The 46,767-nt window shown below is 40.0% G+C and carries 65 protein-coding genes and 2 pseudogenes; 26 read left to right on the top strand and 41 right to left on the bottom strand.

Annotated elements, in window-relative coordinates; genetic code table 11:
• From M4Z11_RS06375 to M4Z11_RS06355, 5 genes are all read left to right on the top strand, one after another.
• A partial coding sequence (locus tag M4Z11_RS06375) for a hypothetical protein (protein WP_249677679.1) occupies window positions 1-366 on the top strand: 366 nt, incomplete at its 5' end.
• Window positions 367-797: 431 nt separating this feature from the next.
• Window positions 798-1,955, top strand: coding sequence for a tyrosine-type recombinase/integrase (locus tag M4Z11_RS06370; RefSeq protein ID WP_249677677.1), 1,158 nt, complete (start codon window positions 798-800; stop codon window positions 1,953-1,955).
• A gap of 275 nt (window positions 1,956-2,230) precedes the next feature.
• Window positions 2,231-2,731: a Rha family transcriptional regulator gene (locus tag M4Z11_RS06365; RefSeq protein WP_283772526.1), complete on the top strand. Its 501-nt coding sequence runs from the start codon at window positions 2,231-2,233 to the stop codon at window positions 2,729-2,731.
• 120 nt (window positions 2,732-2,851) lie between these two features.
• Window positions 2,852-3,127, top strand: a complete 276-nt coding sequence (locus M4Z11_RS06360; RefSeq protein ID WP_249677675.1) for a type II toxin-antitoxin system RelB/DinJ family antitoxin — start codon at window positions 2,852-2,854, stop codon at window positions 3,125-3,127.
• Window positions 3,128-3,139: 12 nt separating this feature from the next.
• On the top strand, window positions 3,140-3,421 hold the full coding sequence (locus M4Z11_RS06355) for a type II toxin-antitoxin system YafQ family toxin (RefSeq protein ID WP_249677673.1): 282 nt from the start codon (window positions 3,140-3,142) through the stop codon (window positions 3,419-3,421).
• On the opposite strand, the pseudogene M4Z11_RS06350 reads toward M4Z11_RS06355, so the two are convergent.
• From M4Z11_RS06350 to bgtA, 3 genes and pseudogenes are all read right to left on the bottom strand, one after another.
• Window positions 3,352-3,568, bottom strand: a pseudogene (locus M4Z11_RS06350) (hypothetical protein). The gene M4Z11_RS06355 and the pseudogene M4Z11_RS06350 overlap by 70 nt on opposite strands.
• A gap of 123 nt (window positions 3,569-3,691) precedes the next feature.
• The gene (locus tag M4Z11_RS06340; protein WP_249677669.1) at window positions 3,692-3,919 is read right to left on the bottom strand and encodes a hypothetical protein; all 228 of its coding nucleotides are present in this window, start codon (window positions 3,917-3,919) and stop codon (window positions 3,692-3,694) included.
• Window positions 3,916-4,578: a gene transfer agent endolysin BgtA gene (gene bgtA / locus M4Z11_RS06335; RefSeq protein ID WP_249677694.1), complete on the bottom strand. Its 663-nt coding sequence runs from the start codon at window positions 4,576-4,578 to the stop codon at window positions 3,916-3,918. Before bgtA ends, M4Z11_RS06340 begins: the two co-directional genes overlap by 4 nt.
• Window positions 4,579-4,683: 105 nt before the next feature.
• On the opposite strand from bgtA, the gene M4Z11_RS06330 reads away from it, so the two are divergent.
• The 4 genes from M4Z11_RS06330 to M4Z11_RS06315 all read left to right on the top strand — a co-directional run bounded on the left by M4Z11_RS06330 (window position 4,684) and on the right by M4Z11_RS06315 (window position 6,073).
• Window positions 4,684-5,007, top strand: coding sequence for a type II toxin-antitoxin system RelE/ParE family toxin (locus M4Z11_RS06330; RefSeq protein WP_249677667.1), 324 nt, complete (start codon window positions 4,684-4,686; stop codon window positions 5,005-5,007).
• 12 nt (window positions 5,008-5,019) lie between these two features.
• On the top strand, window positions 5,020-5,331 hold the full coding sequence (locus M4Z11_RS06325; RefSeq protein ID WP_249677665.1) for a helix-turn-helix domain-containing transcriptional regulator: 312 nt from the start codon (window positions 5,020-5,022) through the stop codon (window positions 5,329-5,331).
• 194 nt (window positions 5,332-5,525) lie between these two features.
• Complete coding sequence (locus tag M4Z11_RS06320; protein ID WP_249677663.1) at window positions 5,526-5,750, top strand: antitoxin MazE family protein; 225 nt, start codon at window positions 5,526-5,528, stop codon at window positions 5,748-5,750.
• Window positions 5,750-6,073: a type II toxin-antitoxin system PemK/MazF family toxin gene (locus M4Z11_RS06315; protein ID WP_249677692.1), complete on the top strand. Its 324-nt coding sequence runs from the start codon at window positions 5,750-5,752 to the stop codon at window positions 6,071-6,073. Before M4Z11_RS06320 ends, M4Z11_RS06315 begins: the two co-directional genes overlap by 1 nt.
• A gap of 63 nt (window positions 6,074-6,136) precedes the next feature.
• Here the strand turns inward: M4Z11_RS06315 and M4Z11_RS06310 are convergent, their stop codons facing one another.
• From M4Z11_RS06310 to M4Z11_RS06275, 8 genes are read right to left on the bottom strand one after another with little or no spacing between them, the layout of a single operon-like run.
• Window positions 6,137-7,438: a phage late control D family protein gene (locus M4Z11_RS06310; protein ID WP_249677661.1), complete on the bottom strand. Its 1,302-nt coding sequence runs from the start codon at window positions 7,436-7,438 to the stop codon at window positions 6,137-6,139.
• Window positions 7,435-7,659 carry a tail protein X gene (locus M4Z11_RS06305; protein WP_078680005.1) on the bottom strand — a complete coding sequence of 75 codons (225 nt, stop codon included), beginning with the start codon at window positions 7,657-7,659 and terminating at the stop codon, window positions 7,435-7,437. The genes M4Z11_RS06310 and M4Z11_RS06305 overlap by 4 nt, the downstream gene beginning before the upstream one ends.
• Window positions 7,656-8,036: a phage tail protein gene (locus M4Z11_RS06300; protein ID WP_249677658.1), complete on the bottom strand. Its 381-nt coding sequence runs from the start codon at window positions 8,034-8,036 to the stop codon at window positions 7,656-7,658. Before M4Z11_RS06300 ends, M4Z11_RS06305 begins: the two co-directional genes overlap by 4 nt.
• A gap of 5 nt (window positions 8,037-8,041) precedes the next feature.
• Entirely contained in the window at window positions 8,042-9,925 is a 1,884-nt protein-coding gene (locus M4Z11_RS06295; RefSeq protein ID WP_249677656.1) for a phage tail tape measure protein, read from the bottom strand.
• Window positions 9,922-9,984, bottom strand: coding sequence for a GpE family phage tail protein (locus tag M4Z11_RS07460; RefSeq protein ID WP_244548654.1), 63 nt, complete (start codon window positions 9,982-9,984; stop codon window positions 9,922-9,924). Before M4Z11_RS07460 ends, M4Z11_RS06295 begins: the two co-directional genes overlap by 4 nt.
• A gap of 47 nt (window positions 9,985-10,031) precedes the next feature.
• The gene (locus tag M4Z11_RS06285) at window positions 10,032-10,319 is read right to left on the bottom strand and encodes a phage tail assembly protein (protein ID WP_249677653.1); all 288 of its coding nucleotides are present in this window, start codon (window positions 10,317-10,319) and stop codon (window positions 10,032-10,034) included.
• Window positions 10,320-10,321: 2 nt separating this feature from the next.
• A complete protein-coding gene (locus M4Z11_RS06280) occupies window positions 10,322-10,828 on the bottom strand; it encodes a phage major tail tube protein (RefSeq protein WP_249677650.1) in 507 nt (168 codons plus the stop codon).
• On the bottom strand, window positions 10,828-12,063 hold the full coding sequence (locus M4Z11_RS06275; protein WP_249677646.1) for a phage tail sheath subtilisin-like domain-containing protein: 1,236 nt from the start codon (window positions 12,061-12,063) through the stop codon (window positions 10,828-10,830). Before M4Z11_RS06275 ends, M4Z11_RS06280 begins: the two co-directional genes overlap by 1 nt.
• Before the next feature lie 352 nt (window positions 12,064-12,415).
• Here M4Z11_RS06275 and M4Z11_RS06270 point away from each other — a divergent pair, with 352 nt between their 5' ends.
• From M4Z11_RS06270 to M4Z11_RS06250, 5 genes are all read left to right on the top strand, one after another.
• Window positions 12,416-13,012, top strand: coding sequence for an antA/AntB antirepressor family protein (locus tag M4Z11_RS06270; RefSeq protein ID WP_409337891.1), 597 nt, complete (start codon window positions 12,416-12,418; stop codon window positions 13,010-13,012).
• 253 nt (window positions 13,013-13,265) lie between these two features.
• Window positions 13,266-13,841 (top strand): Rha family transcriptional regulator, encoded by a 576-nt coding sequence (locus M4Z11_RS06265; protein ID WP_409337890.1) that lies wholly within the window; start codon window positions 13,266-13,268, stop codon window positions 13,839-13,841.
• A gap of 251 nt (window positions 13,842-14,092) precedes the next feature.
• Window positions 14,093-14,821 carry a Rha family transcriptional regulator gene (locus M4Z11_RS06260; protein ID WP_249677644.1) on the top strand — a complete coding sequence of 243 codons (729 nt, stop codon included), beginning with the start codon at window positions 14,093-14,095 and terminating at the stop codon, window positions 14,819-14,821.
• Window positions 14,818-15,096, top strand: a complete 279-nt coding sequence (locus M4Z11_RS06255) for a hypothetical protein (protein WP_249677640.1) — start codon at window positions 14,818-14,820, stop codon at window positions 15,094-15,096. Before M4Z11_RS06260 ends, M4Z11_RS06255 begins: the two co-directional genes overlap by 4 nt.
• Window positions 15,097-15,222: 126 nt before the next feature.
• Complete coding sequence (locus M4Z11_RS06250) at window positions 15,223-15,474, top strand: type II toxin-antitoxin system Phd/YefM family antitoxin (RefSeq protein ID WP_249677690.1); 252 nt, start codon at window positions 15,223-15,225, stop codon at window positions 15,472-15,474.
• Between the two features lie 41 nt (window positions 15,475-15,515).
• Here the strand turns inward: M4Z11_RS06250 and M4Z11_RS06245 are convergent, their stop codons facing one another.
• From M4Z11_RS06245 to M4Z11_RS06210, 8 genes are read right to left on the bottom strand one after another with little or no spacing between them, the layout of a single operon-like run.
• A complete protein-coding gene (locus M4Z11_RS06245) occupies window positions 15,516-15,767 on the bottom strand; it encodes a hypothetical protein (protein WP_249677637.1) in 252 nt (83 codons plus the stop codon).
• Between the two features lie 9 nt (window positions 15,768-15,776).
• Window positions 15,777-17,384, bottom strand: a complete 1,608-nt coding sequence (locus M4Z11_RS06240) for a Bgr_08870 family protein (protein WP_249677635.1) — start codon at window positions 17,382-17,384, stop codon at window positions 15,777-15,779.
• A gap of 13 nt (window positions 17,385-17,397) precedes the next feature.
• Window positions 17,398-20,541, bottom strand: a complete 3,144-nt coding sequence (locus tag M4Z11_RS06235; RefSeq protein ID WP_249677633.1) for a DUF4815 domain-containing protein — start codon at window positions 20,539-20,541, stop codon at window positions 17,398-17,400.
• 1 nt (window position 20,542) lies between these two features.
• Window positions 20,543-21,649, bottom strand: coding sequence for a phage tail protein (locus M4Z11_RS06230; protein ID WP_249677632.1), 1,107 nt, complete (start codon window positions 21,647-21,649; stop codon window positions 20,543-20,545).
• Entirely contained in the window at window positions 21,649-22,473 is an 825-nt protein-coding gene (locus tag M4Z11_RS06225; protein WP_249677629.1) for a baseplate J/gp47 family protein, read from the bottom strand. The genes M4Z11_RS06230 and M4Z11_RS06225 overlap by 1 nt, the downstream gene beginning before the upstream one ends.
• Window positions 22,470-22,811: a GPW/gp25 family protein gene (locus M4Z11_RS06220; RefSeq protein WP_249677627.1), complete on the bottom strand. Its 342-nt coding sequence runs from the start codon at window positions 22,809-22,811 to the stop codon at window positions 22,470-22,472. Before M4Z11_RS06220 ends, M4Z11_RS06225 begins: the two co-directional genes overlap by 4 nt.
• Window positions 22,808-23,497, bottom strand: coding sequence for a phage baseplate assembly protein V (locus tag M4Z11_RS06215; RefSeq protein WP_249677625.1), 690 nt, complete (start codon window positions 23,495-23,497; stop codon window positions 22,808-22,810). The genes M4Z11_RS06220 and M4Z11_RS06215 overlap by 4 nt, the downstream gene beginning before the upstream one ends.
• Complete coding sequence (locus M4Z11_RS06210; RefSeq protein ID WP_249677623.1) at window positions 23,478-24,026, bottom strand: hypothetical protein; 549 nt, start codon at window positions 24,024-24,026, stop codon at window positions 23,478-23,480. Before M4Z11_RS06210 ends, M4Z11_RS06215 begins: the two co-directional genes overlap by 20 nt.
• Before the next feature lie 52 nt (window positions 24,027-24,078).
• Here M4Z11_RS06210 and M4Z11_RS06205 point away from each other — a divergent pair, with 52 nt between their 5' ends.
• The gene (locus tag M4Z11_RS06205) at window positions 24,079-24,393 is read left to right on the top strand and encodes a type II toxin-antitoxin system RelE/ParE family toxin (RefSeq protein WP_249677621.1); all 315 of its coding nucleotides are present in this window, start codon (window positions 24,079-24,081) and stop codon (window positions 24,391-24,393) included.
• 16 nt (window positions 24,394-24,409) lie between these two features.
• On the top strand, window positions 24,410-24,706 hold the full coding sequence (locus tag M4Z11_RS06200) for a HigA family addiction module antitoxin (protein WP_249677619.1): 297 nt from the start codon (window positions 24,410-24,412) through the stop codon (window positions 24,704-24,706).
• A 93-nt stretch (window positions 24,707-24,799) separates the two neighbouring features.
• Here the strand turns inward: M4Z11_RS06200 and M4Z11_RS06195 are convergent, their stop codons facing one another.
• Together M4Z11_RS06195 and M4Z11_RS06190 are read right to left on the bottom strand one after the other, a co-directional pair.
• A complete protein-coding gene (locus tag M4Z11_RS06195; protein ID WP_249677617.1) occupies window positions 24,800-25,078 on the bottom strand; it encodes a hypothetical protein in 279 nt (92 codons plus the stop codon).
• Window positions 25,075-25,806: an antA/AntB antirepressor family protein gene (locus tag M4Z11_RS06190; RefSeq protein WP_249677615.1), complete on the bottom strand. Its 732-nt coding sequence runs from the start codon at window positions 25,804-25,806 to the stop codon at window positions 25,075-25,077. Before M4Z11_RS06190 ends, M4Z11_RS06195 begins: the two co-directional genes overlap by 4 nt.
• Window positions 25,807-26,226: 420 nt before the next feature.
• On the opposite strand from M4Z11_RS06190, the gene M4Z11_RS06185 reads away from it, so the two are divergent.
• Window positions 26,227-26,592: a helix-turn-helix domain-containing protein gene (locus M4Z11_RS06185; RefSeq protein WP_249677613.1), complete on the top strand. Its 366-nt coding sequence runs from the start codon at window positions 26,227-26,229 to the stop codon at window positions 26,590-26,592.
• Between the two features lie 3 nt (window positions 26,593-26,595).
• Entirely contained in the window at window positions 26,596-27,174 is a 579-nt protein-coding gene (locus M4Z11_RS06180; protein ID WP_249677611.1) for an ImmA/IrrE family metallo-endopeptidase, read from the top strand.
• 286 nt (window positions 27,175-27,460) lie between these two features.
• Here the strand turns inward: M4Z11_RS06180 and M4Z11_RS06175 are convergent, their stop codons facing one another.
• Genes M4Z11_RS06175 through M4Z11_RS06135 form a run of 9 tightly spaced genes read right to left on the bottom strand, consistent with a single transcriptional unit; the run spans window position 27,461 to window position 34,891 of the window.
• Window positions 27,461-27,829: a head-tail joining protein gene (locus M4Z11_RS06175; protein WP_249677609.1), complete on the bottom strand. Its 369-nt coding sequence runs from the start codon at window positions 27,827-27,829 to the stop codon at window positions 27,461-27,463.
• 1 nt (window position 27,830) lies between these two features.
• Window positions 27,831-28,907 (bottom strand): major capsid protein, encoded by a 1,077-nt coding sequence (locus M4Z11_RS06170; protein ID WP_249677607.1) that lies wholly within the window; start codon window positions 28,905-28,907, stop codon window positions 27,831-27,833.
• A gap of 12 nt (window positions 28,908-28,919) precedes the next feature.
• Window positions 28,920-29,285, bottom strand: a complete 366-nt coding sequence (locus tag M4Z11_RS06165; protein WP_249677605.1) for a head decoration protein — start codon at window positions 29,283-29,285, stop codon at window positions 28,920-28,922.
• A complete protein-coding gene (locus tag M4Z11_RS06160; protein ID WP_249677604.1) occupies window positions 29,282-29,548 on the bottom strand; it encodes a hypothetical protein in 267 nt (88 codons plus the stop codon). Before M4Z11_RS06160 ends, M4Z11_RS06165 begins: the two co-directional genes overlap by 4 nt.
• Window positions 29,545-30,615 (bottom strand): S49 family peptidase, encoded by a 1,071-nt coding sequence (locus M4Z11_RS06155; protein WP_249677602.1) that lies wholly within the window; start codon window positions 30,613-30,615, stop codon window positions 29,545-29,547. Before M4Z11_RS06155 ends, M4Z11_RS06160 begins: the two co-directional genes overlap by 4 nt.
• Window positions 30,608-32,155, bottom strand: a complete 1,548-nt coding sequence (locus tag M4Z11_RS06150) for a phage portal protein (protein ID WP_249677600.1) — start codon at window positions 32,153-32,155, stop codon at window positions 30,608-30,610. Before M4Z11_RS06150 ends, M4Z11_RS06155 begins: the two co-directional genes overlap by 8 nt.
• Window positions 32,155-32,403 (bottom strand): phage head-tail joining protein, encoded by a 249-nt coding sequence (locus M4Z11_RS06145; protein WP_249677599.1) that lies wholly within the window; start codon window positions 32,401-32,403, stop codon window positions 32,155-32,157. Before M4Z11_RS06145 ends, M4Z11_RS06150 begins: the two co-directional genes overlap by 1 nt.
• A gap of 3 nt (window positions 32,404-32,406) precedes the next feature.
• Window positions 32,407-34,353, bottom strand: coding sequence for a phage terminase large subunit family protein (locus M4Z11_RS06140; protein ID WP_249677597.1), 1,947 nt, complete (start codon window positions 34,351-34,353; stop codon window positions 32,407-32,409).
• A complete protein-coding gene (locus M4Z11_RS06135; protein ID WP_249677595.1) occupies window positions 34,343-34,891 on the bottom strand; it encodes a hypothetical protein in 549 nt (182 codons plus the stop codon). The genes M4Z11_RS06140 and M4Z11_RS06135 overlap by 11 nt, the downstream gene beginning before the upstream one ends.
• Window positions 34,892-34,980: 89 nt before the next feature.
• Between M4Z11_RS06135 and M4Z11_RS06130 the strand changes: the two genes are divergently transcribed.
• The 3 genes from M4Z11_RS06130 to M4Z11_RS06120 all read left to right on the top strand — a co-directional run bounded on the left by M4Z11_RS06130 (window position 34,981) and on the right by M4Z11_RS06120 (window position 36,739).
• Window positions 34,981-35,247, top strand: coding sequence for a BrnT family toxin (locus tag M4Z11_RS06130; protein WP_249677594.1), 267 nt, complete (start codon window positions 34,981-34,983; stop codon window positions 35,245-35,247).
• Window positions 35,225-35,530 (top strand): BrnA antitoxin family protein, encoded by a 306-nt coding sequence (locus M4Z11_RS06125; RefSeq protein WP_249677592.1) that lies wholly within the window; start codon window positions 35,225-35,227, stop codon window positions 35,528-35,530. The genes M4Z11_RS06130 and M4Z11_RS06125 overlap by 23 nt, the downstream gene beginning before the upstream one ends.
• A gap of 162 nt (window positions 35,531-35,692) precedes the next feature.
• A complete protein-coding gene (locus M4Z11_RS06120) occupies window positions 35,693-36,739 on the top strand; it encodes a Fic family protein (protein WP_249677590.1) in 1,047 nt (348 codons plus the stop codon).
• 63 nt (window positions 36,740-36,802) lie between these two features.
• Here the strand turns inward: M4Z11_RS06120 and M4Z11_RS06115 are convergent, their stop codons facing one another.
• The 3 genes from M4Z11_RS06115 to M4Z11_RS06105 form a co-directional block, all read right to left on the bottom strand.
• Window positions 36,803-37,081, bottom strand: coding sequence for a hypothetical protein (locus M4Z11_RS06115; RefSeq protein ID WP_249677588.1), 279 nt, complete (start codon window positions 37,079-37,081; stop codon window positions 36,803-36,805).
• Window positions 37,078-37,827, bottom strand: a complete 750-nt coding sequence (locus M4Z11_RS06110; protein ID WP_249677587.1) for an antA/AntB antirepressor family protein — start codon at window positions 37,825-37,827, stop codon at window positions 37,078-37,080. The genes M4Z11_RS06115 and M4Z11_RS06110 overlap by 4 nt, the downstream gene beginning before the upstream one ends.
• A gap of 252 nt (window positions 37,828-38,079) precedes the next feature.
• The gene (locus M4Z11_RS06105) at window positions 38,080-38,679 is read right to left on the bottom strand and encodes an antA/AntB antirepressor family protein (protein ID WP_409337889.1); all 600 of its coding nucleotides are present in this window, start codon (window positions 38,677-38,679) and stop codon (window positions 38,080-38,082) included.
• Window positions 38,680-38,735: 56 nt separating this feature from the next.
• Between M4Z11_RS06105 and M4Z11_RS06100 the strand changes: the two genes are divergently transcribed.
• Entirely contained in the window at window positions 38,736-38,903 is a 168-nt protein-coding gene (locus tag M4Z11_RS06100) for a hypothetical protein (RefSeq protein WP_249677585.1), read from the top strand.
• 29 nt (window positions 38,904-38,932) lie between these two features.
• Here M4Z11_RS06100 and M4Z11_RS06095 read toward each other — a convergent pair whose 3' ends face one another.
• From M4Z11_RS06095 to M4Z11_RS06075, 5 genes are all read right to left on the bottom strand, one after another.
• Window positions 38,933-39,532 (bottom strand): antA/AntB antirepressor family protein, encoded by a 600-nt coding sequence (locus M4Z11_RS06095; protein ID WP_409337888.1) that lies wholly within the window; start codon window positions 39,530-39,532, stop codon window positions 38,933-38,935.
• A 252-nt stretch (window positions 39,533-39,784) separates the two neighbouring features.
• Window positions 39,785-40,360 carry an antA/AntB antirepressor family protein gene (locus M4Z11_RS06090; RefSeq protein ID WP_249677583.1) on the bottom strand — a complete coding sequence of 192 codons (576 nt, stop codon included), beginning with the start codon at window positions 40,358-40,360 and terminating at the stop codon, window positions 39,785-39,787.
• Window positions 40,361-41,190: 830 nt separating this feature from the next.
• Window positions 41,191-41,904: an enterotoxin A family protein gene (locus M4Z11_RS06085; RefSeq protein ID WP_249677581.1), complete on the bottom strand. Its 714-nt coding sequence runs from the start codon at window positions 41,902-41,904 to the stop codon at window positions 41,191-41,193.
• A gap of 331 nt (window positions 41,905-42,235) precedes the next feature.
• Window positions 42,236-42,820 (bottom strand): hypothetical protein, encoded by a 585-nt coding sequence (locus M4Z11_RS06080; RefSeq protein WP_249677579.1) that lies wholly within the window; start codon window positions 42,818-42,820, stop codon window positions 42,236-42,238.
• A complete protein-coding gene (locus M4Z11_RS06075; protein ID WP_249677577.1) occupies window positions 42,817-43,143 on the bottom strand; it encodes a hypothetical protein in 327 nt (108 codons plus the stop codon). Before M4Z11_RS06075 ends, M4Z11_RS06080 begins: the two co-directional genes overlap by 4 nt.
• Before the next feature lie 351 nt (window positions 43,144-43,494).
• On the opposite strand from M4Z11_RS06075, the gene M4Z11_RS06070 reads away from it, so the two are divergent.
• Together M4Z11_RS06070 and M4Z11_RS06065 are read left to right on the top strand one after the other, a co-directional pair.
• Complete coding sequence (locus M4Z11_RS06070; protein WP_249677575.1) at window positions 43,495-43,677, top strand: type II toxin-antitoxin system HicA family toxin; 183 nt, start codon at window positions 43,495-43,497, stop codon at window positions 43,675-43,677.
• Window positions 43,678-43,697: 20 nt separating this feature from the next.
• Complete coding sequence (locus tag M4Z11_RS06065) at window positions 43,698-44,120, top strand: type II toxin-antitoxin system HicB family antitoxin (protein WP_249677574.1); 423 nt, start codon at window positions 43,698-43,700, stop codon at window positions 44,118-44,120.
• Between the two features lie 3 nt (window positions 44,121-44,123).
• Here the strand turns inward: M4Z11_RS06065 and M4Z11_RS06060 are convergent, their stop codons facing one another.
• Together M4Z11_RS06060 and ssb are read right to left on the bottom strand one after the other, a co-directional pair.
• Entirely contained in the window at window positions 44,124-44,654 is a 531-nt protein-coding gene (locus tag M4Z11_RS06060) for a hypothetical protein (protein ID WP_249677573.1), read from the bottom strand.
• A gap of 10 nt (window positions 44,655-44,664) precedes the next feature.
• Window positions 44,665-45,117 (bottom strand): single-stranded DNA-binding protein, encoded by a 453-nt coding sequence (gene ssb, locus M4Z11_RS06055; protein WP_249677571.1) that lies wholly within the window; start codon window positions 45,115-45,117, stop codon window positions 44,665-44,667.
• A gap of 325 nt (window positions 45,118-45,442) precedes the next feature.
• Between ssb and M4Z11_RS06050 the strand changes: the two genes are divergently transcribed.
• Window positions 45,443-45,634, top strand: coding sequence for a hypothetical protein (locus tag M4Z11_RS06050; RefSeq protein ID WP_249677568.1), 192 nt, complete (start codon window positions 45,443-45,445; stop codon window positions 45,632-45,634).
• 67 nt (window positions 45,635-45,701) lie between these two features.
• On the top strand, window positions 45,702-46,130 hold the full coding sequence (locus M4Z11_RS06045; RefSeq protein WP_249677566.1) for a type II toxin-antitoxin system HicB family antitoxin: 429 nt from the start codon (window positions 45,702-45,704) through the stop codon (window positions 46,128-46,130).
• A gap of 143 nt (window positions 46,131-46,273) precedes the next feature.
• On the opposite strand, the pseudogene M4Z11_RS06040 reads toward M4Z11_RS06045, so the two are convergent.
• Window positions 46,274-46,594, bottom strand: a pseudogene (locus M4Z11_RS06040) (hypothetical protein); the annotation flags it as partial.
• Window positions 46,595-46,767 lie beyond the last annotated feature (173 nt).

Below are 46,767 nucleotides of genomic sequence, written 5' to 3'. Positions count from 1 at the left end.
AAAAATAGCTCTGTCGAAAGTCGGAAAAAAATTGAGAGTTTATTAAAACGTATTTCTGGAAATCCTAAAGTATTAGACATGGATCTAGATATGATACATAGAAGTTTAGCTCTTGGTGATAGTGATGGAGATAAACGTTATATGGATCATATTGTGAAATGTTTGAAGGTTCGATTAAAAGAAGAGTATCATCTTGAAAATGATTCCGATCTTTTAAAAGAAATTGATAATTACGTAAGTGTTGTTAGACAAGAGCATAGTGAAAAAGGAGTGAAAATTCCTAACCAAGACAGAGAAAATGTCCACGTATCGGCACATAGAAAACACCAATCTGGTAAATTAGGAATAATGGGTGCCGTCTTCTGATAAAAATGTAAAATCTTACATATTTTTTATATTCATGAGGGGGGGAGGAAAGTATTTATTTAAAATACTTGTGTCTATTTCCATTTTAATAATCTAAGGCGCAATACTTCTTTCAAGAAATCACAATGTATAGTGTGTTTTGTCGAAGGACAATGTGAAATCCTATTTTTCCTTAAAATTTAATAAAATCAATGTATTATATAAATGAAAAGCGTATGGTGCCCAAAAGAGGCAGAGGGGGCTTTATTAGCCAGAATCAAATTATATAAAGAAGCGCAAGGACCTATTGATGTCCATAATTTTTTATGTTCCAATAAAAAAATTAAGAATTAAAGAGAAAATCTCAAATCAGAAATTAAAGGTGGTCTAAAAGGTGGACCCAAAAAGGTGGACGGTCAATGTGTGAAAAGGTGGACGAGAGGGGACATTAAGTGAGGGCTATTCATCGGTTATCAGCATTACTTGTAAAGTCCTCTCCACAAGGAAAATATTGTGACGGGGCGGGACTGTGGTTGAATGTTCGAAAAGATAATACACGCTCTTGGTTTTTTCGCTATACGCATCACAATAAGCGCCGTGAAATGGGTCTTGGTCCAGTGGCAAAGCTTTCTTTAAAAGAAGCACGTGAACTTGCAAGATATTATAGTGAAATTCTCAGAGAAGGCAATGATCCTATTGTCTTTCGAGAACAGGCTATTTTAAAACAGCAAAGCAATATCTTCCAAGAAATTGCAAAAGCGACTTTTGAAAGCAAAAAAGCAGAGTTGAAAAATGAAGGTAAAAACGGCCGCTGGTTTTCTCCACTAGAGTTGCACGTTATTCCACACATAGGCAAATTACCTATAGAGAAATTAACAGCCAATATCATTCGCAATGTTCTTGCACCTCTTTGGCATGAAAAAGCAGATACAGCGCGAAAAGCACTTAACCGTATCAATATTTGCTTGAAATATGCAGCGGCTCTTGGTTTAGATGTTGATCTACAAGCTTGTATGAAGGCACGCGCGCTTTTAGGAAAACCATGTGCGACATCAACAAATATTCCTGCTATGCCATGGCAAGAGGTTCCGGCATTTTATCAAAGCTTGGATGATAAGATCCTTTCAAATTTAGCACTGAAGTTATTGATTTTGACAGGAGCACGGTCATATCCATTGCGCTATTTTCGCCTTGAACAAATTGACAAAAATATATGGACGATACCAAAAGAAAACATGAAAGGTATTGTAGGGAAAGTTTCAGACTTTCGCGTGCCACTGAGTGATAAGGCTTTGAGAGTTATTGAAAAAACTCTCCCGTTTGAAAAGGATGGTTTTCTCTTTTCTGGTCTTAAAGGCAAACCGATTTCAGATGCTACCATGGCAAAATATATGACACTTTGCGGTTTGACTTATCGTCCACATGGTTTTCGTTCAAGCTTACGGGATTGGATAGCAGAAACAACGTCAACACCGTTTGAGATTGCTGAAACTGTTCTTGCACATTCAGTTGGTAATTCAGTGACAAAGGCTTACATGCGAACGGATTTTTTGGAACAACGACATGTCCTCTTAGAACAATGGGCGTCTTTTATATCGGGAGCGACTTGACATTATTTCTGTAATGTGTATCTTCGAATCAGGTGCTTCAAAAACACCTTAAATACCAAGCGGACGAGCTACCGAGATAGTTTATTTTCCGCACATTGTAAAGGCTTTGACTCATTGTATGTTATACGCATATAATGATCTCGTCGGGTGTGGTTGCGCTATAAAATACCCTGTTATGGGAAAAGTGTAACGACGGACTTGGTACCGTGTTTTTGAGCACCCGGCACTCTTTCATCGAGTGTCAATCAAAAACATCTATTACCAAGGAGTTCACAATGAACGATTTAGCAAACACTCAAACCACATTAACAATGACTAGCCTTGAAATTGCAAAGTTGTGTGGTAAGCAGCACGCTCATATTATGCGTGATATCAAGAAAATGCTTGAGGAACTTAACGGCTCCAAATTTGGATTGGTTGATTTTAGTGGCAGTTATCTTGATAAAAAAGGTGAAAGCCGTCCTTGCTATAACCTCCCTAAACGCGAGTGTCTTATCTTAGTTTCTGGATACAGTACAGTATTGCGTTCTAAGATCATTGACCGTTGGATAGAACTTGAGAGGCAAACACAGACCGATTATAATAATGATACACGCTTTGATTTGCCAAGTTATTGGGAAGGTATGAAACCTGGTGAAAAAGTTTTGTATCTTTTAGGTCCAATTCATATGCATCTTCTTGATGCTTTTAGAGTCGATGAAGAAAATAGAAAATATAAAGCCCTCATTAAAGAAGCAAAACAGGTTCTAGCAAAATCTATCGTGAAAGCTGCTTAACTTTAAAACATAATTTTATCTCCTCGTTTTAAAAGCGGGGAGATGGTTTATGAGATAAATCTCTTGACATGAGTTTAAATGTAGTACATTGTAGTACAAATAAATAGGAGATTTAAGCAAATGGGTAAAATTCAAGCACGCATACCTGATGAAATTCAGGAAATTGCAAGCGCAGTTATCAAATCCACGGGCTTAACTGTATCAGATGCAGTACGTATGTTTATGACCCGCATTGCTAGAGATAGAGCATTGCCGCTTGATCTATTTCAACCCAATCCGGAAACATTGCAAGCTATTGAAGATGCAGAGATGGGGCGTGTTGAACGTACGTCATTGAATGGTTTGCGTGCCATGATTCGTGATGATAAAGCTGAAGTATGTAAATCTGCAAAGTGATTCTAGTTAGCTATGCGGGAAATTGTTTATACTAAGTCTTTTCGGCGTGATCTTAAACGTGAAAGTAGGGGAAGATATGCTGATACATTAGAGACAGATTTGCTGCTTGTGATCAAATTGTTAGCGGAAAACAAACTCTTAAAAATGCAGTGGAGAGATCACGCACTAACAGGTCAATGGCGAAACTGTCGTGATTGCCATATCAAACCAGATTTGGTTTTGATCTATCGAAAGCCTGATGACGAAACATTAGAACTTTTACGGCTTGGTTCACATTCTGAATTGCGTTTATGACAATATGAATCTAGGATGCGTGAAAAATCAAGCACTAATAAGAGTATAATAAGTACAATCCAATTTCGTATAACGCAACATCACCTTTACGCTTTTATAGGTCATGATGATTTCCTGAAGCATTTCTTTTTCTAACCATGTTTCCATCCACACAAGTACTCACCTTGTTTGTTATGCTTTAAGATCTCTCTTGCTAAATGCGAACTGATGGTGTTCAGATCTTGCCGGCTTAAATAAATAGGGAACCAACCAATACAAGAAGAAACATATTTATTTGTCCCGCACCCACTCAGAAAGAGCAGCACGCACATCGGCATCACTTTTCTTATTAACTTCATTTTCTATTTCCAGCCGTGTTATTGCTCTCTTGACAATGGTCTCTGTTTGTTTTTGCCGTTCAGTCTTTTTGCCCAAACGAAAAGCCTTCACTAAGGCTACAAAAAAGGCGGTTAAAACCGCCATTACTCCCACAAAATATCTTTTTCCCCACAAGATCATAAACCTTGCTCTCGTAAGCGCTTAGCAACCAATACTAATCCCAGACAGGACGCAAAAACTATAATCGTTGCTAAAACATATTGCACAGAACCGCTCCCTTCTAACAATTCTGCAAGTCCTGAAACAGAAGCTATGATCGGAGCAAGAACTTCTGCTTTTAAAATTTTTGTTGGTTCTTGTGCTTCTACTGTTTGATAATTAGAAGAAACATAAGCTCCTTTAGCCCATAAGCCTGCTTCTGCTGCACGCCGGTGTACGAGACCGTTCAAACGTTTGCCTCCAGCTTTTGTCCATTTCTGTAATTCGGATGGCACCGCTTCATATTCACCTTTGTTAAGCTTTTTTAACAGTGTAGAATTGCAAAAAGCTACTGTTCCTACATTATAGCAAAAGGACACTAATGCCGCGAATTGTTCATTTGTTAAGGAAACTATAACAGCGCGTTCAACGGCATTCTCAAATTGTCTTAAGTCTCGGCAAAGAAGTTTTTCTGCTTGCTTTTCAGTGATTGTCATGCCTTCGTAAACAAAAGGTTCTCCAGCAGCGTTGGTGTGTCCATAACCGATTGTCCACACACCAATGGCATCTTTATAGGCGTTCAAACGCAAACCTTCCCATTGTTTGATAAGTGCAAGTCCTTCTGATGATATTTTTCGCATATGCCTCTCCATAAAAAAGCCCCACACAAGATGAGGCTGAGTGAAAATCTAAAAATAAAATTCTTTCCTCCTTGACATATATTCGTTTATAAACGAATATATATTATGTTTGAAATACGTCACTACCTTACCTCTGATGGCAAAGACTTGATATCTGATTGGCTGCGAAAGCTGCGTGATGTGCAGGCTAAAACTGTAATTATTCGCCGTCTTAATCGTTTAGAGCAAGGAAACTTTGGTGACTTTAAGCCGCTTCGTGATGGTGTCTATGAACTGCGTATTAATATTGGTCCTGGTTACCGAGTTTATTATGCCCAATCTGGAAAAACCGTATTATTGTTATTATGCGGTGGTAGCAAAAAAACACAAGACACTGATATCACTCGCGCATGTGCTTGCTGGCGCGATTGGCAAAACCGTGAAGATTAAAGGAGTGCAAGAATGAAAGACCGTAACCATGATGATGCGATGGCAGAAATATTTCATGAAGACCCTGAGTTGGCAGCAGCTACCCTTGATGCCATCTTAGCAGATGGTGACCAAGGTGAATTGCTTATAACACTTCGTCAGATGGCAAAAGCTTATGGTGGTGTTCAAGCTGTCGCTAAAGCAGCCAATCTAAATCCAACACAACTTTACCGGACACTTTCAGAAAAGGGTAATCCAGAGCTCCGTAATTTAAATGTTTTGCTGCGTACTATGGGGCTTCGCTTGGCTGTACAACCTCTTGAACGACCCATTCCACACGTTTAATCTGAGTTTGCTATTTTCCTGTTAAAGCCCACCTTAAAGATCGGAACGGCGTGTTTTTCCTTATAGAAAAGCTCCACATAAGGTGAGGTTAAGTGATATCTTAAAAATTGTAATTATTGCATTTTATTAAAAATCTCGTTTCATGTAACTTTATTCTGTGTTATACGTTACATGAAACAAAAGGAGATTTTATTATGGGTACAATGCATGTTAATGAACGTGTTCAAAAACATCGCAACGCACAAAGAAAAGCAGGATTGCGCTTAATGCAAATTTGGGTTCCAGATACGCGCCAGCCAAATTTTGCAGAAGAGTGTCGCCGCCAATGTCGCTTAGTAGCAAAAATGGATAAAGCTGATACATCTATACAGTTGTTTATGGATCAATCTTTAATGGATGTTGATGGTTGGACAGAATGATGCGTGGTTCTCTGGTAACAATAGCGATACAAGGTGATTTTGGTAAACCAAGACCTGCATTGATTATTCAAGCTAATCAATTTAGTGAACATACCAGCATGACGGTTTTACCAATTACAAGTACACTTGTTGATGCGCCATTACTCCGCATTACGATTCAGCCAAACACCAAAAATGGCTTACAAAAACCTTCGCAAGTAATGATTGATAAGATTATGACTGTAAGGTGTGATAAAATGAGTTCCATTTTTGGCTCTCTTAAAGAAAAGGAAATGCTAGAGATTGAACGTTGTTTGGCTGTGTTTTTAGGAATAGTGAAATAAAAATTGGATTTCTTTTTCGGATAGGAATATGCTTTTTATCATCATTAGATAAGATAGCTTTATTCATGTATCTTCCTCATCCATATGGATGACGCCATCGCTTTCATCACATGCGTCTGGTTGAGCGTTTGGATCAAGGATATCATCCTTGTCTGGTTTTGTGTTTGCAACGTTTCTAGCGGTATCTTCTTGTGCTTTATCAAAAAGTTCGCAGTCTATTTTTGTTATGTAGCCTCCTGTCTTATCAAGTTTATGTTTAACACTTTTGATACGCCATTCTGTTGGAATATAGGGACGAAAAGGGGGCTCTTGAATAAGCTTTGCTTCTGCTTGTACAAAGGGATTACCGCCGATATCACACGAAAAAGAAGATTTTCCACGAGATGATTTATTGCGATAAGCAGCAATGGCCGCAACAGCTTCTGATTGGTTATGGTAGGTATATTTGAGTTCATGAAAAGGTTCTTTACCAACCTTGACTTCCTTTTTTTCACCAGTGCGGATATCGTGATAGGCTGCAAGGACACCTCCTTTTTTTTCTTCTTCTTGCTTTTCAGGTGTTTCTGCTGCTGTCTCTACTTCAGGCAAATCGTCGGCGCCATTTTCATCCATATGAATAACATCTTCTCCTTCATCGATTTCTTCGGCTTCTCGTGCGTTGGCAGCAGCCTTTTGATCATCCCCCGCATCTGTCTTTAAGCCATTAGCCATACCGGCTTCATCCCGTGAACTGTATTTAAAATCCCAAGAGGTGCAATGTTTCTCATGGATGATAACAACAGGGATGGTTTCACCGGTTATAGCTTTGCCTTCACCTCGTTTGGCAAGCACTAATTTACCATCAACAGGCTTTGCTACTGCATCATATTCTTCTGCAAGGCGTGTGGCAAAAGCCATATCGCTTTCTGTTGTTTGATCAATGTGACGCACAACAATTTTTGCAAGAGCAGGATCAACTTTTGGTGTATAGCCATTGCGCTGTGCTATCTCTTGAATAATGTTGCCTAAAGTTTGCTGGTGATAGGATTGGCTTTTAGGTGTTCTATAAGATGTGTTCATGGAGGCGGCGCGACCTGTAACACTTAAGGTTTGTGGTGGGCTGCTTACAGAGATTTCATCAATTAGATAGGCTCCCATATCACGGTTTTTACCACCTTCATAACCAAGAGTTATAGAAATGATTGTTCCAATGAGAGGTATGTCAAGAAAGCCATTATCGCACTCACGCGCACGATCATCAAGCTCTATGGTGATGCGGTCGCTTTTGTCTTCTGCTTCATCGGTAATTTCAATCGACAAAACATAGTCCATAAGTATGCGTGTAATATCCTCTCCATTTGCCTTCACTGTGCAAAAAGGTCTCATTGTTTGTTGCCCCAAATTCTGATCACAGGTGTGGCTTTAGGATAGGGGAGGGATGGTAGGAGTATAGTGATACCTGCTTTTAAAATTGGACCATAGTCTGCAAGACCAAAATTAGCCGCGTAAACGCGTTCAACAGCAAGCGCTTGTTGACCTTTGGCATAGTATTTCCAGCAAATGGCATCCACCATATCGCCATCTTTAGTCATATAAAGGTCACTCATAGGTCTTCACCATATTCTCTCAACTTTATCGTAAATTCTTGTTTTTTTGGTGTGCCATTATAATGAAAAACACTTTGTTTTTCCTCTACAGAAAGGATGACAAACTTACCTAAAATTTTGCCTTGACCGGTCACAAGGATGTGAGGACCATTATGCGCCATTTGCCGTAAATGTTCTATTTGTCCATGACCGCCTTTGAAATCTGGATAAACGATACCTTTTAAAGAAAACGCAGCATTTGCAGCAGCTGGCAATTGAAGCGCTGCTTTACGTCCCAACCGCCCTTGTTCAACCCATGGAATGTCATAGGTCATATCGAGGACTTGATAGGCTGCTGTTTCAATGGAAAAGATAAAACCACCTAAAGCTAGCATCATGATGATTAATCCGAAAGACTAGAAGCTATAGCGAAGCGCTGTTGTTTGGCATAGTGTTCAAGGGCTTGATTTACGGCGGCGCGGATTTCGTCTTTTAAACCATTGGGAACGGAAATATTTAAATTTGAAATCATCACGCGGGCGTCTATTTCTACCGGCTTATGAACTGTGATTGGTTCTGGAACCTTGAAAGATTCAACCTTTACAGTTTTAGCCTGCATTTGTCCTGTTTCAACTACGCCTGTATTGGAACTGCTTTTGCTTCTTCCAGATGGAGAGTAGGGGACCATTGCTGTATCAAGCATTCTTTTTGCACGAGCATTGGTTTCATCGGTAAAGGTTTTAATAGTTTGAGTTGAAGTTTTGTTGATTGAAACATTAAAGCCTAGCTTTTCTTTCATCCAGTTTGGCATCCAACTGGTTAGTCCATTCATCATATTGCCAAATTCGTTATACAAATCATCCCATTTTCTTTTGATACCTTCCCAAAGACCGTTAATCAGGTTGGCTCCTGCCTCCATTAAATCGACGCCAAGCAACCATTTAATGAGTTCATTAATTTCTTTTGCTATCCAAGTGAGTGGTGAAAAGTTTTTAAAAAGAGTGAAGAGTTGATCAAAAACGTTACTGCATAAGCTAGCAAAAGAATCCAATAACTTGCTTATGAAGCTTATAACTGTATCCCAGTTTTTGTAGAGTAGATATCCAGTAGCAACAAGAGCTGTAATACCACCAAGTATCCAGCCGATAGGTGTTGTCATGATTGCATAGCCAAGCGTGACGAACGCTGCTCCCGCTGCGGCTAATGCGGCAATGAGTGGTCCAAAAATGAATGAACCAACGGCTACAAGACCTACCTTAAAGACGGTTATTTCACCAATCAAAGGCTCTAGCCAGCGAAACCAGCCTTTAATCCTCTCTGTGAGATCACTGATGCTTTTTCTCAAATCAGAGGTAGGGTTCAGTAAATCATTAAAGACTTTTTTTACACTTCTAGCCCATCCAGCAACTGTTGTTTGGATGAGGTCACGGTTTTCATCAATCAACTTTGAAAAACCGTCAATCATATCATTGATCACTGGCATGAAGCGTGCTCCAATAAAGCTCGCGATACCGCCTATTTTTTTCTTAAAGGCACCAAGCTTATCACTTAAATCTGCTGCATAGCGTGCGACGTCGGCTCCTATTAGCCATTTTCCTTTTTGTGCTTTTGCAAACAGTTCTTTGATTGGCTCCATCCCTTGCGCAAGCATGGCTGCCATTTCCTTGCCGTCACCACCAAACAGCAGAGCAGCAATGTGCTGTCTTTGCGCTTGATTTTTCATCTTACTCATCTTGTCGGTAATTTCTTCCAGTAAGACAGAGTTTGATTTGAGTTTTCCAGAAGCGTTTTTGACCGAAATACCAAGTGCCTCAAAGCCCATAATACCTCTTTTTTGTCCAGCATATGCTTGTGCTGAACGCCTATTTAAAGTGGCTAGGGATTGTTGAAAGAGTTCGGCAGAATATCCTGAATTATCGGCCGCATCACCCCATAATTGAAGCGATGTAACACTCATCCCTAAATGGCGTGATGCATGGTATAGACTATCGCCCATATGCATGGTTTTCATAGTAACAGCAGTTAGACTGGCCACAAGACCACCACCTGCAAGCCCTAAAGCACCAGTAAAGACTGAAGCACGGTTTGCAGCTGTACCAAGAGCACTTTGAACGCCATGAAGGCTCGTTGTCATGTTTTTTACAGCAGCAGAAAAGCGCGGAATACTCAATCTATGTGAGAGTGTTTTTGACAATGTATCGAATTTTTTTTGAAGATGTTTAAGAGGTGCGGTGAGTTTGTCTTCAAGGGACAGCTTAACCTTTGCATCGGCAACTTTTTCACTCATTTTGTCTTATACCTTTCTGCTGCTTGTTTTCGCCAGAATATTAGTTCTTGCAGTTCCATTTCCATCATGTCTGAAAGTGACCAATGGAACACAATGGCGATATCGGCTATGAGTTTAGCGGCGGTTTCCCAGTCGAGGTGTCCCGCCGCTTGATAAAAGACTCCAAAATCTCTCCAATGCTCGACAAGTCATTAATATCCAGTTCTTCAATCGCTTCATGTGGCCATCCGGAAAGGCGTGCAATCATAGCAATTGTTTGTTCAATACCTTCTTTCTTATCAATGGCTTGCACATCTTTTGTTTTGGGACGTTGTAAGGTAATTTCGGTGTGTTCTTTTCCTTCAAAGGTCACAGGAATAAGTAATTTGTGTGTAATACTTTTTTGTATAGTCATTTTTATAATCCTAAGTTTTCTTTATGGTCTGCTAATTGATTGATACCATTGAATTTTCTAATCAAGTTGAGAACGTCTATCTCAACAATTTCAACGTCCTTCTGGACATATTTAAAATACTGCAATGTGAAGGTAGCTGTGGATGTTGCTTTGCTCCCTGGTTGCCATTCTGCCATTTCAAAGCCTTTGCAAAGTCCTCTCATGGTAATGATAACACCTTCTGCGGGCGTGCCTTGTGCTTGCATTGAACTGCGCAATGAGATGTCAACATCTGTGCGTCCTAACAGTGTCATTAATTCTGGAGAACAATCAGAAATGGTCATGGTAAGTGTAAGTGTTTCAAGACCAAGATCAACTTCAATGGCGCTATCCATGCCACCGCCACGATAGTTGTCTACAATCAAGCTTAAGTTTGGCAGGGTGACGCTCTCACATTTTGCTTGATAGGGAATGCCGTCGACAAAAATATTAAAATATTTCAAAACTCTTGGTAAAACGGGTATGGCCATTAAAAAATCTCCTCTAGGTAATCATTGATGATTTGTGAGCGGAACGTGATGTGTTCTGCTGGTGTGGTTGGTGTGAATTCCACATTGAAATAGACTCGGCCGTCTTGAATGGCGCTTGTTGTGTTAAGCTCTAGATCTGGTGTACAGCGCCCACCAAGAATGGCGCCTTGCGCTTTTAAATCACGTAAATAAGCGTTGACGCTTTCACTTACATCGTTCAGGTATGTCCTTTTGATGTTACGATCAACTGCCCATAGATGCCCGCGCAAAATAGCGTCATTGATCATATCAGCAGTTCTCACCACCGATAAGAAAGCAAATTTTGTATCGCTTGAAAGGGTACGATTTCCCCAAAGACGATAACCGTTTTCGCGGATAATTGTTGTGATGTTTTGTTCGTTAAGAAGGTTGGCACGGCTGGATCTATCACCAATGGAAAAATCAATCGGGCGGGAAATTCCTACAATGCCATTGATTACTTTGTTTGAAGGTGAATGCCAAAAGCCATGCGTAAAATCAGTTTTAGCAATGACACCAGCAATCGCTGCACTTGCTGGCTGTTTTACGATTTTGCCATTACGATTAACTTTTACAAATGGATCAATAAGAATGGCGCGTTTTGAATCAAAATCCTTCGCTGTGCTAAGAGCCGCTTCATCTGTTGTGTTTGGTGCATCAATCACCACAATTGCGCGCAAACGTTCCGCAATGCCAATGAGTTCTGCCGCTACAGGATTAGAAGTGGTACTGATTTCGGCTTTAGCTATCGCACCAGTTCTATTTTCTTCAATACTCACACTGGATTGGCGTTGATGTGTAAAGCCTGGAGCAATTAGAATACGTGGTGTTTGTCCCACAATAGATTGTGCTCCAATGAAAGCATGAACACCTTCATAGGCGCCATTTTCGTTCACACCGCCTAGAATATTGGTGAGTGTTGCGTTTTCACTGTCACCTTCTTTCACACGGATGACAACAACAATTGCTCCAACTTGCTTGAAAATAAGATCAAGAGCATTGGGTAAAGTGCCGCGTTGTTTACCTGTTTTATCTAGTTTTGCTGCTTGTGAAAGAGAGCCTGCTATCAAAACTGGTGTATTAAGAGGAAAGACTTGTTCATCTGCATCGGGCGCTGTGCCAACAATTCCAATAACTGCCGATTGAACCGCGCGAAGGGGGCGGGTGCCGTCGTCAACCTCGACAACTTCAACACCGTGTAGAAAACCTGTTGCCATTTTATGCTCCTTTAAAATAGTGGCTAATGAAGTGAATGTGAAAAATGAGAGGTAAAAAGCCGCTTTTGAGAACGACTTGACAAAATATTCAAAATCGTTAGATTCATACAAAGGTGCTTGAAAAACACCTTAAAACAACAAGCGGATTGGTTACCGAAATAATCAGTCTTCTGTACATTAAAGACTTTGACTCATTATATGTTACACGCATATAATAGCTTTGTCGGGTGTGGTTACGCTATACAATACCCTTTCGGGGGAAAGGCATAACGACGGGCTTGTTGCCGTGTTTTTCAGCACCCGGCACTCTTTTTGGGTGTCAATGAAAAACGTCTAACAACAAGGATCCATTATGAATACTCTTATTCCAATATCGGAACAAATCATTGATCAGGAAACTGTTCAAACCGTTAATGCCCGTGAATTGCATACGTTTTTGAAGGTAACATCTCGTTTTAACGATTGGATTATTAATCGTATTAAAGAATATGGTTTCCTAGAAAATAAGGACTTTGTGAGTTTTACTAAAAATTTAGTAAAACCTAAAGGCGGTCGTCCAAGTACAGAATATCACATCACTTTAGACATGGCGAAAGAGCTCTCAATGGTTGAGAATAATAAGAAAGGTAGAGAAGCGCGTTTATACTTTATTGAGTGTGAAAAGCTTGCAAAACAAGTAGCAACACCACAAATGGATCTTGCTAATGCTTTGGAAAATCCTCTTACGATTAAGCAACTCCTTTTAGAGAGTATCAATCAATTAGAAGACTTAAGAAATGAGGTGAGTACACTCAAACCGAAAGCAGAAGCTTTGGAAGGCTTAAAACGCTCTGATGGTTTGTTCGGTTTGATAGAAGCTGCAAAGATGTTAGAGGTACGACCAAAGGAGTTAACGGATTACTTTTATAAAAACATTACATTGCCACTTGACAATGCAGTGACAATATGAATAATCGAATCAGGTGCTTCAAAAACACCGAACGATAAGCGGATAGATTACCGAAATAATCGCTTCCCGCCGAAATTTAAAAACTTTGACTCATTACATGCTTTGTAGCATATAGTGATTTTGTCGGGTGTGGTTACACTATACAATACCTTTGCGGGAAAAGTGTAACGACGGACTTATCGCCGTGTTTTTGAGCACCCGGCACTCTTTTATTGGGTGTCAATCAAAAACGTCTAACGATAAGGAGTTCTTTATGAACAGTCTCATAGAAATTACAGAAAGTGTTGCTAACAATGCAACAGTTCGGACTATGTCTAGCATTGAAATTGCGGAAGTGTGCAGTAAACAGCATAAGAATGTTATGCGTGATATCAAGCAAATATTTAACGAGCTCAAATTTGAGCCGGTTGATTTTATTGGTACTTACGTTGATGCAAAAGGTGAAAGCCGCCCTTGTTATAACTTACCCAAGCGTGAATGTTTAATTCTTGTTTCAGGTTACAGCACTGCCTTACGAGCTAAAATCATTGACCGTTGGCAAGAACTGGAAAAACAAGTAGCCGCACCACAAGTAGATCTTGCCAATGCTTTGGAAAATCCTCTTACGATTAAGCAACTCCTTTTAGAGAGTATCAATCAATTAGAAGACTTAAGAAATGAGGTGAGTACACTCAAACCGAAAGCAGAAGCTTTGGAAGGCTTAAAACGTTCTGATGGTTTGTTCGGTTTGATAGAAGCTGCAAAGATGTTGGAAGTACGGCCAAAGGAGTTAACGGATTACTTTTATAAAAACATTACATTACCACTTGACATTATTACAGCAATATGAATAATCGAATCAGGTGCTTGAAAAACACCTTAAAACAACTAGCGGATTAGTTGCCGAAATAACTAATTTTCCGCATATTAAAAGCTTTGACTCATTGTATGTTAGATGCATATAATGATTTTGTCGGGTGTGGTTATGCTATAAAATACCTTCACAGGGAAAGCATAACGACGGGCTAGTTGCCGTGTTTTTCAGCGCCCGGCACTCTCCTTAGAGTGTCAATGAAAAACATCTAACAACTAGGAGTTCTTATGAACACACTTATAGAAATTAAAGGAAGCAGCCCTAGTGGAGCTGCTACTCAAACTATGTCTAGCATTGAAATTGCTGAATTATGTGATAAAAGGCATGACAATGTTATGCGTGACATCAAGAAAACGCTTGAAGAACTTAACGCCCTCAAATTTGAGGAGGTTGATTTTATTGGTACTTACGTTGATGCAAAAGGTGAAAACCGCCCTTGTTATCACCTTCCTAAGCGAGAATGTTTAATTCTTGTTTCTGGTTACAGCACTGCCTTACGAGCTAAAATCATTGACCGTTGGCAAGAATTGGAAAGGCAGGCTACAACACCACAGATCGATTATTCAAGTCCAGAAGCAATGATTGGCTTTTTGACACATCTACAAAGCCAAATTGAGCAGAAAGATCATGTTATTGCAGAATTAACTCCCAAGGCAGAAGCTTTGGAAGGTTTAAAGCGTTCTGATGGTTTATTCGGTTTGATAGAAGCTGCAAAGATGTTAGAAGTACGGCCAAAGGAGTTAACGGATTACCTCCGTAAGAATGATTGGGTGTATCGCCGTGCTCCAAGTGGTCCTTTATTACCTTATCAGGATAAGATAAAGAAAGGATTCATGGATTGCCCTGCCATCACCATTCAAAGACCGGATGGAACAGATAAGATACTCCCTTCAACAAAAATCACACCAAAAGGATTGGCTTGTTTGAGAGAACAAATCCACGGAGGTGTACAATGAACATCAGTGTCGACTTCTTATGCGATTTATGGATGGCGTTGTTTCGGTTTTCTAATGATGAAAATATTAACGAAAAAGAATGTACTGCTTTGGTTGACATCATGAGTCTGGTAGAAAAGGTTTTGATTTTAAAACTTCAAGATGAAGTACCAAATATACTTAAAATCTTGACAGTTCTAACAGATTTTGGAGATTCAGAACTACCGCATAGCATGGATTCTTTGTTGCGAGCTTATGCTCCTACTTTGCAAAACCCGATTGTAAAAGTAGCTTAGACCTACAACATAATTTTATCTCCTCGTCTTTTAGTAGACGTGGAGGTGGTTAATGCCGTAAAATATCTTTACATAATACGTATTATACGTATAATATGTATGATACATTAAAGATAGGATGTGCATATGAAAAAATATAGTTTTACGGATGTAAACCGTGGTGCTGGCGATATTTTAGATGAGGCTATGTCTAAACCTGTAGCTTTAACAAAGCGAGGTCGTGAGAAAATCATTATGCTTCCTGTTGATTTATATCATGAATTAATAAAATCCCATTCTAGTGTACAATCTTTTGTTTATGCAAATGCACCGCAAAATATATTAGACGACTTAGATCGTGGTTTAGATGATATTTTAAATGGCGACGAACATGTTTAAAGCAGGGGCTTTAAAGAAAAAAATCATACAAGCCTAATAGCCTAGACTTGATTATCTTTCTCTTGTGGTTCTTTTACAGGCTCTACAGGTGCGTCTGTTTCTGCCATTTCAGTAGATGAGAGCTGTTTTGTGCTTTCATCAACAACAGGCGGGAAAAATTGCCCGTCTTTGTAAATCCAGCCAATTTGTGCTTCCTTTGACCGAATTGCTTCACCATCAAAGTCATGAACATAATTTTCTGAGGCTACGATAATATTTGTTACCACACCATTTTCAACAACTGCATATTCCATGAAGTGCTCCTATATAAAAAATTTCAACAAGATAGCTCCATCTCCGCCATCGCCACTAGATGAGGATGTTGCATCTTTTCCTGGGAAATAACCACCGCCGCCGCCGCCATAAAGTGCTTTACTCTCTTTAGAAACTGAAGTGCCTTTACCACCATGACCACCCCACATACTGTTTCCACCATCACCACCGCTATTACCGCCAACACCAACACCACCGCCACCGCCGCCGCCATAAACACTGTTTCCACCATCACCACCGCCAAAAATTTCACCAACACCACCGCCGCCGCCGCCGCCATAAACACTGTTTCCACCATCACCACCTTCACCGCCACGATCACCATTACCGCCATTACCACCATTACCGCCATACCCTCCGCAGCCGTAAATACTATCACCGCCACGACCACCAAAGCCACCATGACCGCCTTTACCGCCACGACCACCATTACCGCCATTACCACCATTACCGCCATACCCTCCGCAGCCGTAAATACTATCACCGCCACGACCGCCATCACCGCCCAAACCGCCACGATAGCCATTACCGCTATCACCGCCACGACCGCCTTTACCGCCATTACCACCAAAGCCACCATCACCGCCTTTACCGCCATTATCACCATACTTATTTGTTGAATTACCAGTGGATCCATCAACACCGTTAATGCCACCTCGTTGGGGGCGACCTTTTCCACCATAAGCAGTAATAAGTGAACCAATTTCTGTGGAAGTACCGTATATCTCACCGATAGCTTTTCCTCCTCTTCCAATCTTGACCGAATTCTTACCAAGAAATTTTTTCCTTGTTCTTACGTATGTACAACAACCACCAGTGCCACCGCGACCATCAGAAGAACCAGCATTCCCGCCGCCCCATGCCCATATTTCAATTTCTGTGTCATCAGTGACACCTTCGGGCAATGGAATGGTACCGCTTTCTGTCATGAGGATTTCGACAGCTTTTTTGGTGAATAAAGCCATCAATTTATCAATTTCACTTTTCGTATAAACAGCTTCACCGTCGATTTTAAGCGGTCCTTTAAGCTTGCTTTCCGTTGTGCTTAAACTTGTAACCACTTCACCGTTATGGGTGAGGCTAAGCGAGGAATTGCCAGTGAGTTCCACATCACCACTCATAGTCACTTTGCTGTTAAATTTGTTATAGCTTTGCCATTCATTGGCTTGTGTTAAACGTCCATAGCTTGTGAGATCTTCGTTGATTTTGGCTCTAAAGTCGTCAAGTCCTATGATATCTTCTGTTTTATGTTGATGCGCACCTAACAATGATATTGCACTACCAAAGGTAAAATTATTATTGCTTGATTTGTAGAGCACATAATTGTTAGCCGCGTCCTTAGCACCCTCGATATCGCTTAAATCAGCAAATGAGAAGGTTTTATCAGCTGCCATTTTACCTTTAAGAGTTGCTTCAAGATCTGTAACATCACCTATGCTATGCATATGCTTTAAAGGTGCTTTTTCGTCTATCTTTTCCTCAACATCGGCAATGGCTTGATCAATTTTTCTTAAGTTTTCACGTAAAATTGGGAATTCAGAACTGATAAAGCGTCCTTCCTTTGGCAATTCCATGTCGAGTTTTTTGGTTTTGGTCATGCTTATTCTCCCATCATAATATGCCGGCACCAAAATCACACACCATGGACCGTGCTGCAGGTCCACCAGTGAGTGTGAGTTTAAGGCGTGCTTGTTGTGCTGATTTATCATCACTGATAAATTTGCGCTCTGTCCAAAGAGGTTCCGATAACTGTTCTGTTTCATCTAGTTCCAAACGGCTAAAAGAACCATCATCCAGTTGCATCTCCAGTGTAAAGGATGAACCACCAGGCAAAAAGGTTTTGATATAGCTGGTAAGCCTCGATTTTTCACCAAAGGCAAAAGCCCTGGTGATATAGGTTGCTTCTTTATGAACTTTTCCTGCAATCAATTGAACAGGAGCAAATAACACGGGTGAAAGCTTTTCTGTGCCTTTGAGAATAGCGCGGAGGTGAACTTTTTCACTGATATATTCAGTAAGATTAAGCAATTGAAACGGCAGTAGTTGATAAACTGTGCCGTTGTTGCGTTCAATTTCAAAGATGACAGAACACTCACTTGAAGGCAATTCAATGGCTGCACGTATTTGCAAATCAGAGCAGTCAACAAGATCAAACTCACCTAAAGGAACGGTTTTTTCTGTTTGTGTGTAGCGGGCTGCTAACACTCGAAATGCTAAGGCTTCATCTTGATGGGCTGTCCAGCTTTGTGCGTTGACAGAAGAAAAGCGTGGACCCGTCACATACGGATGACTTGAGACATATCTTTGGCTCTCTGCATCAAAATCACCAAGTTTGGCCAGTGAGACAGAATGGTCACCATCATCAGTTTTAATGACAAAAGCGGTCAGACGATCATCGGGAATTAATAAGGGGACATCATAGTGCGCTTTTGCCCATCCGGTTTTTGCACCTTTCATGGAATAGGATGTTTGGGCTTGAATATCGGTGGTAGGATAGCCGTTTTCAGTGGTGACTAAATCGATCATTAAATCATGAGAGGGGTTGCCAATTTTACAAAGATGGAAATCAATCCCTGTGATTTGTCGTGTTTCATCGGGTGTAAAGACTTGTGCTTGTGGGTCCACTTTTGTCCATATTTTTACTGTGGTGGTGCGCCGCATCACTTTCACATCAATCACACCTTGTCCAGTAAAAAGACCTGTTGCAATTGTGCCCCCTTTGCCCTGTGCGATAACATTTTTTGTGCCAGCGGTAATGTTTTTAGGAATGGTAAAAGTTCCTTCGAGCATACCTTTGGTGTCGGCAACAAGGTGGCTACTTGGCAAGACATTAACACCATCAAAGGTAAGGCTTTCTAAGATTTCTCCTTTAGCAAAACCTTCAATCTTAAAGTTCAATGTAATTTGTCTTAAAAAGTCGATTTGCTCTTGGGTCGCATGCACCAAATCATCACTGATTTCTGTCTTACGGATGCTTCTCCCACGGTTCTGACCCATATTGAGTTGATTGGTCACACTTGAGAGCCAATCGGTGCGCTGTTCATGCCAAAAGTCTGTTGCAGGGGCAAGAGTGACTCTTCCAGGCAAAGGAGAAAAGTTTTGATAAGGATTGATTTTTTCGCAAGCCGTTGTCAACTCTTGCGCAATAATGACTTCATTTGTCCAGTCAAGGGTGACAGGAGATTGCAAATCGGCAGTATAGAATATTGGGTCAATGGCAAGTTGTAAAATGCCATTGCCTACAGCGCCGGTTTGTTTAAAGCCTTCATCTCTATAACTGTCATCTAGAAATGGATCTGCAAACATTCCTTTTTTGGCAACAGGTTCTTTAGAGTCGACATTGCTTTTGATGCGTTCTAACTGCATCAACCGGTCAAGCGAAAGCACTCGTTGAAAATAACGCCACATCTCGTCATACGGTGCTACGCGTGTCCCATCATTGACAACAAGCGGCGCTTCAAGCCAATTGTTGCGAACGGTTGCAAGGGATAACACATCATCAGGAACACTTGGTGCCATGGGTTGGTCTGCCGAAATGCCCTTGATATAAACCACATCGCCTCCTGCATTCAGTCCTATACGGTCAATGCGTGGCAATTTATAAGTGTAACTGACGATAATATCACCGTTATCAGCACCATCTGAGACGGTAATTTCCTGTGCTGTTACCTTATCAGCGGTTATTGGTGCACGGTAACGATAAGTCACTTTGTAGGTGCTCCCCGGAGCAGGTTCATCTCCCATGGGAGCCCAATCAATGGTATCTCCTGTTTTCTTAAAATCTGTGTCTTCTTTAAATTCCTTGCTTCCTTGAACGACTTTGATGAAAGAGGTGATGCTTTTATCAGGAACACCATCCCGCCCTGCGGCAACCGCACCGCGAGTGATGTTAACGGTCTTTTCTTTTGTTAACAAAAGAGACTGAATATCGGCAATAGGAGAATAATATGGTTTAAAAGTAAAGCTTGTTTTTCCTTTTTGAGGTGCGAAAATATGCGTTTCGCTAGGAACAACGCTTGTCGAAAAATCTTCTGGTTCTTCATGCCGCAAAGCCGCTAAGCGCTTACGTTTAAAGCCATTAATATTGGCTTCCCCTTCTTGAATGCTAAAGATTTGGCAACCGTTGTTTGGTCCTAAAGCGCTCACACGGCATCCACTCACAATATAATGCCCATGGGCACGGTCATAAGTGGCAATGGCTTGCATGGCCGGTTCAAGTAGTGAGGGTGATTTTTGATCAATGAGAACACCATCTTGCAAAATGTAGACAGGAAAAAACGTTCCTTGCTGCCCATCATCTTTCAGAGCCCAAACAAGCTTTGCAATCTCACGGGCGGCACCGGGCTCTCCTTCTGCTAAGGTCCCTGGAATTTGCCCCAAGAGCTCCGGATCATCCTCATGGGTATTCCAGCTTTTTTGCAGTTTCACACCGATTTCTACGCGTCCAATCATGGAAACATTGTTGAGAACGGTTGGTGAAATAGGGAAAATATCACCGGCTATAAAAATCTTACCGTCGGTTAAAGTCACTGTTTGTGTATCTTTGTTGACAAACGCATCTGCTCGTTCAACACGGTCTCCTTCTTTGGCAACAAGGCGCCCTAAACGATTGTGACGACCTCTTATGATGGTTTGAACTTCATTCAACTCACCACTTTGCAGAAAAGGGCGTTGTCCATAAAATACAACGCTTTGTTGTTCATCTTTGCCGATAGATCTGTTAATTGCAAACGGCAAGCCACTTTCATGTTTCATGTTAAAACCTCAATAAAATCTTGAATTGTTCGCGAACATCAGCGCGCAACGGAATGTTAACGGCTGTTTTGAGGATCTCCACACCATCATTCAGTTCATTGGCGTCACACCAAAGCTTGCCAAGAGGGACGTCTTGTTTTGGAGAAGCATGAACGAGAATGGAAACAAATGCTGCTTGTTTTCCATCAACATCGTGAAAGTCTGTGCGTGCTGCCAGAAAAAGCGCCGTGCCCATCGGGGAGAGCTGGAATCTGCCGCCTGAATGGCTGTACACACCATCCAAATCCTGTTCGACAGGCGCTACAGCATAGCATCTGCGAATGCCAATCACGGCATTTTGAGTGTCTCTTAATACGAGATAAAGCGTACGGCCATGAAACCACTCTGCCATCAGTATATCGCGTTCATGTTTTTTAACCGAACACCACGGAAAGTTTGCCATGTCCCATGGATAATCAATTTGGTCGAAGCTTAATTCTTCATCCACATCATCTATCCAATTGCCAATAAGCCTGCCTTCTTCTTCTTCCAGCGTGTGATTAATTTCTGTTGTGCGCTCAAAGGAAAACAAAGTGCCTCCAGCTGTTAAGCGAACACCGCTCTCATACTCCAACATGCTGTTATCAAGGCGCGACATATTGCACTCGGCTGCCTCAACGTCATAACCATAAACACCACGGCGAAAATCAGAGCGCAAACTTTTGGAAAGGTCTGTGATTGCTTCAATGGCTTCAAGGCTTTTCCGTTCAGGCAATTGATCAAAGTAGAGTTGAAAAGAATTCCACCATATCTGCCTTGTCCAGGCTGGCGTAAAACGTGCCGAAATCCCTAGCCATTCAAGCCCCATCTCTATTGCCGCAAGGGAGCCACGTACTCGCTGCCATTGAAGCCCTTGATCAATTAAATCATAAAGGTTTGGAACATAAGGTGTAAGCTCTCCAAGTCCGTATTCTTCAATCAACCAGGGCAAAAAACGGGGAGGGCGTGTGATCAATTTTGTCTGTGAAATCCACAAAATAGAACTATCCATATCTTGATGAAAATCACATGCCGCAGCGAGGCGTTTTTCAAATTCTGTTGCATTGGTTGGGAGTAAAGAGCCAACCATTAGCGTGCACGACCTTTGAAGTTTAAGATGATTTTTCCAATTGCTAAAACTTCTTCATCACAAACTGCACTGTCTTGTGTTGGTGCAATGGCACTTACTTTCTGGACACCAGCAATCATTAGTTTTGAAATCCACCACGAGAGACTTAATTCACGACCAATGGCTTGTTCTTTTTTCCATGCTGCTCTTAAATTTTCTTCCATTTGCATGAGAATTTTCAAAGATGTTTCTGGTAACAGCCAAACATCTGCTTCCAAATCCACTACTTTTTTGACAGCAGCGTGAACAATAATTGTATCATTGGTCATGATGATATTTTTTCTGTGAAGTGCTTGTGAGACTGTTTGTATGAGATCTTCAGAAGCTGTTCCTTCTTCATTTTTGCCAAAAAGAGCAACGTAGATAGTTGGATCTTTGCCTTTGCGATAAATAATCGCATCCTTAACACGGTTATCCGCTGACATAGCTATAAGCTTGTAATAAGGTTCTGTTCCGCTCGTTTTGCCACCACGGGTATGAAGTCGAATACGTTCACGATACCTCTCATCGCTTTCATCCTCCATGCGGGCAATGCCATGCCAGTTTCCCAAAGAATCAAGAGATTCACCGGTTGCGAAATCAAGAATATTATTGCGTGCTGCTTCATTAATACGCTGCCTTAAAAGCAGTTCTCGGTAGCTAAAAGCTTCAATGACTTTGACTGCTGGATCACTTTCAAGGAGAATGTATCCTGGCAAAAGCTCTTTTAAATGTTCAATGTTTGCTGCGCGGATTTCTTCAAAGGAAAGTTCTGAGATGATTTCGGGATTGGAAAGGTTCTTCATTGTATCAGTACTCCTTCCATGGTAATGGGCTTGCCTGATGGCAAGTAGACGCCCGCAAAGGACAAGGATATTTTTCCATCTTCAACTCTTTTAAAATCGATTTTTTTCAGTTTAAAACGTGGTTCCCACTTGTCTAAAGCTTCAGCAACGGCGGCATAAAGAGCAACGGCAAAGGCATTATTGGATGGCGCATCAATCAATTCCGCAACACGTGAACCATAATCACGTCGCATGACCCGCGTGCCAATGCGTGTTGACAAGATATCAATAATCGACTGACGCAAATGATCGATACCGGATAGGGATTTTCCTGTTGTGCGGTCCATTCCACTGTTCAATTTGGACCTCCTGTCATGGAGCCACCAGGGGAAACACCACCATGAACATGGCTATTTCCAATATTGGTGCCATTATGCTGTAAGTTACTTGAATTAATGGAAATATTATTCCCAGAATGAAAAGAAATACTATCATTCGAATGCAGTGAAACGCCACTATCTGCCTTCAAAGAAATGTTGCCTTTTGCGTTTAAACTTATATCGCTTTCTGAAACAATCTTTATGCCATCCGGCGCGGTAAGCTCTAATTCGCCACCTTCACTTTTTAGTGACACGCCATCAGCGATGGTCAGGATAAACTTTCCACCTGACTTGATGTGAATGCTATAGCTGTTTTGTTTATCATCATATTCAAGGCTGGTTCCATCAGGATATATAGTTCGGTGAATGCTGCCGTTATCGGCTGCTTGATTAGCATCTGTATGAATGGAGCCAACAATCACACCTTGTGATAAATCCCCTGATGACGAGAGAACAACCACTTGCTCTCCAACATCGCGTCCTTCATAAGAGCGTGTTTTACCGGCGCGGGCTTGTGTGTCTGGAATCCAGTCACTGACAAGATTACCACTTTTAACCCGATAGCGTGCGTTTTTATAGTCGACATGGCTAATCTTACCTACCACAACCATATTGGCCACACGTCTCTTTAGATCTGTGATTTCTTTATTGCGTCGCTCTAACATGAGGTTCCTCAATCTTTATGTATTTATCTTCGTTTCCAACGCCTGTCTCTGGTTCAAAACCTAGAAAAGGTTCAACGAGTCTTGCTGTTACACTGCCTTCGTCTTCATCCATGTTGGGGATATTTGTCATGTAAGTGACTTCAAAGGTTAAAATTGCACCATGGAGTGCTAGGGCGCCATTATCTCCAAAGGCAAAAGCAATATTTTGCAGGCGGCATGTCTCAACTGTGTTGTTGAGATTGGGATTGGCGTAGAAAACCTCCTCCACTTCCCATGCTAGTTGATCAACAAAACGCGCTCCATCTTCTCGTGTATCATAACATTCAACATCTACTGTTAAAATGCGCCGCCTTACTCCATAATCATAGCCATCTTCAATTGTTTCACCTTGTGTTGAAATATTAATGGTCGGCATTTTCTCAACGGAAAAGTTGAAATCACGCATATTAAAAACATTGTCACCAGCAGCTGTTTTTGCTGCTTTGATCAACGCAACAAAACTTTCCCTAATCGTTTCTCGCGGATGCATGGGGGCTCCTGTTATTTAACATTTATCCTTTTCTTTGGTTTGGTATCGTGTTATGATACATAAAAGAGCGAATAAAGGTGATTTGGTGATTGAATCTTTTGCTGATAAGCGGTGTAAAGATCTTCTAGAAGGCAATCCGCCCAGAGGCTTTCCTTCAATTCTAGTGCGTATAGCTCAAAGAAAATTGTTTATGCTTGATAAAGCTGTTGATCTCAAGGATTTGCGCAGTCCTCCGGGAAATCGTCTAGAGGCATTGAAAGGAGAGCGTAAAGGTCAATATTCTATTCGTATTAATGACCAGTTTCGTATTTGTTTTGAATGGCGTTCTAATGGCGCCTATGAAGTTGAAATCGTAGATTATCATTGATCTGTAGGAGGTCGAGATGAGAAATTATATAGCAATACACCCTGGAGAAATTTTACGGGAAGAATATTTAAAAGAATATGCTCTCTCTGCTTATGCTCTTGCAAAAGCACTGAATGTTCCACGCACGAGGATAGAACGGATTGTTGCTGAAAACAGTCCAGTCACTCCCGATACAGCACTAAGATTAGCCTATTTTTTTGATACTACTGCTGAATTTTGGCTTAATATGCAAGCTGCTTACGACGTTAGTGTATTACAAACTGAAAAAGCAGACGAATTTGCCAAAATCAATAAATTTGAATGTAGGGTTTAATCATCTCCGTTCATTTTGAGTTCTTACCTAAAGAAGCCTCTTAACCACCTCCACGTCTACTAAAAGACGAGGAGATAAAATTATATTGTAGGTCTAAGCTACTTTTACAATCGGGTTCTCCAAAGTAGGAGCATAGGCTCGCAACAAAGAATCCATGCTATGCGGTAGTTCTGAATCTCCAAAATCTGTTAGAACTGTCAAGATTTTAAGTATATTTGGTACTTCATCTTGAAGTTTTACAATCAAAACCTTTTCTATCAGACTCATGATGTCAACCAAAGCAGTACATTCTTTTTCGTTAATATTTTCATCATGAGAAAACTGAAACAATGCTATCCACAAATCGCACAAAAAATCGACACTGGTGTTCATTGTACACCTCCGTGGATTTGTTCTCTCAAACAAGCTAATCCTTTTGGTGTAATTTTTGTTGAAGGGAGTACCTTATCTGTTCCATCCGGTCTTTGAATGGTGATGGCAGGACAATCCATGAATCCTTTCTTTATCTTATCCTGATAAGGTAACAAAGGACCACTTGGAGCTCGCCGATACACCCAATCATTCTTACGGAGATAATTAGTTAACTCCTTTGGCCGTACTTCCAACATCTTTGCAGCTTCTATCAAACCGAACAGCCCATCGGAGCGTTTTAAACCATCAAGTGCTTCTGCTTTTGGTGCTAATTCGGCAATGGTGTTATCCTTTTGCTCGATTTGACTTTGTAGGTGGTTCAAGAAACCTATCATTGCTTGAGGACTTGAGTAGTCTATCTGTGGTGTTGCTACTTGCTTTGCAATCTTTTCACATTCGATGAAGTATTCTCTAGCTTGGTGCCCTTTGTCATTACGCTCTATCATCGAAAGGTGTTTAGCCATGTCTAATGTAATGTGGTATTCTTTTACTTTTCCACCGTTTTCTAAATTTTTAGAAAGCGTTATAAAGTCTATACTTTCCCGAAACTTACATTCTTTAATGCGATTTTTAATCCAGTCTGCAAACTTTGATGTAATTTCCAAAAACGCATGCAAATCACGAGCGTTAACAGTTTGAACAGTTTCCTGATCAATAACCTGTTCTCTAATTTCTATAAGTGTGTTCATTATGAATTCCTTATGGTTAGATGTTTGTTAATGACACTCAAAAAGAGTGCCGGGCGCTAACAAACACGGCCATAAGTCCGTCGTTACACTTTCCCCGTAAGGGTATTGTATAGCGCAACCACACCCGACAGATATTATTATACGCATGTAGCATATAATGAGTCAAAGTCTTTAATGTATAGAAGACTGATTATTTCGGCAACCAATCCGCTTATGGTTTTAAGGTGTTTGTTAGGCACCTGATCCGACTGTATAGATATTACTATTATGATGTCAATAAGTAATATTACATTTTTTATTTTGTTAATGTCATTTATTGGCAATCTGTAATTATTGTAAAAAAGTAGTTGATTTATACCTATATATAAAATATATTCAACTTATTAAGATTAATTATAAATCCTTTTGAGTTCTATTTAGATGCTTACATCATTTGGCAAAGCCTTACGAAAACTCCGTATTGATCATGCAGAACGTCTTTTGGATATGGCTGATAAATTAGGTATATCTGTAGCGTTTTTATCTTCTGTCGAGATTGGCAAAAAATCTGTACCCGTTGGTATGGAAGAAAAAATCATCAAGTTGTACGCTTTAGATCAGGATATGGCTTCACTCTTAAGAAAAGAGGCTGATGCTTGCCGTAAGAGTTTTACAATAAAGTCTTCTAATTCATCCAAAGGTGAACTTGTTGGTATGTTTGCTAGAGTTATAGATAACATTTCTTCAGAAGATGTAGAAAAAATGAAAAAACTAATGAAACAGATAAAAGAAAAAGAAGGTAAATAGAAGGTGTATAAAAGCACTGATTACGAGGTTCCTCCTCATAGTTGGAACAAAATTAGTTATTTAGCTGATTTATTTCGAAGAGAATTACAATTATCAGATGACCAGTATTTTCCGGTGATGGAGTTTATTGAATCCATTTTGCCTGATATGAAGCTAAATTTTCATTTACGTATCGCAGATAAGAAAGAACTTGGAAATGTAGGTGGTTTAACTGATCCGCAAGGTAAGTTCATCATTTTAAGAGAAGATATTTATAGAGATGCGTACGATGGTAATGGTCGTGCAAGATTTACAGTTGCTCATGAATTTGCTCATCTCTTTTTACATACAAATGTACCCTTACAACGCGTAATCGATTCCCATGAAATACCTGCTTATCGCAGTTCAGAACGACAAGCTGATCAGTTTGCCGCTGAACTTTTAATGCCACGTTCAGGTATGCCAAAATTTAAGACTCCAGAAGAGGTTGCTAAGTGCTATAAAGTTTCATTAAAAGCAGCAAAGGTTAGAATGAAAACATTAAATCGGAATAAAAAGGGTTTGAGCTGCAACTCAAACCCAAAAGAGTTTACGTCAGGCTAAGGTTTGCTGACGTAAAACCAGACAGGAAACAGCAAAATGCAACCTGTAGCAGTAGAGAAATTGTATCATTGTGAATGTCTCTTGTCTAGGTCAATTCACCGAGAAAGTTATCTGATGGATAACAAAAATAAAATTCATATTTTTCGAATATGGCGTAGATGTCCTTATACAGGTCAAAAACTTTACGCGAAACACTATGGGCGAAAGGCTTGGCGTATTCCAATAAGTAAGTGATAAAAACACAGAAGGGGATAGTTTATTCCCCTTCTTCTCCTTAGAAACATAATCAAAACTGCTTGTTAGGTGGAGATTCGTTACGTAAGATAAGTTTATACATACCGGATTCTGAAGCTTGGACATCTATGATAATGAAGTATTCTTGAGAGGCGTCTTCAGTGTTTTCAGGAGAGATGATCACAACGCTATCTTGAGGTTTTGGTGGTAAGCCTCCAATATCATTGATGCAAAGATCAAGTTCCTTTCTTGGAATTGTTGTGGGGATTCTGCCACCAGCGTCCGATTCTGAATGCTTAATTCCGTAAATCGCTGTGATACGAAAAGATTGCTGGTTGTCCTTTCGCGTATAGATGATGGGCTGACCAAAAGTGTTGCGCACATCTTTAACCATTTGGTTTAGCAGCCCATGCCATCGCATGTTATTTTGCTCCAATCACTGCTTTAAACAGCATTTCAGGACGTGTGCAGATGTAAAGCGGATAGCTGTAGACCTCCGGTTTTATCCATGCATTACGGTCGTGGTCGACGATTAGCATCGTGTAGAGAGGTTTTCCAACCGTGTTGGCAAAATCCAAGCTTTCACCAGGAGCAAAGGTTTTTTGGAATACACCAGGTGCATCAACAGGAAAGAATTGACATTCATTAGGTTTAATTCCTATGGCGCGCTTTGTTCCAGCCTTCGCACTCACATTATAGTTGTGAATACTTCGGTAATTAATGAAAGTGATACCAGCAAAGTCAAAACTACCAAAGCTCCCCGAGCCACGAGCACTTGGTGTTGCAACACCTCCTGCGCTATTGAGTGTCTGTGCTAAGGCTGTATTTAAATAGGTCTCACGAATTGTTTTATGGTTTTTCAACTTGGAAAAGAATTCATTTCCACAAAGACCAATAATCCGTGAACGATCAGAAAATGCTCCTTTTGAAGCCTCAATCATCCTCATAATGACTTGGTCAACATTGTCAGCAACATTGGTGGTTTCATTATTCAGTTTAAAGTCAATGGGCTTTGGTGGTGTAATTTCCCATTCTTTGTACCAATCGACAATTACCGAGCCATCAGCATCAAGGACAACACCTTGAACAGCGCCGAGTTGCATATTCTCCCATGTCAATTCGATTTCAGAAATCAGTTTCTTTTGTTTTCTGGCAATATATTTCATTGCTGTTTCTAACTGATCTTCTGTGCCAAATTCACGCCGGTTTTGGATTTCTTCTGATTTCACTGTATCACTTTTGGCAATCCTTGTTGTTTTGAAAAACCGGAGATTACGACCATCTCTATCACCTTCTTCTAAAGGTGCCCCGCGTTCACTGGTTTGAATAAGCGAAAATGTATTATCACGCCGTTCAATCCCAACCACTGTGGTGCTTGTTTCAACTTCCTCAAAAAGATTAAGAGAGCTCACAAGACCAGGTTGAAACTCATAGTTTTCGATGGCTTTCATCATTGTGATGCTTGAGAAAGCATCATGTTTAAAAAAATTCATATCCATGTGTGCATTCTCCTATCGCAATAGAATGTTGTTTTTGTCTTCTAAAGACTGAATGGCTTCTTTCTTTTGCTCATCTGTGATGGCATCTGGCCATAGAAGTTCAGAAGCTTTTACAGTGCATAAGCGTGCTGTAATCACGGCGCGTTGATCTGCGTCTGTTGCGTCAATAGTGGCAAAAGAAATCCCTGCCGGTGTTTGACTGCCATCTGATGCTGCTGGATTAAGGGGGATATATTTTTCTGATGCGGTTATCTGTCCCATGACAGTTCCCGCTTCAATAAATGCTCCTGATGCAAATATTACTTCTTCGTTTGACATGTCAGGGTCGTATGGACCAAGATAAGCGCCATTGCGTACGTCTTCATAAATAATATTCATTTCACGGCCCTCCAAGCTGCTTCCCATTTTGCATGAATCTTTGCCTTGCTCTCTCCATCAGCATGAGGAACATAAGGCGATACCTTTAAAGACGCGCTTTGAGAGGTAGCAGCCGTCAACACACACTGGCGTGCTTTCTCAATGCTCATACCTTTTTGAATAGCTTTTGCGGCATCAAAAGAAACGCCTAGGTGCTTTGCTTGCCTTTCAAGTGTCGTTAGTATTTGCGCGCGTTTTCTTTCTTTTTCAAGCACGGCTTTCATATCTTTGCGCTTGTCCTCATTGTCTTCATCCTCATCTTCGTTTTCTTCGTCGTCAAAGACTTCAGCGTTTTTGTCGATGTCGCTATTGTCTTCGTCTTCTTCCTCGTCGTTGATGATGTCGACGATCTTTTCATCATCATCTTCTTCAGCGCGGTATTGTGTGCGTGCCATGTATTTTGTCCTTCTTTTGTTGTTGATGTTGGGTTTTGTGATATGGAATCCGTTAAGGCTTCCAAAGCTTGCGCAAGGGTCCCTTGTGCATCTGCTAATCCAAGCGTGAGAGCTTGGGTGCCTATAAAAGTTTCTGCTTTTGTATCGCGAATTGCATCAGCACTTAAGCGTCTGTTTTGCACCACCAAATCGACAAACATCTCATAGAGCAGGGCGCAATCTGCTTGCATTTTTATTTGTGCTGTATCGGCTAAGGGTTCGTGAGGATTGCCATGAACCTTGTGATCACCTTCAAAGACAAAGGTCCATTTAAGCCCATGTTTCTCATCTGCCCGGGATTGGTCAAGATGGGCACAAACGACACCAATTGAGCCCACAACCCCTGTGCGAGCAACCCATATTTGAGAGGCAGAGCAAGCAATGGCATAAGCCGCTGAACAGGCAAACTCATTGGCATGTGCCCAAATTGGCTTGTCGTATTGTTTTGAGAGTGTTTGAAACTCTTCAACCAAATCAAACACACCGCCAGCTTCTCCCCCACCGCTGTCAATATCAAGTAAAACAGCGCGAACATCAGGTTGTGCCATAGCTTCACGAAAAGAAGCGCTTAAACCTTCATAAGAGGTTAATCCTGAGAGAGAACCAAGCCATGCACTGCGGCGCACAAGCGTGCCATGAACTGGTAGGATGGCAACATTGTTTCGCACTACATAAGTTTCAGGGGGTCTGAAAGCCGCCGTATTCCCTTTTTCAAATGCCCCGATTGGAAACTTTTCTCCCTCAAAAAGACGCGGTGCAAGAGCATTGAGAATAACATCAAGCTTTGTCGAGGCAAGCATATGAGGAACACCAAAAAGCCGTGATACTAAAAACGGCATGTCGAGATTATTAGCCATTTGTATGTGCCTCATTGCCTTGGTTGCTTTCATAAGTGTCAGAAGGTTCTGAATCTGCGGTATCAATCACTTGATTGCTACCAGAAGGCGCTGCCATATCCGTGTCAAAAGATAAGCCGCGCGCACGAGCGTCTGTGTGCTCTTCCTCAAGTTCGGCATGAATGCTGTCGATATCAAAGCCGCGCTCGGCAAGTGCTATGCGTCGTGTTTTCAAGCCTGCGCGAATTTCTTCTTTTTCCGCTGAGATATCCTTGTTTGGATCGATCATTTCAAGGGGCGGTGCAAAGCTTTCACATTGAAGCCATGGCAAGGGATTTTCTTCCCACTCTGGCAAATTGACGCATTCAGCAAGTACTGCCATTTCCACAAAGCGCTCCCAAACAATGCGATTAAACTGAAAGGCAATGATATGTTCGCGCCATTGTTTGACGTGACGTCTAAACTGAATGATGGAAGTGCGCACATTGGAAAAATTCCCCCGCGTAACATCCCCTGTCACAACGGCATAAGGCATATTAAGTGCTGCACAAATTTTCAAGATATTGCGAAATTGAAAGGCTTCATAAGAACCTCCAACCTCAACAGGATTTGAGAATGTAACCTCTTTATTCTCTCCTAAATAAAGAGATGCACCGGGCGCAATGACAGGTGCTTCGTATTCTTCTTCAACGTTGTTTTTATCACGATTATCGGATAATTTTTCGACGTTTGGTGAATTGTCCTTGACAAACGCCGCGAAAAGAGCAGCTGTCCTTTTTCGGTCAAGCTCTGCATCATCATAGGACTCGAGTTGAAAGATCTTTGTCATACAGCGTGTTATTTTAGGAGAACCGCGCAATTGTCCGGCAATACGGCGCTCTTTGATATGAATGACCATTTCAGCAGGCACGGATATGCGTACGCGCTCTTGGCTCTTAAATGCTGTATTTTCAGGGCAATCATCATAGGGATGATGTTCCCAAAAATGATAAGCAACACGTTTACCACTGGCATTGAATTCAATTCCCATGCGGATGTAATTGCCTTTAATTTCAGCCGGTCCATTGTAAGTTAAATCCAGCATTTCGGTTGGATAAACTTGCAATTGAAGCGGCACACCAGAGCGTCCATAAAGGTCGACATAGTGTAGTCTTACAAAGCATTCGCCGGTTAAAAAGACTTCTCGTGCAATCGTTGCTTGCAGACCATAAAAATTAGCATCTTCATCATAATCTGCCTCATCAGCCCATTGCCACCATAAATCTAAAAGCTTTTTCTTTTCTTCTTGAAAGCCTTCAATACGAGGATATGGCTTAATTCCATCGCTAACAGCCGCGGATACCCATTCTTCTGTTGCAGAACCATAAAGAGATTCATTGTCATAAAGCCATCTTGAACGGGCAACAATGGTTTCACCGCATTCTTCAATCGCTTTATTGATGTGTTTTTTTGCAGGATCAAAACCACCCATGCGACGGCTTTTGCTTGCTGCTTCAAAATGAGGACTGTGTTGACGAGAAATTGTAAAAAATCCCGTAATTTTATTCAAAAAGCCAGCCATTAATAGCCTCGTGATATATTAAAATAGAAAACGCGTGAATGCTTGCGTCCTTCAAGGGCGGCTATTTGTGTGTTCAGCATCTCAAGCGCTCTGCGAAGTTCCTCAACAGAACGGTTGCTTACTTGCTTATCGCCATGGCGTACTGATTGTGCACCTGAATAAAGAGCCTCTTCAATTTGCTCGCGCCGTTTTTTTAAACTTTCAAGTCTCTCAATTTTTCTGTTAAATTGTCCTAAAGTTTCATCCACAAATTACCTCCAATCCCCTCGCATATAAGGATTTATTATTGTTCTGGATTGCTTCTTTTGAGGCTGTGCTGTCTGAGCTCTTCTTGGAGCAGGAGAGGGTGGACGTTCTGATATTGGCTGCTCTAAAGAGCCTTCAATTTTAAGTTTTTCCAAACGCTCTTCTAAGATATCGACTTCTCGATTAAGGTTTATTCCTGCCGAAATCAGACCTTGTAAAGCCGCATAAGCATAGACCCTACAATCCAAAGCCTCGTTTCTTGCCTTTTCGCTTTTTTGCCATTCAATGCGCTTAAAGCCTTTAAAATATTTGATGACTTTTCTTTCAGCGGTCAGCTGGTCAAAATATTCTCGATCAAGGTTTTTGTGAAAATGCGTTGCACCAGCACCCGATGCTTCAGGACCGGATTTTTTAAACCGTGCCGTGATAATATCTTTTGCTGCATCAACACCAACAATATAGAGATTAATCTGTCCTTTGTTGTTTCTACTTGGACGGCGCGGCCATACTGCACGCCATCCCGCTTGTCCCTTAATCCCCCAGATACGTCGTCCCTCACGGGGGCGCACATAGTTGTAAACAGCCTGTGTGTTTCCACCACCGGTATCAATACAAGCAGCCGTTATCCTGATACCATCTTTGTAACCTGGATGTGGCCAGCGTCTTGTAAGATATTCATCCAGCTGGTCCCATACTTCAAAAGAAGAGGGATCTCCAGGAATGACGTGATAATCAATATGCCAGCTTTCTTCGCCGCGTCCCCATCCCACCACTTCAAGTTCCAAGCGGTCATTTTGCACATCAATGCCCGCTGTCAACACGACGGCTTGTTCTGGTGCCAAAGGATAATCTTCGCGTTTTGCATAGAGGCTATCAGTATCGATGACCTCTCCCGTTCTATCTTCCCAAGGTTCTCCAAGCACTGTATTAATAAAAACCTGCAAAAGAGCAGGGTCTTCTTTGGCTCTTAAAAATTCGCGCGCACAATCGCCCCAAGTCAGCCATGGCGAATAAAGCGCTGAAATATGGTAAGAACGCAGACGAGGCTTACTTGACTCCTGTGTTGCGATCCAGCAAGCACCGTTTTCTTCTGCCATTAAGGTCGCCTTGCGATGTTCGGCATGTTCATGACCACAATGCGCACAAACAAAAACAGCTTTGTCGGGGGCGCCTTTTGGCCACTTGATTTGTGACCAAATAATCGGCTGTAGCGTACCACACACATCACAAGGGACGTTGTAATATCTTTGATCACCAAGCACGAAATCTTTGGCAATACGGCTTGTGTCACGGTGGGTTGGTGTGGACAATTTAAAAATTTTACGTTGAATAAAAGCAGAGGTTCGCTTTTCAGCAATTGTTACAGGATCGCCTTCGTTATCCACATTCAATGGATAAGCATCGACTTCATCCAAAACCAAATAGCGAATAGGAGAAGAACGCAATCCAGCAGCACTATTCGCTCCGGTAATCATCAATGTTCCCCCATAAAATTCCTTTGAAAACATTGTATTTCCACTGTCTCGTGTACGAGCAGGGGCAATGCGTTCACTTAAAGCAGGGCTAGCTGAAATCATCGGATCAAGACGAGACTTTGACAGTTTCTTAGCGGTCTCAACTGTCGGCATCACATACAGTGCCGGTCCTGGACTATGATGAATGGCATAACCACAAAAGTTCAACGCTGCTTCCGACATTCCAACCTGAGCCCCCTTCATCACAACCGTTGTTTCAGTCGGATCATAAACAGAAAGATTATCCATGATTTCGCGCAAATAAGGGGTGCGTATAGTTCTCCATAATCCAGGCTCTGCACTCGTAACTGTGCTTAAATAACGATTTTTATCAGCCCACTTAGAAACAGTATAAGGCGGGTCAGGATGGCGTCCTTCATTCGCATAGCAAAAAAAGAGCCCAGCACCAGAGGATGAGGGCGAAGCATTACTTATCATGTTCTGGATTCTCTTCTAAAATATTGGGATCGTGAAAAGAGACAGGAACGACATTTTCCATTAAAGCTTTGCGCATATGATGATCGATAGCTCCAATAAGGCTAGCAGCATCACATCCGACTTGCGCCGCAATTTCAGCACCAAAGCGATAGGCAAAATTGAGCATTGTATCTCGATGCGCTCTTCCAAAGTTCCATGCTTCTTTTCTTACTTCTTCACGATCAACAGTTGTTTCGCGTAACTTTTCCAGAGCAATCTTTTCTTTTGCTAACGCAACCTGCATTCGCTCCAATTTGATCTCAAATTCATTGGCTGCTTTCACGGAATCCTGTTTAATTCGTGTAGATTTCTGATGAGCTTTCTTGGTAGGATTTTGGTTCCAGATGGCTGTTGCAAGAGCTTCATTGACAGAACCATCTTCAAAAAGAGCAGCATCAAATTTGCCTGTTTTAATCCGAGAAACAACCGCATTAGGAGAGACACGCATCTTTTTAGCAAAGGCTCGAACTGATAGACCTTTTCGAGATTTCTTATTCATTGAGCAGTCGCTCCATTTTGAAGTGGGTATACGAATTATTGTACACTTTAATTATTGATGCGATTGTATTTTTCGTGTACATAAAATATATGAAGATAGTGTGGGATGAACCAAAAAGAGCTGTAAACATTGTTAAACATAAGCTTGATTTTGTTGATGTTATTTACTTTGATTGGGAGCATGCTCTTATTGATGCAACCCATTCAAACCGCATGAAGGCTATTGGACGTTTTGCTGATGGCACAACAGTTGTTGTTTTTGCAAAGCTTGGCAATGAAGCGATATCTATTATCAGTTTTCGTCAAGCGAATAAAAAAGAAAGAGAGGTTTTCAATGACTATCAAAAAAACCTTTGAAACAGGATGTGGCTATACAAAAGAAGATTGGGACGCTGTGGATTCTCCACCACTAACAGATGAAGAACTTGCGCGCCTTAAACCAGCTAAAGATGTTTTACCATCCTCTTTTTTTAAGTCTGTAACAGAAGAACGCTGTAAACGTGGGCGTCCACCCGTTGAATCTCCAAAACAAGCGGTTACTCTACGTCTTGACCCAAGCGTTATTGCCTCTTTTAAAAAACAAGGAAAAGACTGGCGAACACGTATGGGTGAAGTCTTAAAAAAAGCAAGTGGTTGTTAAATCAACTACCTCCGTTCTTTTTTGCAAACGCACGAACCGATAGACCTTTTCGAGATTTCTTATTCATAATTTCTCCTAGCTTTACTTCTCTGCTATAAGAAGTAAGAGTTTACGGTGTTACGAATGATTGACAATCGGGTATAATCGGGTATATATTCCGGTATGCAGACAGATACACTCCAAATTACACAAGAATTATTGGCTCTCATTACTGAGATTGATGAGTTCAAAGGCGCATGGCGCGCTCTTGGTACTCTTGCACCTGAGCGATTGAACGCCCTTCGCCATATTGCTACTGTTGAAAGTATTGGATCTTCTACACGCATTGAAGGGAGTAAGTTAACAGACCGCGAAATCGAACAGCTTTTGGTAAACTTAGAAATTAAACGTTTCAAGAGTCGTGATGAACAAGAAGTTATAGGTTATGCCAAGGTTATGGAAACAATCTTTCAATCTTGGAGTGATATTTCTATTACTGAAAATCATATTAAACAACTTCATCGTGATCTTTTGTATAATAGTGAGAAAGATCAACGACATCGAGGTGAATATAAGACTTTACGCAATGATGTAGCAGCATTTAATTCTCAAGGGAAAATGGTTGGCATTGTTTTTGAAACAGCTACACCATTTGATACACCATACCGAATGCAAGAGCTTATTACTTGGTTCAATAAAACCAATGAATTAAAGGATCTTCATCCTTTACTTACGGTTGGTATTTTTAATGTCACATTTTTAGCTATTCATCCTTTTCAAGATGGGAATGGGCGTTTAAGTCGCATCTTAACCACCCTTCTTTTATTACAAAAAGGTTATGTTTATGTACCATATTCATCACTTGAAAGCATTATTGAGAATAATAAAGAAAGCTATTACTTAGCTTTGAATCAAACTCAAAAAACAATTTATACTAAAACACCCAATTGGGAACCTTGGATACTCTTTTTTTTACGTGCTCTACAAAAACAAAAACGCCAATTAGAAATAAAAATAGAGAGTGAAAAAAATGCTCTTTTTTCCTTATCTGAATTGGCTCTTAATATTCTTGATTATGTGCGTAGTCACGGACGTGTTACAACACGTGATATGGTGCGTGAGGTTGGTGCAAGCCCTAATACGCTTAAAGTAACTTTTACATCATTAGTTGAAAAAGGTCTTTTGATACGTCATGGTGGTGGACGGTCAACTTGGTATAGCGCACCTTAATTTTATTGCCTTCTTAACCATCTCCCCGCTTTTGAAACGAGGAGATAAAATTATGTTGTAGGTCTAAGCTACTTTTACAATCGGGTTTTGCAAAGTAGGAGCATAGGCTCGCAACAAAGAATCCATGCTATGCGGTAGTTCTGAATCTCCAAAATCTGTTAGAACTGTCAAGATTTTAAGTATATTTGGTACTTCATCTTGAAGTTTTACAATCAAAACCTTTTCTACCAGACTCATGATGTCAACCAAAGCAGTACATTCTTTGTCGTTAATATTTTCATCATTAGAAAACCGAAACAACGCTATCCATAAATCGCATAAGAAGTTTGTATCTACTTTCATTGTACACCTCCATGGATTTGTTCTCTCAAACAAGCTAATCCTTTTGGTGTAATTTTTGTTGAAGGAAGCACCTTATCTGTTCCATCCGGTCTTTGAATGGTGATAGCAGGGCAATCCATAAAACCTTTCTTTATCTTATCCTGATAAGGTAACAAAGGACCACTTGGAGCCCGCCGATACACCCAATCATTCTTACGGAGGTAATTAGTCAAATCTTTTGGCCGTACTTCTAACATCTTTGCAGCTTCTATCAAACCGAACAAACCATCAGAACGTTTTAAGCCTTCCAAAGCTTCTGCTTTCGGTTTGAGTGTACTCACCTCATTTCTTAAGTCTTCTAATTGATTGATACTCTCTAAAAGGAGTTGCTTAATCGTAAGAGGATTTTCCAAAGCATTGGCAAGATCTACTTGTGGTGCGGCTACTTGTTTTAACCGTTTTTCACATTCGATAAAATATAAACGCGCTTCTCTACCTTTCTTATTATTTTCAAGCATCGAAAGTTCTTTAGCTACACTTAAGGTGAGATGATAATCTTTAGAGGGACGACCACCTTGGAGGTTTTCGCCAAAATTGGCGAAAACTATATAATCCTGATTTTCTATAAAGCTGTATTTGTTAATACGATCTTTAATCCAATTGGAAAAATCCCGTTTTACCTCTAAGAATGCGTGCAATTCGCGTGCATTAACAGTTTGAACAGTCTCTTGTCCAATTGCTTGTTCTGATATTTTAATGAGAGTCATTGTGAACTCCTTGTAGTTAGACGTTTGTTAATAGCACTCCAAAGAGTGCCGGGCGCTAACAAACACGGCTACAAGTCCGTCGCTATGCTTTTCCCAAAAGGGTATTTTATGGCATAGCCACACCCGACAAACATTATTATACGCATGTAGCATATAATGAGTCAAAGTCTTAAATGTATAGAAGACTGATTATTTCGGTAACCAATCCGCTTGTAGTTTTTAAGGTGTTTGTTAGGCACCTGATTCGATTATTCATATTGTCGCTACATTGTCAAGTGGCAATGTAATGTTTTTATAAAAGTAATTAGTTAACTCCTTTGGCCGTATTTCAAGTATCTTCGCAGCTTCTATCAAACCGAACAAACCATCAGAACGTTTTAAGCCTTCCAAAGCTTCTGCTTTCGGTTTGAGTGTACTCACCTCATTTCTTAAGTCTTCTAATTGATTGATACTCTCTAAAAGGAGTTGCTTAATCGTAAGAGGATTTTCCAAAGCATTGGCAAGATCTACTTGTGGTGCGGCTACTTGTTTTAACCGTTTTTCACATTCAATAAAGTATAAACGAGCCTCTCTACCTTTCTTATTATTCTCAACCATAGAAAGTTCTTTGGCTACGCTTAACGTCAGGTGATAGTCTTTACGATTGTGACCACCCCTGCCTTTGCTCGCCAGATTTGGCGAGCAAACAAAATCCTGATTTTCTAATAAATTATATTTTTTGATACGGTCAGTAATCCAATTGGAAAAATCTTTGCCTATTTCCAAAAACGCATGCAATTCTCGTGCATTTACCGTCTGAACGGTATCACCATCAATCATAGTTTTATGTATGTCGATTAAATATTGTGCCATGAATTTGGCTCCTATGTGCTTAAAGGTTTCTTAGTAGACACCTAAAAAGGTGCCGGGTGCTAAGAAACACGGCACATAGCCCGTCGTTACGCTTTTCCCGCAAGGGTATTATATGGCATAACCACACCCGACAAGATCATTATATGCTTGCAGCACACAACGAGTCAAAGCTTTTAATTGGCGGTGAAGAGACTGTTTCGGCAATCTATCCGCTATGTGTTTAAGGTGTTTCTTAGGCACCTGATTCGATTATTCATATTGTCGCTATATTGTCAAGTGGCAATGTAATGTTTTTATAAAAGTAATTAGTTAACTCCTTTGGCCGTACTTCAAGCATCTTTGCAGCTTCTATCAAACCGAACAAACCATCAGAACGTTTTAAGCCTTCAAGCGCTTCTGCTTTCGGCTTGAGTGTGCTTACCTCATTTCTTAAGTCTTCTAATTGATTGATACTCTCTAAAAGGAGTTGCTTAATCGTAAGAGGATTTTCCAAAGCATTGGCAAGATCTACTTGTGGTGCGGCTACTTGTTTTAACCGTTTTTCACATTCAATAAAATATAAACGAGCTTCTCTACCTTTCTTATTATTTTCAAGCATCGAAAGTTCTTTAGCTACACTTAAGGTGAGATGATAATCTTTAGAGGGACGACCACCTTGGAGGTTTTCCCCAAAGTTGGTGAAAACTAAATAATCCTGATTTTCTAATAAATTATATTTGTTGATGCGATATTTAATCCAAGTAGAGAAATCTTTACCTATTTCCAAAAACGCATGTAATTCACGTGCGTTGACTGTTTGAACGATATCACCATTAATCGTGGTTTGATGTATATCAATTAAATACTGTGCCATAATTTGGCTCCTATGTGCTTAAAGGTTTGTTAATCACACTCTAAAAGAGTGCCGGGTGCTAACAAACACGGCACATAGCCCGTCGTTACGCCTTTCCCATAAGGGTATTTTATAGCGCAACCACACCCGACAAGGCATTTATATGCTATGCGCATATAATGAGTCAAAGCTTTTAATTGGCGGTGAAGAGACTGTTTCGGCAATCTATCCGCTATGTGTTTAAGGTGTTTGTTAGGCACCTGATTCGATTATTCATATTGTCGCTACATTGTCAAGTGGCAATCTAATGTTTTTATAAAAGTAATCCGTTAATTCCTTTGGCCGCACCTCTAACATCTTTGCAGCTTCTATCAAACCGAACAAACCATCAGAACGTTTTAAGCCTTCAAGCGCTTCTGCTTTTGGTGCTAATTCAGCAATCACATGATCTTTTTGCTCTATTTGGCTTTGTAAGTGATTCAAGAATCCGATCATTGCTTCTGGGCTTGAATAATCGATCTGTGGTGTTGCTACTTGCTTTGCAATCTTTTCACATTCGATGAAGTATTCTCTAGCTTGGTGCCCTTTGTCATTACGCTCTATCATCGAAAGGTGTTTAGCCATGTCTAATGTAATGTGGTATTCTTTTACTTTTCCACCGTTTTCTAAATTTTTAGAAAGCGTTATAAAGTCTATACTTTCCAGAAACTTACATTCTTTAATGCGATTTTTAATCCAGTCTGCAAACTTTGATGTAATTTCCAAAAATGCGTGTAATTCACGCGCGTTAACTGTCTGAACAGTTTCCTGATCAATTGTTTGTTCCGTAATTTTAATAAGAGTGTTCATATGAACTCCTTGGTAATAGAGGTTTTCTATTGACACTCCACAAAGAGTGCCGGGTGCTAGAAAACACGGTACCAAGTCCGTCGTTATGCCTTTCCCAAAAGGGTGTTTTATAGCATAACCACACCCGACAAGACCTTTATATGCCACCACATATAATGAGTCAAAATCTTTAATGTTTAGAAGACTAGTTATTTCGGCAACTAATCCGCTTGGTATTATAAGGTGTTTTCTAGGCACCTGATTCGATTATTCATATTGTCGCTACATTGTCAAGCAGTAAAAACTATGTTTGTGAAAAAATAGTTTCTACCTGTCAGCTCATTTTTTTACTATAGCCGAGAGGAAAATAATATCTAAGGTATTTGCACGGATAGCAGCATCCGTAAATTGATATTGACGTTATTTTAGATTAATGCCGTTCACCGGTTTTGATTTAACGTAACTGCCCAAAAAAACTACTTCTACTGGCTTATCCAGAATGTAAGCTATTTTAACCAAATCAAAAAGGGTAGAAGTATTTTTTCTTTAATTTTCATAATAGTTTTTTCCTTAAAAGTTTAAATTAATAGAATTTAATATCATCCTTACCTAAAGGATAAAGATTTCTGGGATCTCTAATATGGAAGCAGATTGGCTTTTTCCGGTAAGTTCCTACTGCTGATTGCTTATGTAGTTCACTTCATAGGCTCTATGGGCTTTAACAGGCAGCAAGTTCTACATTCAATGGTTATAGCATTTGTTTTTATATTCACATTCTAGAGAACGAAGCTTTACAACATGAAGGATAAGATTATCCTCTTACTATAAGTATATACATTTATAATCTGATCTTAATCGATATAAGTAATTAATATTGCAAGTATAGCGTAATGAGATTTCCAAAACCAATCCGTTCCAAATTGCTGTGGTGACTTCTCAGGAGAACAGGATGATTTTAATTCGCACCGAGCATATCTAACCCATGGCTGCTCTCCCCAAGCCGGATGTCCATCAGGGAAAGCAGCTAGCTGCGGTTGAGCTCCTCCTGCTGTAAAATGCATATATAACTGCTCGTTATAATCTGGATTTGGAATAAATTCACCAACAGTTCCCTCTCTTACACTTTCCCATCCAATAATTTGATCCCAGTGAATCAGACCCAATGCAGCTATTTCTTCTTCCTCATAGTATAGAGAGTAATTCCCTAACGATGCATTAACATCAACGAAATTAGGAGTAGCTCTAATATGATAAACATAACCATTATGATTAAGACGATCATTTACCCAATCAATTGCAATTCCTCGATTGATTGTTGTAGATACATAGCCAGAATTATCGTTTGCCATTCCTGACGTATTTCCAAGCATATGATTCCATAAACTTATATTTGCTGGAGGTTGATTAGGCCGTGTTTCATCCATCCCTCGCGATAGGAAACCACCAGCACGTTTTATTTCTTCAGGAGATCGCGTAGTCGCTCGATAGACGTTATGGATAGGATTATCCGCAAAGACCGGTTGTGACAACATAATAATTATTACAGAAACAAATAATTTAAACATTTTTTCTAATTTCATTACTAAAATTAATAATTAACACCTTTCCCATCCTTAAGATGAGGTGGTTCATTTCATAGATTGTACAGTGTGTATATTAGTGCACATTAAATTCGTTATTTATCAATGAGTTAAGTGTACAATGTACAGTCAATTTGAAAATTCTGTCGCTAGCGATAGCTCGCGCTGTTCCGCCCCGCAACAGACCTAACCCGCTAGAAAGTACCTTTTGCATTGATTTTATTGTATTTTTTCTGAAAAAAACCGAAGTACAAGCGATAATTTTCTTTAAAAATTACAATTAAAGTGAGTAGTGTGTTGATATAGCTTAAGAACATTATTTAGCTTTCTTATTGGCGGCATATTCTTGACAAGCAATTTGATACTGTATGTTTTTGATTAGTCTTTCTTTGGCTTTTTTTACAATGGCACTTGCAATTTCTGGCTTGGACATCACCGCAGCAATTGAGGGGCCCTCTTGTTTTGCAATGGGAAATTTATCTCCATCCACTCTTTGAAATACATTACCTTTCAGCTTTTTTAATTCAACACGCTTTGGAAAACTCCCACCCTTGATAAAACCATGAGGCAAGATTTCTTTTTTTCCAAACATTGTGTAAGTCACACCGTGTTTTGTTTCTTTTGCTTGGAAAAATTTAAGAGGTATCGGTGTTCCAGAACCAATGATATCTGTCTCGAGAAGCTTTGCTGTAGCCTTTTCTTTAATATAAACACCTTTTTTGACACGCTTTGATTGGGCAGATGTAATGTCGGCAATTTGTTTTTCAGCAAAGCGTTCGACTTGTTTTGCAGAGGTATTTACAGCATTACGCAAAGCCCAATTAAGGCGTGGTGCTTGAAGATTGGTAAAAGTATCTTTTACTTGTTGAAGATACCATTTTTGATGGATGATTAATTTCAACTTTTAAGCTTTTGGGCAGGAGATGTTGATGATTTGGAAGCTTTAGGTGTTTTGGTCAGTTGAAGTGAAGTTTCTTCTACATCTGGTTCAGATGGTGTCTGTATAACTTCTTTTTCTATTGGCTTAGTCTGTTCAATTACCTTTTCAGGTTTTATTGTTGTCTTGACTCCAACAAAAGGTTTTGCGGCATTTGCTCGTTTAAGTCGAGCATAGACATGATTGGAAACTTCAACAAATGGATTATTGGGTGTTGATGGTTCAAAGCGAACAGTGCTTTTATTGTCGCCAACAACACACATTGGCTTAGTGATGACAGCTTTCATTTTCGCTCCTTTTGAGGCAATTAATTAATGACATAATGATGTCAAATATTAATTTTTATTCTTTGAAAAATAGATTAGCCAGAATTACCCAGAAAACAGGGGCTTCTAGCCATATTAAAAGCTTGATATTTTACTGAATTTTGGGGGATATTTTTGAATTTTAGACGCAATTCAACTAGTGCCGTGACGTCATTAAATACGACTTTTTATGTCATGTCAACAAAAAAATCATGTTCTTGTGTTTTTTTTATTTTTTGATCAAAATTTAGTATTTTAAAAGCCGCTCTTTAATTTTCTATAAATAATAACATATTTGTTGTGTTTAAACATTTTAGATGTTATATTATATTTATGAACAGTCATGAATTAAAAAGATATCTTACAAAACATGGTTGCAGTTTTACTTCAGGGAAAGGCGGTCATTTGCTTGTAAAGCGTGGTTCTAAAAAATCCGTTTTACCTATGCATGGTGCGCGGAAAGAATTAGGAACAGGATTAGTTCAAAAGATTCTTAAAGATCTTGATTTGAAGTAGGTCTGAATATGGAGATGTAAATGAAATATGCACTTAAATTTATCAAAGATGATAATGATACTCTTCTTGTCCTTTGCAAAGACTTTCAGGAATTTATTACCTATGGTAACGACGAAAAAGAAGCTTTAGAAAATGCTAAAAACGCACTTTTAACAGTCATTATGGGACGTTTCCGAGATCGTGAAGTCGTTCCTTTTGGAGCTCATGATACTGCTTATCCTTTTGTTGAAGTATCTTTATTGGCCACTTTAAAAATTGCAATACATAACGCTATGATTGAAAAAGACTTACGCAAAGCTGATCTCATACGTCTTTTACAACTTCACCCAATACAAATTGACAGATTGTTGGATTTAAACCACGCAACAAAATTAGATGCTTTAGAAACCGCTCTCATTGTTCTTGGAAAAGAGATCACTATTAATGTTCAAAATGCTGCTTGAAATTTAGTGGTTTTGTGTAAAATGTTTACAAAGTGCATTCAGAGCAATATACAGCGAACCGATAAGATGTGGTAGTGATTGATCTTCTATCACAAGATATTGTAGCGCAGCGTAAAGGTTATGCTGTCTATAAAGGCGTTGTACTTCTTTTATCGCCTCTTTCGTCTTTTCATAACAATCAGTTGCTCTTTCGACCCACTGTTTTTGTGCCGCCTCATCTGATGCAGGAGTAAAGTCATCATAAACAGCATTAGGCAATCCTTTTGCACAGAGGTAATTGTTTCTCACTTCAAGATATTTTTGCGCAGCATCATATTGATCTTGATTGATTTCATCTTGCAAATAAAGCCGACCTACGTAAGTACTTGAAATCGGATTTTTTGCTTGTTCTATGGTTAAGCCAAAGCGTTTGGCACGCATTTCAATTGCCAATTTACCCATGGATTTTTTTCTTAAGATACGTCCATTTGGTTCTCTTAGACATCTCTTAAGTCGTGGACGTCCACGTTTTGCACGTTTTTTTCTCTTTGTCATATTTTATCAATCAAAATGGCATGCTATCACTAAGAGCTGTACTATAATCAGCAGCTCTTGAAGCGGCGGCATAACTTTGGGAAGTGACAGATGAAGGGGTAGGGGGTGCCGATTGATCTTTTTTTGCATCAAGTAAAGACAACTCACCTCTATATTGAGGCAGAACAATTTCTATTGTGGAATGATCTTGTCCATTTTTATCTTGCCATTTGCGTGTCTGAAGCTGTCCTTCAAGATAAACTTTACTTCCTTTCCTGAGATATTGAAGAGCGATTTTTGCTAGCTGAGGATTAAAAATCACCACAGAATGCCACTCGGTTTTTTTTATTTTCTGATTGGTCTTTTTATCTGTATAGCTCTGAGAGGTTGCCAACCGAAAATTCACAATCTCTGAACCAGAAGGCATCATTTTTCCTTCGGGATCAGCACCAAGATGCCCGATTAATGTCACTTTATTTAGCATGTTTGTATCCTTTTAAAAGGAAAATAAGCAATGGATTGAATCTAATTTTTATGCATTAAAATACTCTTTTTACCTATATTTATTATAGCATGTTTCTCTCTTGCTCTTCAATAGAAAAACATTATAAATAACTGAAAATAATAATTTATTTGTCTTTTTATTCGTTTCTTTTTGTTGTGTTGTTGATCATTTTATTTTTGTTTATCGATCTTCAAAAAAATATCCTCTATAGAAATGCTGTATCAGACTTTTTTGTTCGACTTATTATTGACTATCGAACCTTTTTGTGCGATATTTGTTTTATAAAGATAATGGGGAGGATGAGTTGAAACGAGAAGCACTGCTTAGGGAATTGCGTAAAGAAGCCAGAAAAAGAGGTGTTCATTACAATGAAGTTCCTGATGCAGGTAAAGGATCACATTATTTGATAACTTTTGGAGACAAAACAACTGTTATAAAATCTGGTGAATTAACTCCACTTTACGTGAAAATAATAAAAAAACAGTTGGGAGTGTAAATAACCATTTCAAAGACTTTCAATTCTTTGTTGTAAACGGATTTTGATAATGGCAAGGAGATTAAATATGGAATATACCTATCAAGCAAAGCTGAAATCTGATCCAGATGGTGGTTTTGTAGTAACTTTTCCGGATATACCGGAAGCAATTACAGCTGGAGAAAATCGAGTTGAAGCATTAGAAAATGCTACCGAAGCTTTAGGACTAGCATTGCGTAGTTATCTTATGCGCGGACTACCTTTACCAACATCACAACAGCACGAAGATCTTATCGCAGTAACAGTAGATGCATGGAACGCTCTCAAACTAGCAGTCATAGAAGCTTTTAATGGAGCAGGTATTACAAAAACAGAATTGGCTAATCGTCTTGGCAAAAAGGAAACAGAAGCACGTCGCATTCTTGATCCAAACCATCCAACTAAACTTCAAACATTAGAGCAAGCGCTAGCTGTACTTGGCAAACGAGTAGTTATCACAATAAAAGATGCGGCTTAAAATCTCTCAGCACTGTCCAATTTCTTTTGAAATTCTTTTCTTTTTTTAGATTTCTTAAATTCTTGATGAAGAGCTTTCTCTATCTCTTGATCCATTTTTTTCAACATGGGTTCATCATCTTGATCGTCCATCACCATCTTTACAGAATGTTTTTTGATGTTTTTGTTCACCTCCTCTATGAGAGGCTCGATATTCAAAATATTCCGTGGCACATTGCCACCATAGATCCACGCTTTTACCTGCGCTTTGGTACTGAAATCAGCATTTTCTGGTATGGTGTAATACTGCCCACCATCAAACTTTTCACACTCTCTCGTGCCATCTTCATATTCGTAGAGATTGTAAAAATATTCTGCCGCTCCATCCCCCCATGGCACATGACCAATTGCCGTTGCCACAAATTTCTTCTGCATCGGCTGTTGACGGTTTGTTAAGAACAACTGTTTTAAATTTAAAATCTGCATCTTTTTTCCTATTTTTGCGTCATGCTCTGTTTGACTCAAATTTGAGCACACAGCGCTTTTTATGTTGCCAATGTGGAATTCATCAAAAAACTATCAAATCTCTTTCTACGGTACGTTTCTGTCGATCTAAACACATATACAATCACAAAACGATCACCACTTTTCACTATTTT

It is taken from the genome of Bartonella bilalgolemi (assembly GCF_023500045.1).
GTDB classification, from domain to species: Bacteria; Pseudomonadota; Alphaproteobacteria; order Rhizobiales; family Rhizobiaceae; genus Bartonella; species Bartonella bilalgolemii.
Note: the sequence above shows the minus strand (reverse complement) of the source record. Positions and strands in the feature narration are given on the sequence as shown.

Excerpts from the sequence above, each read along its gene's own strand:
- M4Z11_RS06195 (WP_249677617.1), bottom strand. The coding sequence starts at position 25,078 with ATGAACACCAGTGTCGATTTTTTGTGCGATTTGTGGATAGCATTGTTT.
- M4Z11_RS06340 (WP_249677669.1), bottom strand. The coding sequence starts at position 3,919 with ATGATCTTGTGGGGAAAAAGATATTTTGTGGGAGTAATGGCGGTTTTA.
- ssb (WP_249677571.1), bottom strand. The coding sequence starts at position 45,117 with ATGCTAAATAAAGTGACATTAATCGGGCATCTTGGTGCTGATCCCGAA.
- M4Z11_RS06245 (WP_249677637.1), bottom strand. The coding sequence starts at position 15,767 with ATGGAATATGCAGTTGTTGAAAATGGTGTGGTAACAAATATTATCGTA.
- M4Z11_RS06075 (WP_249677577.1), bottom strand. The coding sequence starts at position 43,143 with ATGAAAGCTGTCATCACTAAGCCAATGTGTGTTGTTGGCGACAATAAA.
- M4Z11_RS06105 (WP_409337889.1), bottom strand. The coding sequence starts at position 38,679 with ATGGCACAATATTTAATCGACATACATAAAACTATGATTGATGGTGAT.
- M4Z11_RS06295 (WP_249677656.1), bottom strand. The coding sequence starts at position 9,925 with ATGAGTGAAAAAGTTGCCGATGCAAAGGTTAAGCTGTCCCTTGAAGAC.
- M4Z11_RS06155 (WP_249677602.1), bottom strand. The coding sequence starts at position 30,615 with ATGGCTAATAATCTCGACATGCCGTTTTTAGTATCACGGCTTTTTGGT.
- M4Z11_RS06365 (WP_283772526.1), top strand. The coding sequence starts at position 2,231 with ATGAACGATTTAGCAAACACTCAAACCACATTAACAATGACTAGCCTT.
- M4Z11_RS06215 (WP_249677625.1), bottom strand. The coding sequence starts at position 23,497 with ATGTTAGAGCGACGCAATAAAGAAATCACAGATCTAAAGAGACGTGTG.
- M4Z11_RS06095 (WP_409337888.1), bottom strand. The coding sequence starts at position 39,532 with ATGGCACAGTATTTAATTGATATACATCAAACCACGATTAATGGTGAT.
- M4Z11_RS06310 (WP_249677661.1), bottom strand. The coding sequence starts at position 7,438 with ATGAGACCTTTTTGCACAGTGAAGGCAAATGGAGAGGATATTACACGC.
- M4Z11_RS06250 (WP_249677690.1), top strand. The coding sequence starts at position 15,223 with ATGAAAAAATATAGTTTTACGGATGTAAACCGTGGTGCTGGCGATATT.
- M4Z11_RS06260 (WP_249677644.1), top strand. The coding sequence starts at position 14,093 with ATGAACACACTTATAGAAATTAAAGGAAGCAGCCCTAGTGGAGCTGCT.
- M4Z11_RS06045 (WP_249677566.1), top strand. The coding sequence starts at position 45,702 with ATGGAATATACCTATCAAGCAAAGCTGAAATCTGATCCAGATGGTGGT.
- M4Z11_RS06125 (WP_249677592.1), top strand. The coding sequence starts at position 35,225 with ATGACTATCAAAAAAACCTTTGAAACAGGATGTGGCTATACAAAAGAA.
- M4Z11_RS06320 (WP_249677663.1), top strand. The coding sequence starts at position 5,526 with ATGGGTACAATGCATGTTAATGAACGTGTTCAAAAACATCGCAACGCA.
- M4Z11_RS06140 (WP_249677597.1), bottom strand. The coding sequence starts at position 34,353 with ATGATAAGTAATGCTTCGCCCTCATCCTCTGGTGCTGGGCTCTTTTTT.
- M4Z11_RS06200 (WP_249677619.1), top strand. The coding sequence starts at position 24,410 with ATGAGAAATTATATAGCAATACACCCTGGAGAAATTTTACGGGAAGAA.
- M4Z11_RS06230 (WP_249677632.1), bottom strand. The coding sequence starts at position 21,649 with ATGGTTGGCTCTTTACTCCCAACCAATGCAACAGAATTTGAAAAACGC.
- M4Z11_RS06240 (WP_249677635.1), bottom strand. The coding sequence starts at position 17,384 with ATGACCAAAACCAAAAAACTCGACATGGAATTGCCAAAGGAAGGACGC.
- M4Z11_RS06275 (WP_249677646.1), bottom strand. The coding sequence starts at position 12,063 with ATGGCAACAGGTTTTCTACACGGTGTTGAAGTTGTCGAGGTTGACGAC.
- M4Z11_RS06280 (WP_249677650.1), bottom strand. The coding sequence starts at position 10,828 with ATGGCCATACCCGTTTTACCAAGAGTTTTGAAATATTTTAATATTTTT.
- M4Z11_RS06150 (WP_249677600.1), bottom strand. The coding sequence starts at position 32,155 with ATGGCTGGCTTTTTGAATAAAATTACGGGATTTTTTACAATTTCTCGT.
- M4Z11_RS06130 (WP_249677594.1), top strand. The coding sequence starts at position 34,981 with ATGAAGATAGTGTGGGATGAACCAAAAAGAGCTGTAAACATTGTTAAA.
- M4Z11_RS06305 (WP_078680005.1), bottom strand. The coding sequence starts at position 7,659 with ATGAGTGACCTTTATATGACTAAAGATGGCGATATGGTGGATGCCATT.
- M4Z11_RS06090 (WP_249677583.1), bottom strand. The coding sequence starts at position 40,360 with ATGAACACTCTTATTAAAATTACGGAACAAACAATTGATCAGGAAACT.
- M4Z11_RS06135 (WP_249677595.1), bottom strand. The coding sequence starts at position 34,891 with ATGAATAAGAAATCTCGAAAAGGTCTATCAGTTCGAGCCTTTGCTAAA.
- M4Z11_RS06235 (WP_249677633.1), bottom strand. The coding sequence starts at position 20,541 with ATGAAACATGAAAGTGGCTTGCCGTTTGCAATTAACAGATCTATCGGC.
- M4Z11_RS06355 (WP_249677673.1), top strand. The coding sequence starts at position 3,140 with ATGCGGGAAATTGTTTATACTAAGTCTTTTCGGCGTGATCTTAAACGT.
- M4Z11_RS06205 (WP_249677621.1), top strand. The coding sequence starts at position 24,079 with ATGATACATAAAAGAGCGAATAAAGGTGATTTGGTGATTGAATCTTTT.
- M4Z11_RS06315 (WP_249677692.1), top strand. The coding sequence starts at position 5,750 with ATGCGTGGTTCTCTGGTAACAATAGCGATACAAGGTGATTTTGGTAAA.
- M4Z11_RS06115 (WP_249677588.1), bottom strand. The coding sequence starts at position 37,081 with ATGAAAGTAGATACAAACTTCTTATGCGATTTATGGATAGCGTTGTTT.
- M4Z11_RS06065 (WP_249677574.1), top strand. The coding sequence starts at position 43,698 with ATGAAATATGCACTTAAATTTATCAAAGATGATAATGATACTCTTCTT.
- M4Z11_RS06285 (WP_249677653.1), bottom strand. The coding sequence starts at position 10,319 with ATGACTATACAAAAAAGTATTACACACAAATTACTTATTCCTGTGACC.
- M4Z11_RS06165 (WP_249677605.1), bottom strand. The coding sequence starts at position 29,285 with ATGAATATTATTTATGAAGACGTACGCAATGGCGCTTATCTTGGTCCA.
- M4Z11_RS06120 (WP_249677590.1), top strand. The coding sequence starts at position 35,693 with ATGCAGACAGATACACTCCAAATTACACAAGAATTATTGGCTCTCATT.
- M4Z11_RS06330 (WP_249677667.1), top strand. The coding sequence starts at position 4,684 with ATGTTTGAAATACGTCACTACCTTACCTCTGATGGCAAAGACTTGATA.
- M4Z11_RS06300 (WP_249677658.1), bottom strand. The coding sequence starts at position 8,036 with ATGATGCTAGCTTTAGGTGGTTTTATCTTTTCCATTGAAACAGCAGCC.
- M4Z11_RS06185 (WP_249677613.1), top strand. The coding sequence starts at position 26,227 with ATGCTTACATCATTTGGCAAAGCCTTACGAAAACTCCGTATTGATCAT.
- M4Z11_RS06255 (WP_249677640.1), top strand. The coding sequence starts at position 14,818 with ATGAACATCAGTGTCGACTTCTTATGCGATTTATGGATGGCGTTGTTT.
- M4Z11_RS06325 (WP_249677665.1), top strand. The coding sequence starts at position 5,020 with ATGAAAGACCGTAACCATGATGATGCGATGGCAGAAATATTTCATGAA.
- M4Z11_RS06175 (WP_249677609.1), bottom strand. The coding sequence starts at position 27,829 with ATGCGATGGCATGGGCTGCTAAACCAAATGGTTAAAGATGTGCGCAAC.
- M4Z11_RS06070 (WP_249677575.1), top strand. The coding sequence starts at position 43,495 with ATGAACAGTCATGAATTAAAAAGATATCTTACAAAACATGGTTGCAGT.
- M4Z11_RS06190 (WP_249677615.1), bottom strand. The coding sequence starts at position 25,806 with ATGAACACACTTATAGAAATTAGAGAACAGGTTATTGATCAGGAAACT.
- M4Z11_RS06085 (WP_249677581.1), bottom strand. The coding sequence starts at position 41,904 with ATGTTTAAATTATTTGTTTCTGTAATAATTATTATGTTGTCACAACCG.
- M4Z11_RS06170 (WP_249677607.1), bottom strand. The coding sequence starts at position 28,907 with ATGGATATGAATTTTTTTAAACATGATGCTTTCTCAAGCATCACAATG.
- M4Z11_RS06265 (WP_409337890.1), top strand. The coding sequence starts at position 13,266 with ATGAACAGTCTCATAGAAATTACAGAAAGTGTTGCTAACAATGCAACA.
- M4Z11_RS06160 (WP_249677604.1), bottom strand. The coding sequence starts at position 29,548 with ATGAAAGCCGTGCTTGAAAAAGAAAGAAAACGCGCGCAAATACTAACG.
- bgtA (WP_249677694.1), bottom strand. The coding sequence starts at position 4,578 with ATGCGAAAAATATCATCAGAAGGACTTGCACTTATCAAACAATGGGAA.
- M4Z11_RS06270 (WP_409337891.1), top strand. The coding sequence starts at position 12,416 with ATGAATACTCTTATTCCAATATCGGAACAAATCATTGATCAGGAAACT.
- M4Z11_RS06110 (WP_249677587.1), bottom strand. The coding sequence starts at position 37,827 with ATGACTCTCATTAAAATATCAGAACAAGCAATTGGACAAGAGACTGTT.
- M4Z11_RS06210 (WP_249677623.1), bottom strand. The coding sequence starts at position 24,026 with ATGCATCCGCGAGAAACGATTAGGGAAAGTTTTGTTGCGTTGATCAAA.
- M4Z11_RS06360 (WP_249677675.1), top strand. The coding sequence starts at position 2,852 with ATGGGTAAAATTCAAGCACGCATACCTGATGAAATTCAGGAAATTGCA.
- M4Z11_RS06225 (WP_249677629.1), bottom strand. The coding sequence starts at position 22,473 with ATGAAGAACCTTTCCAATCCCGAAATCATCTCAGAACTTTCCTTTGAA.
- M4Z11_RS06060 (WP_249677573.1), bottom strand. The coding sequence starts at position 44,654 with ATGACAAAGAGAAAAAAACGTGCAAAACGTGGACGTCCACGACTTAAG.